The organism is Anaerorhabdus sp., assembly GCF_036657415.1.
Taxonomy (GTDB): Bacteria; Bacillota_I; Bacilli_A; order Erysipelotrichales; family Erysipelotrichaceae; genus Anaerorhabdus.
Map to the genome: position 1 here is coordinate 1 of NZ_JAVXGL010000008.1, position 42725 is coordinate 42725.

37 protein-coding genes are annotated in these 42725 nt (G+C 32.7%); 3 read left to right on the top strand and 34 right to left on the bottom strand.

Annotated elements, in window-relative coordinates; genetic code table 11:
- The 6 genes from RSB60_RS02085 to RSB60_RS02110 all read right to left on the bottom strand — a co-directional run.
- Positions 1-353: PTS sugar transporter subunit IIA (locus RSB60_RS02085; protein ID WP_332614251.1), on the bottom strand; the 353-nt coding region annotated here is incomplete at its 3' end.
- Positions 350-1723, bottom strand: a complete 1374-nt coding sequence (locus RSB60_RS02090; RefSeq protein ID WP_332614254.1) for a sulfatase family protein — start codon at positions 1721-1723, stop codon at positions 350-352. The genes RSB60_RS02090 and RSB60_RS02085, both read right to left, overlap by 4 nt.
- Before the next feature lie 3 nt (positions 1724-1726).
- Positions 1727-3262, bottom strand: coding sequence for a hypothetical protein (locus RSB60_RS02095; protein WP_332614256.1), 1536 nt, complete (start codon positions 3260-3262; stop codon positions 1727-1729).
- Positions 3252-4571: a sulfatase-like hydrolase/transferase gene (locus tag RSB60_RS02100; protein WP_332614258.1), complete on the bottom strand. Its 1320-nt coding sequence runs from the start codon at positions 4569-4571 to the stop codon at positions 3252-3254. Before RSB60_RS02100 ends, RSB60_RS02095 begins: the two co-directional genes overlap by 11 nt.
- A gap of 85 nt (positions 4572-4656) precedes the next feature.
- Complete coding sequence (locus RSB60_RS02105; RefSeq protein ID WP_323382441.1) at positions 4657-5463, bottom strand: PTS system mannose/fructose/sorbose family transporter subunit IID; 807 nt, start codon at positions 5461-5463, stop codon at positions 4657-4659.
- The gene (locus RSB60_RS02110; protein WP_323382442.1) at positions 5453-6277 is read right to left on the bottom strand and encodes a PTS mannose/fructose/sorbose/N-acetylgalactosamine transporter subunit IIC; all 825 of its coding nucleotides are present in this window, start codon (positions 6275-6277) and stop codon (positions 5453-5455) included. Before RSB60_RS02110 ends, RSB60_RS02105 begins: the two co-directional genes overlap by 11 nt.
- A 148-nt stretch (positions 6278-6425) precedes the next feature.
- On the opposite strand from RSB60_RS02110, the gene RSB60_RS02115 reads away from it, so the two are divergent.
- On the top strand, positions 6426-7145 hold the full coding sequence (locus RSB60_RS02115) for a GntR family transcriptional regulator (protein WP_332492069.1): 720 nt from the start codon (positions 6426-6428) through the stop codon (positions 7143-7145).
- Between the two features lie 17 nt (positions 7146-7162).
- On the opposite strand, the gene RSB60_RS02120 is transcribed toward RSB60_RS02115, so the two are convergent.
- Positions 7163-8506, bottom strand: a complete 1344-nt coding sequence (locus RSB60_RS02120; RefSeq protein WP_332614261.1) for an HdeD family acid-resistance protein — start codon at positions 8504-8506, stop codon at positions 7163-7165.
- A gap of 147 nt (positions 8507-8653) precedes the next feature.
- Between RSB60_RS02120 and RSB60_RS02125 the strand changes: the two genes are divergently transcribed.
- Positions 8654-9166 carry a ferritin-like domain-containing protein gene (locus tag RSB60_RS02125; RefSeq protein WP_323382445.1) on the top strand — a complete coding sequence of 171 codons (513 nt, stop codon included), beginning with the start codon at positions 8654-8656 and terminating at the stop codon, positions 9164-9166.
- Between the two features lie 166 nt (positions 9167-9332).
- Here RSB60_RS02125 and pflA read toward each other — a convergent pair whose 3' ends face one another.
- The 8 genes from pflA to RSB60_RS02165 all read right to left on the bottom strand — a co-directional run bounded on the left by pflA (position 9333) and on the right by RSB60_RS02165 (position 20787).
- Positions 9333-10034 (bottom strand): pyruvate formate-lyase-activating protein, encoded by a 702-nt coding sequence (gene pflA, locus RSB60_RS02130; RefSeq protein ID WP_332614263.1) that lies wholly within the window; start codon positions 10032-10034, stop codon positions 9333-9335.
- Positions 10031-12259 carry a formate C-acetyltransferase gene (pflB, locus tag RSB60_RS02135; protein WP_332614265.1) on the bottom strand — a complete coding sequence of 743 codons (2229 nt, stop codon included), beginning with the start codon at positions 12257-12259 and terminating at the stop codon, positions 10031-10033. Before pflB ends, pflA begins: the two co-directional genes overlap by 4 nt.
- 214 nt (positions 12260-12473) lie before the next feature.
- Positions 12474-16067 carry an InlB B-repeat-containing protein gene (locus RSB60_RS02140; RefSeq protein ID WP_332614267.1) on the bottom strand — a complete coding sequence of 1198 codons (3594 nt, stop codon included), beginning with the start codon at positions 16065-16067 and terminating at the stop codon, positions 12474-12476.
- 275 nt (positions 16068-16342) lie between these two features.
- The gene (locus tag RSB60_RS02145; RefSeq protein WP_332614269.1) at positions 16343-17458 is read right to left on the bottom strand and encodes a hypothetical protein; all 1116 of its coding nucleotides are present in this window, start codon (positions 17456-17458) and stop codon (positions 16343-16345) included.
- A gap of 18 nt (positions 17459-17476) precedes the next feature.
- Entirely contained in the window at positions 17477-17764 is a 288-nt protein-coding gene (locus RSB60_RS02150) for a hypothetical protein (RefSeq protein WP_332614271.1), read from the bottom strand.
- 20 nt (positions 17765-17784) lie between these two features.
- On the bottom strand, positions 17785-18501 hold the full coding sequence (locus RSB60_RS02155; protein WP_332614273.1) for a Bax inhibitor-1/YccA family protein: 717 nt from the start codon (positions 18499-18501) through the stop codon (positions 17785-17787).
- Positions 18502-18519: 18 nt separating this feature from the next.
- Entirely contained in the window at positions 18520-19890 is a 1371-nt protein-coding gene (locus tag RSB60_RS02160; RefSeq protein WP_332614275.1) for a hypothetical protein, read from the bottom strand.
- A gap of 228 nt (positions 19891-20118) precedes the next feature.
- Positions 20119-20787, bottom strand: coding sequence for a hypothetical protein (locus RSB60_RS02165; RefSeq protein ID WP_323382109.1), 669 nt, complete (start codon positions 20785-20787; stop codon positions 20119-20121).
- Between the two features lie 236 nt (positions 20788-21023).
- Here RSB60_RS02165 and RSB60_RS02170 point away from each other — a divergent pair, with 236 nt between their 5' ends.
- A complete protein-coding gene (locus tag RSB60_RS02170) occupies positions 21024-21185 on the top strand; it encodes a hypothetical protein (protein WP_323382110.1) in 162 nt (53 codons plus the stop codon).
- A gap of 61 nt (positions 21186-21246) precedes the next feature.
- Here RSB60_RS02170 and RSB60_RS02175 read toward each other — a convergent pair whose 3' ends face one another.
- From RSB60_RS02175 to RSB60_RS02265, 19 genes are all read right to left on the bottom strand, one after another.
- Positions 21247-21729 carry a GNAT family N-acetyltransferase gene (locus RSB60_RS02175; protein ID WP_332614277.1) on the bottom strand — a complete coding sequence of 161 codons (483 nt, stop codon included), beginning with the start codon at positions 21727-21729 and terminating at the stop codon, positions 21247-21249.
- Between the two features lie 4 nt (positions 21730-21733).
- Positions 21734-22144, bottom strand: coding sequence for a hypothetical protein (locus tag RSB60_RS02180; RefSeq protein ID WP_332614279.1), 411 nt, complete (start codon positions 22142-22144; stop codon positions 21734-21736).
- A 169-nt stretch (positions 22145-22313) separates the two neighbouring features.
- Positions 22314-22511, bottom strand: a complete 198-nt coding sequence (locus RSB60_RS02185; protein WP_332614281.1) for a hypothetical protein — start codon at positions 22509-22511, stop codon at positions 22314-22316.
- A 231-nt stretch (positions 22512-22742) separates the two neighbouring features.
- The gene (locus tag RSB60_RS02190; protein WP_332614283.1) at positions 22743-23276 is read right to left on the bottom strand and encodes a hypothetical protein; all 534 of its coding nucleotides are present in this window, start codon (positions 23274-23276) and stop codon (positions 22743-22745) included.
- 14 nt (positions 23277-23290) lie between these two features.
- A complete protein-coding gene (locus RSB60_RS02195; protein ID WP_332614285.1) occupies positions 23291-23491 on the bottom strand; it encodes a colicin E5-related ribonuclease in 201 nt (66 codons plus the stop codon).
- Between the two features lie 30 nt (positions 23492-23521).
- On the bottom strand, positions 23522-23896 hold the full coding sequence (locus RSB60_RS02200; RefSeq protein ID WP_332614287.1) for a hypothetical protein: 375 nt from the start codon (positions 23894-23896) through the stop codon (positions 23522-23524).
- Positions 23897-24329: 433 nt separating this feature from the next.
- Positions 24330-24653 carry a hypothetical protein gene (locus tag RSB60_RS02205; protein ID WP_332614289.1) on the bottom strand — a complete coding sequence of 108 codons (324 nt, stop codon included), beginning with the start codon at positions 24651-24653 and terminating at the stop codon, positions 24330-24332.
- A 303-nt stretch (positions 24654-24956) separates the two neighbouring features.
- Positions 24957-25394, bottom strand: a complete 438-nt coding sequence (locus RSB60_RS02210; protein WP_332614290.1) for a hypothetical protein — start codon at positions 25392-25394, stop codon at positions 24957-24959.
- Between the two features lie 19 nt (positions 25395-25413).
- The gene (locus tag RSB60_RS02215) at positions 25414-34401 is read right to left on the bottom strand and encodes a glycohydrolase toxin TNT-related protein (RefSeq protein WP_332614292.1); all 8988 of its coding nucleotides are present in this window, start codon (positions 34399-34401) and stop codon (positions 25414-25416) included.
- Positions 34394-34825, bottom strand: a complete 432-nt coding sequence (locus RSB60_RS02220; RefSeq protein ID WP_332614293.1) for a hypothetical protein — start codon at positions 34823-34825, stop codon at positions 34394-34396. Before RSB60_RS02220 ends, RSB60_RS02215 begins: the two co-directional genes overlap by 8 nt.
- Before the next feature lie 299 nt (positions 34826-35124).
- On the bottom strand, positions 35125-35751 hold the full coding sequence (locus RSB60_RS02225; protein ID WP_332475700.1) for a YitT family protein: 627 nt from the start codon (positions 35749-35751) through the stop codon (positions 35125-35127).
- Between the two features lie 89 nt (positions 35752-35840).
- Positions 35841-36476, bottom strand: coding sequence for a YesL family protein (locus tag RSB60_RS02230; protein WP_332614295.1), 636 nt, complete (start codon positions 36474-36476; stop codon positions 35841-35843).
- A gap of 12 nt (positions 36477-36488) precedes the next feature.
- A complete protein-coding gene (locus tag RSB60_RS02235) occupies positions 36489-37364 on the bottom strand; it encodes a fumarylacetoacetate hydrolase family protein (RefSeq protein WP_332614297.1) in 876 nt (291 codons plus the stop codon).
- On the bottom strand, positions 37351-38280 hold the full coding sequence (locus tag RSB60_RS02240; protein WP_332614299.1) for an N-acetylglucosamine kinase: 930 nt from the start codon (positions 38278-38280) through the stop codon (positions 37351-37353). The genes RSB60_RS02235 and RSB60_RS02240 overlap by 14 nt, the downstream gene beginning before the upstream one ends.
- A 26-nt stretch (positions 38281-38306) precedes the next feature.
- Positions 38307-39140 (bottom strand): carbohydrate ABC transporter permease, encoded by an 834-nt coding sequence (locus RSB60_RS02245; RefSeq protein WP_332614301.1) that lies wholly within the window; start codon positions 39138-39140, stop codon positions 38307-38309.
- A complete protein-coding gene (locus RSB60_RS02250; protein WP_323382117.1) occupies positions 39140-40057 on the bottom strand; it encodes a carbohydrate ABC transporter permease in 918 nt (305 codons plus the stop codon). The genes RSB60_RS02245 and RSB60_RS02250 overlap by 1 nt, the downstream gene beginning before the upstream one ends.
- Positions 40058-40079: 22 nt before the next feature.
- Positions 40080-40802, bottom strand: coding sequence for a GntR family transcriptional regulator (locus RSB60_RS02255; RefSeq protein ID WP_323382118.1), 723 nt, complete (start codon positions 40800-40802; stop codon positions 40080-40082).
- A gap of 22 nt (positions 40803-40824) precedes the next feature.
- Positions 40825-42006 carry an SIS domain-containing protein gene (locus RSB60_RS02260; protein WP_332614304.1) on the bottom strand — a complete coding sequence of 394 codons (1182 nt, stop codon included), beginning with the start codon at positions 42004-42006 and terminating at the stop codon, positions 40825-40827.
- 9 nt (positions 42007-42015) lie between these two features.
- Positions 42016-42725: NAD(P)-dependent oxidoreductase (locus tag RSB60_RS02265; RefSeq protein ID WP_332614306.1), on the bottom strand; the 710-nt coding region annotated here is incomplete at its 5' end.

Below are 42725 nucleotides of genomic sequence, written 5' to 3' on the forward strand. Positions count from 1 at the left end.
TCACTAATACATAGTCGACAATCATCTATTGTGATTTCACGGTCTTGAGCTGTCATCGCAAGTTGCAGCAGCATTGGAAGATTCATTCCAGCTAAGATATATGTTTTTGGTCTATTTAAGTATGTCATCATTTTTTGATTAACACTTCCACCAGAAATATCTGAACAAATTAATAATTCATCTTCTTCTGCCACAGTATCCATGAACGCTGCAATCATTTCATCAATATTATCATTCCCATTTGTGTAGGCACTGATTGCATGAAAAGGATGATTCTCTCCTAGAAACAGTTTCAATGTATCCGCAATTCCAATCGCGAAATTGCCATGACTAATTATTAAATATTTTTTCATAATCCTCTCCCCCTAGAATCATAATCATCTGGATTTTTACTTGATGCCTGTAGACACGTTTTGGTATTTACTTTGTAATGTGGATAGAAAGCTAATTCTCCATGAAGAAGTGGATCATTTGTCTTTTCCATATTTTCTTTCAATACTTTTCTGAGATGCTTTACAACCTCTTGTACATCATCCCTATCAATAATATTATTGACTTCATTAGGATCGTAATAACAATCATATAACGCTTCCATTGGCTTAGTGATATCTCTTAATCCATGTTCCATCAAAAAATCTTTTGGTGCTGACTCATCAATATTTGATAAGTTTAATTTTTGCCATGTTTCATCAAAGTAACGAATATATTTATAACGCTTATTTCGAACACAGCGAATTGGTTCATAAGATGTATGATAGTTTACTTCTGCAAATACTTCATCATGAATTTTTGAATTGCTATCAATTAAACTAATCGCAAATGATTTCCCTTCTAAATAATCTGGTTTTTCAATCTCAAGCAAATCACAAATTGTAGGAAATAAATCGATTTGAGATACAAGCTCATCCACTACAGTTCCATTTCCAATCTTAGGATGTCTAAGAATGAAACTTATTCCCATGCCATCATCTTTCAAATTACATTTATGAAAAGGTAATGGTGCTCCATGATCAGTCGTGAATACTAAAATCGTATTATCATAGATTCCTTTTTCTTTCAATGCATCCACAATTCTTTTCACATTTCTATCTGCATATTGAGCAGTGGTCATATACTGCGCTTGATCATGACGATTCCCCACATTCGATACAGAAGGAAATTCTGGCTTTACATAACGTTCATCAATATTACTGGCTACTTCAATTGGATATGGACGATGGGTAGAATGCATGCCATAACTCAACATGAACGGTTTTGTTGTATCAACTGATTCTAACCATTTTGAGGCTGCTATTGCATTTGCTTCATCCCATAAGTGTAAGTCTTCTTTTTCATATATGTTTGATGATGTGGTAAGTACTGATTGATATCCTAATTTTTTAATTGCATCTTCATCTAAATCTAGGTACCATCCTACCTCATGTTGAATTCCGCTAATCGCAGTTTGATAACCATGACTTGCAAGGTATGATGCTAAATGTTTTTCTGGATTTATTAATGAAAATCCACGTTGTGCCAATCCTAACATACCATTTTGATGAGGGTATACCCCCGTTAACATTGATGCTCTACTTGGCGAACATGTCGGACTACAACAGAATGCTTGAGTAAAAAGTGTCCCTTCTTTTGCAAGTTCTTTTAGGTTTGGTGTTGGAACATCAAACCCATATGGGCTTATCATTCTACCAGTATCATGTGTATTGATATAAACAAAATTGTACATAGTTTACTCCTTGTCTATGAAGATGGGTGATGACCATGCTACTGAACCATTTTTTTGCCATATACGAACACGCACTTGAGAACATGTCGTTGTATCAATTTCTTTTTCAACACTTCTTGTATATGCATTTTTTGGAACTGCTTGGTTTATTTTTATCTTGTAACAGTTGTGCCACCAAGAATCTGAACGATAGTATTCTTCAAAGTTAAATCTATCCTTCAATAAGCTTGATACTTCATCAAGAAGTGGAATTAATTGACTTGTATAAAGAATATCTCTAATTTTTAATTCATACTCAATGCCATCAATTATCAGTTTTACGCTTGAATCAATATCATCTTCAATTTCAAAAATGAATCCTTCTGTTGTAACTGCACTTGGTCCCATCCATTTTCCTGATGCAGTAGTTTTATAAGTTGTTATATCGAAGTCACAAGAACTATCTGTTACGTTCTTTAAATCTTGTCCAAATGTACTCCAGCATTTCTCTATAGATATTAATTTACCTTGTGTATGCAATGACCCTGACCACTTTCTTGATTCAATGTCCGGAAATATTCTTCTATCTGGTCCCCATCCTAATTCAAGTTGGAATTTAAACCGAATTTTTCCTTTTAACTCATTTCTTTCCCACGTTGAAGTATGTGGAATCATTTCAGTTACGGTATTATCCTCAATAATTTCAATGCGATCAATTGCATTACTTCCTTTGACATTTAATTTTAATTTTGCATTTTTGTTTTCTTTAACCGATGAACCCATTGATACACCATCAAGTGTATAGTCCAATTCAATACGGTCTTTACTTACACCGTAAACACGCTTATTTATAAATGCATCCCAAATATCATCTTTTGAATTACTCTTCGAAAGAACTGCACAATAACCAAATCCGTAGACCGCTGGGCAACTGTGATTATCGCCAGCTGCAATGACTCCAAAACGATGTCCCTTTTCCCATCCACGTTCAACACATGTAACACCTGTTCTTGGCCCCATGTGAATATGACGATTCATTTCTAGGGGTCCATTGTCATTTTCACTTGAACCGTGTGATGAATAAATTTCTACAAATGGTGAAAATTTATCATTCTGTGTATTCCAGTTTTTACCTCGATGTCCTTCTTGATATGCTAGGTGGTGTGGAATTCCAATTGCATCTACATTTTTATATACTTCCACTAAATCTTCGTAACGAAGTGGATATTCCATCTGTTGTTTATTGTCTTTGAAAAATACATTATGATCTCCATCTTTACCTGCACCTTGCCATTCATAACCCATGAACATTGGAAATCCTTCACCATTTATTTTATCTGTGAATGCTCGAATATAATCCCAGTCTTTTTGAATATCATCTAATGGATAACGATCTTCAACTCCAAGCCCTGAATCATCTTTTTTCATATAATATGGGTAATACGCAAACGGCCAAAAATCCATTGTTTTTCTAATTTGTTCAGCCCACTGTGGTAATTCTTTAATGACTTCATGATGCAAGTTACTATGCATATCTGTCCATAAAATTTTATATTTCATATCCTTCTCTCCTTTTTGGCTTTTTTGTGCATTCTGAATGAATGTGATAGCGAATCCAATCTTGTGGATTATTGTCATTTGTCCATTTACGATTCTTTATTACTTCATTTTGTTTAATCGTATATTTTTCAAAAACATCCTTTTCATCAACGAAATATTTTCTCATTATTTTTATTCTATCGAAATCTTCTTTTACTTCACTATCTAGATAAACAAGCTTTAGACAATTGTTGTACTTTATTAGTTTGTAACCTTGAAAGATAACCGCTTGTATAAGTTGTGGATTTTCATTACCAATCATACTAGTAATTCGTATTGGTTTTTGTTCTTCAAATACCGTTGTATCATGTTCAATATCTGCGTATGCTAGAATTGTTTGGTGGAGATTTAGCAGTGATACTTCATGAGTAAATACATGTGCTGACTTCGATTTATCAACAATTGTTAATGGAATCATAATTGATTCATCATACATTGTTTTTTTCCCAAATAACTTTCGTTTACCTAATTGATCACCATGATCGGATGTATAAATAAAAATTTTATTTATACAGTGTTTATAAATTTCACCAATCATATTATCCAATTTTTCAATTAATCCATAATAGCTACTACGAACATGTTTAAGCGTACTTTCACTCGCATCCATTTGCATATCTTGATAACATTCATCACTAGTATCAAAATAGTTATTTGTGTCTACAATCTTATCGAAGTAATGATCAAAATACTTTTTTTCAACACAATAAGGAAAATGTGGACCATAGAATCCAATCACTAAGAAGAGTGGTCTATCTTCTTTTTCTTCTAGAATTTCTAAACTCTTCTTCAATACCGCTTCATCAAATGATTGAACAGGTGAAGGTCCATATCCAAACTCCTTTAAGCAGCCATTCATCTGCATCGTTCCTTGAAATGCACCCAGGTCATTTCTTTTTTGATTCCACCATTGCGTCGTGATATCACCTACATATCTTTCTTCAAAGCCGTGATATTGATCATGCCCTTTAAAATGCATACGTCCAACAAGAGCCGTTCGATATCCTGCACCTTTCAGTTTTGATGCAAGTGTTTCTTCTTCTGAATCTAATATTTGATCATTGTTATAGATTCCTGATTCATGTGGTTCTTTTCCACTTAGAAATGACATCCTAGATGGAACACACAGTGGATTATTGCAATACGCATTTGTAAATACTTGGGCCTCTTCATTTATTGCATCAAGACAAGGAGTTTGAATGATTGAATTATAACTTGATGTAATACATCCACTATGTTGATCTGATAGCACTAATACGATATCTTTCATACATTCCCCTTTCAACTTTTTCCTTAGTGAAACAAAATGATTCATTAAGGAAAAAGATAGAAGTTGCCTTCTATCTTTCTTGAGACTACATTACGCCTAAATATACAAGAATGATAACAATGACAAGTAGTACTAATAATGCTTTAATTGCTGACCAACCTTTACGTTGATATAGCCACCACAGTCCAATAGTCAAACATAATGGCAATAATCCTGGCATGATTTGATCAAGAATTGATTGAATATTAATAACTAAATCTCCTGATACATACTCAAATGCAATTGGCACTTTAACAGTTGTCGCAGTAATACCACCAACAGTAATCAATCCGACTACACCTAGTGTTGTTGTAACGATTTCTGTGATTTTTGGAGTAATCAAATTAAGAGCATTTAATCCTAATTCATATCCCTTCATGAATAAACCATATTTCATGAATACAGGAACAGCAGCATGAAATATTAAGAAGAAGAAAACACCTAACAATGAACCATTTGAACTCAACCCAATCGCAATTGAGGCTACAATTGATGCATATGTTGCGCCAATTAATGAATCTCCAATCCCTGCAAATGGTCCCATTAATGCTGTCTTTGTACCTAAGATCATTTCTTCAGTTACATCCTCACCATTTGACATACCTTCTTCAAGTCCTAAGATAACCCCTGGGATAATTGAACCTAGAGTTGGTTCCGTATTATAAAAGTTCATATGTCTTTCTAATGCTTTAATGTAATCTTCTTTATTGGGATAAAGTTGTTTGAGCGGTTTGCTTAAGATATGACAAAACGCAAGCCCCATCATTCTTTCATAGTTTTGTGCACAGTGATGGAAAAATACGTTTGTCCATGCCGCTTTTTGAACATCTTTTTTAGTTATTTTATTCGTCATAGTCGTCTCCTCCATTGTTTGCGGTTGTTGTAGTTTTGTTACCTAATCCACCTTTAAGTTCATTTCCATAACGTGCAACTACAAATAAAATCGCAACACCTACACCAAACATAGTTAATGAAACAATATTGAATGATGTTCCAATGATTAGGACAAACCCCATAATGAAGAAGCCAATCATCCATTCTTTACCACGAACAACAATATATTGTAGTAACATTGCAAATCCAATTGCTGGTAAGATTTTACCCATGATTGATAATGCCTTAATTATTTGTGCTGGCAACATGCTAATCATGCCTTCAACAAAACTAACTCCTAAATAATTAGCCATTGTATAAATTGTTACATAGATCAAGAATGTTGGAACTTGAGCTAGATACTGTGCACGAGCAATTCCATTACAATCACCTTTTGCAGCTGCTTTATCTCCTAAATGTGGAAAATATGAGTTAAATGTCATACACAATTGAAATAAAGCAACACCCATAAGACCCAATGGAACCGCAAGTGCAATAGCACCTTCAACGCCCGTTCCTGATGCAATTGCTAAAGATCCACCGATAAATGTCGCAAATCCACGATCAGATGGAAGAGCTCCACCTGGCTGAATAACACCAAGATACATAGCTTGTAGTGCTACCCCTACTGCTAATCCTTCTGGAACTTTACCAAACATAACACCCATTATTGTGCATGCTACGATTGGTTGGCCAATTCCGTTAAATCCTCCTGATTGACCGAAAAACCATGGCGTACGATTAACACCAAAATATCCAAGAATGCCAATCATAAACGCTTGCCATAATGCCATAAATTTATCCTCCTTATTTCTTTCTTCTACATCATAGATGACGCAAAAATAAGTTGTCAATACAAATTAGAAGTTGTATTATATGTTTATAAAAAGTTGTACTATCATTTATTGCAACTATGTGGAATTCCAATACAAGGAGGTCATTATGCCAGAAAATAATAGAAAAATCCCAAAATACCAAATCATCGAAAATGATATTATCGATAAAATCAACACAGGTATTTATTCTACAAATGATTCGCTTCCCACCGAACTCGAACTTTCAGAAAAATATCAATGTTCTCGTGTCACAGTTCGCCAAGCTTTAAGTAATCTTGCCTATCGAGGATATATCATAAAAAATCAAGGTAGTGGTTCTTATGTCAATAAATCGAACACTATTCAAAGAACGCCTATCATTAAAAGTTTTACTGAAGAAATGGATGACTTGGGAAAAACCGCAAGTAGTAAAGTACTTACCTTCAATATCACAACTGCTGGAAGTACCATGGCTAATATCCTCGGCATTCATGAAAATGATCAAATCTATTATATTGAACGCATTCGTTTTGCGGATGGAATGCCGATGTTGTTTGAAAAAACATTCATGGCTATTGACCTACATCCTGAAATCTCATTAAAGGTACTTCAAGGTTCTAAGTATCGCTATGCTGAAGAACATGGCTTTACGATTGATTGGGCCTATCAAAACATTGCCCCTATATATCCGCCTGATTATATTGCTCAGGAGTTAAAAATTTCGACAAATCAATCGATTCTTCGTGTCGCTAATACTACTTATACTCCTGAAGGTATCGTCTTCGATTATACAGAATTGTATTTAAATACTGAGGTTTATCAATTAAACATAATAAAAAGAAGATAAAAGTAAAAAAGACATTCCTAATCAATAGGAACGTCTTCTTTATTTTCATGCTCAATTGTTGCGTCATGATGATAAGTTTGTTTCGAAATAACAATCGAATTCTTTAAACGATATTGGCGATCAAAGAACTCATAATAAGCTCCTGGTGACATGATTCCATTAGGATTTGCTGCTGCAAGTCCAGTTGAACGAACTACATAATCAACTAATTTAACACAGTTGGTTGTAAGCACAAAATATGCTTTAAAACTAGTATCTTTAAATTTATACATCTCTGCATGTGTTTCTTTATATAGTTTACTCGCATAATCATCGGGTTCTTTTTCACTTTGATATGTACCTTCTTCATAGCGTTTCAATTTAGATTCCCATGGTATTACATGTGTAAACAACTCTTTTATACGATCACGAATCGCTTGTTTTTGTGGCTCAGTTAAACTCAATCCAAACGCAAAGATTGAATCACCTGTCGTCTTCGCACAAAACTTAATGTAGCGATCTCGATCTGTAGTAGTAAACAATACCCCATCACCAATTGAGCCAAATAATTTAAGTGACGAATCATCATAATTACCATAACAATATACTTTACCCTCAAAATAGAAATCTGAATGTCCTATTGTTCCGAAACCTTTTTCCGTAACATGAACAAATATTTCTATATCAGGAACTTTATCCACTTTGAAACTTTCTTCTTCAATAACACCATCATCATCCGTCGCAAGTAAATTATTAATATAGCTAATTGCTTTCTTTGGCATCAACATTGTCAAAAATACTGGTAAATTTACACGCATTCTTTTTTTAAAACGATTTGTTTGTTTGATAGGAGATACCTCTACAAAGAAGTCTCCCAGTACCGTAAATCCATAAAATAGACAAAAAATACCCGTGAAAACTAATGCACTTCCGATGTGTGTTTTTGGATTTAAAAACAATGGTAATCCAATTACAATAATAATTATTGCATTGAGTAATACCATACTTCTTCCTGGTGTTTTATTAGCACGTTGAAGAATATAATCAATGAATTTAATCAGTCCTATAAGTACGATGTAAATACCAATAAAAAATGCATAAATTGCTGACATTTGATTAATAAATACTAAAAATAAAACTCCAAATATCGCTGGCATAAAAGCTCGTATTAATCGTGTTACAGTGAACTTTGAAAAACAAGCAAGTAAGCTGGTAATGGTTAATAAAACCGCATACCCAACAATGATAAATTGTACAAGTGGAGGTACTTTTGTTCTCCACACTAAAAACGCTATTCCCGAAATAATGTAAAGTATACCGGTTAACGCTAGGGATCCTACCCCTATATATTTTCGAACTAATTTGGCTTGATTCTTTTCCATAAAAAAATCCCTTCTTTATGTTTTAAGTATAGCTGATTTTCTTAGAAACTGATAATTTACGCTCTACAATAAAATCACATTGCTTTTATATTAAATTCTCTAGGCTATAATGAAATTATAAAACAATGATTTAAGGAGGTATAAATCATGGGAAGAGAATCAGTAAATATCGCCAACCTAGATGTTAACCAACTCATTGAGTATTTAAACAAAGCACTCGCAGAAGAATGGTTAGCTTATTATCAATACTGGATTGGCGCAAGAATCATGGAAGGACCAATGCGCAGTGAAATTGAACCTGAATTACTTATTCATGCAAATGAAGAATTGAACCATGCTACATTATTAGTAAACCGAATTATTCAATTAGGCGGAACTCCCGTTTTAACACCCGCTGATTGGATGAAATTATCAGATTGCGAATATGCGACACCTAGTGACCCTTATGTAGAAGTTATTCTTAACCAAAACTTAAATGGTGAACGTTGTGCTATTGATCGCTACCAACAAATCGCAAAGTTTACAGAAGGCAAAGACTTCTCTACTTATCAAATGGCAGTTACAATTCTTAATGATGAATTAGAACATGAAGAAGATATCGAAAGTTGGATAAAAGATATCGACCGACTAAAAGAAGATATTAAAAAATTCAGATTATAACAGATAAAGATTGCGTTAAATTTAGCGCAATCTTTTCATATTGTTTTAAACAATAGTATACCTCCCTAAATCAATAAAAGTTAAACGTACGCAAATAAAATTGCACTTAACTGAATTTATAAAATATACAATTTTGTAAAGAAAAAGTAAGTCTATTTACATAGACTTACTCATTAAACCAAGCTTCAATTTTTTCAATGTCTTCATTGGTTGCTTCTTTAATATCTTTATAGGGAAATTCTATTTGAAGTTCATCGTATTTTGAAATACAAAGTGATTTATAAGGTAGAAAATCTACACGTTCAATACACTCATAAGGCTTCAAAATTTCTTTTAATTCCTGTGTTTGTTTCAAAGTATCATTGATACCAGGAATTACAACATGTCTTATCCATGTAGGTTTAGAAATTGAATTTAAATAATCCAAAAATTTTACAGTTTGAATCAATGAACCTTTAGCAAATGCATTGTATTCCTCTTCCGTTGTCATTTTGAAATCAAGCAATACAAGATCTGTTTGATCTAATACTTTTTTCACATCATCATTCAACAAACAGCCACTTGTATCAAGTGTAGTATGTAAAGATAATTCATGACATGCTTTAAATATCTCTTCGACAAATTTGGCTTGCATGAGTGGTTCTCCACCACTACATGTTACACCACCTTTTTTATAATATGTACTTCCTTTTTTTATTTTTTGAATAACTTCTTCGACACTCATTTCAATCCCATCACTTGTGCTCCATGTTTCTGGGTTATGACAACATTTACAACGTAATGGACATCCTTGTAAAAAAATAACAGCACGGATACCTGGTCCATCATTTGTAGAAAAACTGTGAAATGAATTTACTTTCCCAATCATAATGTTGTATGGAAAGTTCTTTGAATTACTTCGCGTTGTTGTTCGCGAGATAAGCGATGGAAGTTAACTGCGTATCCAGAAACACGAATTGTTAAATTTGGATATTTTTCTGGATTTTCATAAGCATCAATTAATTGTTCTTTATTAAGAACGTTAACATTTAAATGATGTGCATTTTGTACAAAGTAACCATCAAGTAAGTTTGCTAAATTATAAACTCGTTCTTCTTCATCTTTTCCTAATGAATTAGGTACAATCGAGAATGTATTTGAAATACCATCACGACATGCATCATAAGGAATTTTCGCAACACTATTTAAAGCTGCAATAGCTCCATTAGTTTCTCGGTTATGCATTGGATTTGCACCAGGTGCAAATGCTTCTCCATCTTTTCTACCATCTGGAGTTGAACCTGTTTTCTTACCATATACAACATTAGATGTAATTGTAAGTACAGATAATGTATGAATTGAATTACGATATGTTTTATGTTTTCTAAGTTCTGTAATAAATTTTTCTACAAGTTCTTTTGCAATGAAATCTACACGATCATCATCATTACCATATTTAGGGAAGTCACCTTCAATTGTAAAGTCTTCAATGATTCCATTTTCACCTTTAATTGGAGTTACCTTCGCATATTTAATTGCACTTAATGAATCTGCAATTACTGATATTCCTGCAACACCAAATGCCATGAAACGTTCAACTTCTGTATCATGTAATGCCATTTGTGTTTTTTCATAAGCATATTTATCATGCATATAATGAATGATATTCATTGTATTTACATACAGACCTGCAAGCCAAGCCATATATGTATCTAACCGTTTCATAACTTCATCATAGTTTAATATTTCATTTTCTTTTTCTGCATCCATTTGTGGACCCATATGAACTTGTTTATGTTCTTCAACTCCACCATTTAACGCTAATAATAATAATTTAGGCAAGTTACAACGCGCACCGAAAAATTGCATTTGTTTACCAATTTTCATAGCAGAAACACAACATGCTATACCATAGTCATCACCATAAATAGGACGCATAACATCATCATTTTCATATTGAATTGAATCTGTTAAGATAGAAATTTTACTACAGAATTTCTTGAATCCTTCTGGCAATTCTTGTGACCACAGAATTGTAAGATTAGGTTCAGGAGCAGACCCTAAATTAATAAGTGTGTGTAACATTCTAAATGAAGATTTAGATACTAAACTTTGGTGATTATTTGTCATACCACCTAATACTTCAGTAATCCACATTGGATCTCCACCGAATAACTCATTATAATCAGGCGTTCTTAAATGACGAGCAAGTCTTAACTTAATAACAAATTGGTCAATAAGTTCTTGTGCTTCATCTTCAGTAAGTGTACCTTCTTGAATATCACGTTCTAAATAAATATCAAAGAATGTACTTACACGCCCAAGGGACATGGCTGCACCATTTTGTTCTTTAATTGCACCTAGATATGCAAAATATGTCCATTGAATAGCTTCTTTTGCATTTGTAGCTGGTTTTGAAATATCAAAGCCATGCATAGCTGCCATTTCTTTCAATTTACCTAAGAATGTAATTTGTTGATAAAGCTCTTCTAATTGTCTAATTTCATTTTGATCCAATGACATTGCGCCAATAGCTGCCTTATCCTTTTTCTTCTCTTCAATTAAACGGTCGATACCATATAAAGCTACACGACGGTAATCACCAATAATACGACCCCGGCCATAAGCATCTGGTAAACCTGTAATAAGTCCAACTTTTCTAGCTGCTCTCATTTCATCTGTATACGCTCTAAACACGCCATCATTGTGAGTTGTTTTGAATGTAAATTGTTCTTCAATTTTATCTGATAGTTTATAGCCATATGCTTCTACAGCACTACGTGCCATACGGATACCACCAAACGGATTCACACCACGCTTAAGTGGTTCATCTGTTTGTAACCCAACAATTAATTCCAATTCTTTTTTTATATATCCTGGTTCGTAACTTGTAAGTGAAGTTACGATTTCAGTATCAATATCTAATACACCATTATTTTCATGTTCTTTCTTCAATAGTATATTAACTTCATTCATCAAGTTTTGTGTACGTTCAGTAGCAGGTGCTAGGAATTGATCATCACCTTTATATTCTGTGTAGTTACTTAAAATAAAGTCCCTAACATCAATACTTTCTTGCCACTTTGACCCTTTAAAATTACGATATGCTTCCATAGTAGTTCCCTCCTCATGGTTTAGTATAAAAGAAAGGCAATTCAAAAGATATTGAATTGCCCAGATGGTCGACATTTTTCTTGTTTATCCTGTTGCACTGTGTTATCACATTTCCATCAGCAACAGACAAGTACTAAGTTTTACATGTTTAGTTTATCGACTGTGTATTAAATTGTCAAGCCGTACACAATAAGTATTTTTTTCACAATTGTATTTACGCTTGTTTATCACTAATTGCTTCTTTTTTCTTTCCAAAATAGAGAATTGCTCCTTGTACAAGTGCTACTGCTGCCATTGCAATTGTCCATGAATCAACCATAATCATCTTACTGAATAAATCTTGTGTTAAGAAGAAAATTAATGCTGAACCTAAAGCAGCTGCAACTGATAATAGTTTACCGTTTCTTACTGTTTTTTCTTCTTCATTTTCTTCTTTTTTCTTCAACACATAGAATAGACTCGCACCGATTGTTACAAGCATAAGTATCAAGTTAATTAATGACCATGTACTTCTACTTACTACTTCTGGTGTTTCATCATCTACAATTACCTCTGGTGTTGGAGAAGGATTTACTTCTGGCGTAATTTCTTCTGGAATTACTTCAGGAACCACCGGTGCCACTGGCGCTTGTACAACTGGCACTACTAATTGTATTGCTAGTTCTTCAACTGGTGGTGTGTAATCAGTCGGCGTACTTGGTTGTGGTGTTGGTGAAACTGATGGTGTTGGTGTTGGAGTAACTACAACTGGATTTTCCTCAAACACTGCAATTACTGTATGTTTTTCACCAGCTTGAATTGATTTTCCATATAAATAAGCATTCAAATCATATACATCTTTTGGCTCAGTATTTTCACCAAATAACCAACCTACAAAACGTGCACCTTCATCTGCAATAGCTTCTGGTGTTGGTTTTCCAAGTAAATCTTTAGCATTAACCTCTTCATTTACAGGAACTTTTGTTGTATAAGTTAAACGATTTGGTTCTACTCCTGTAAATGATCCAGGTCCTTGTGTAATAAATTCTAAACTTGTATCTTTTACTTCTTTAAATACTGCTGTTACCACAAGTGTTCCACCTGCATTAACTTGTATATTCTCAAGATTAGCATTTAAAGTATTTGTGTTAACTAATCCTGTTCTTTGCCCAATTCTCCAACCGATAAATTCTTCATTATTAGTTCCAGCAGTTGTAGGAACCAATTGTCCATTTTCAGTAAAGAGATTTGCAAAGATGGAAGAATTTTCATCTACTTTTTTAGTAAGTAAAACTTCACTTTGTCCGTTCACTGTTCCATTTCCTTCAACAGTGAATTTCAAGAATGTTTCTACCGTATTTGGTGCTTTTTTATCAAAAGATGCTGTGATAATATAGCCCATATTTGGTGTTAATACTAATTTACCTAATTCATTTATCATTTCTTCTGTTGTCGCATAATCTTGATTAAAATTACTATTTGATGATTGGATATTCCAATTAATAAGTTCATAGTTTGTGTTACCAATTGCTTTTGGATATTTGTTTGTAGTCATTAATGTGGAAACATTAATGCCTTGTCCTTGTTCAATCGCTGTTTTATAGATGACTTCATAATTTGAATCACCTTCAAATCGACCATTGACACCAGCAATAAATTTAACATATCCATAGTCTTCTTCGCCATAGAATACTGCTGTTGCAGTGTATGAATCTCCTGGGATTATAACTCCTCTATCCATAAATAGAATTAATTCCTCTGTAGTAATTAATTCATTAATATCTACGATTTTCCAACCTGCAAATTCATATCCTTGTTTTCCAGTTGGATTTGGTATTGAATTACCTTCCATTAGATTAGTAAGTGTTACTCCACCTTTACTTTCATCTAAATCTTTTGCAACAATAACTTCTGTTTGGTTGTTCAATAATCCTTTTCCATTTGTATCAAATTTCATTGTCGTTGTTTTTAAAGTTATACTTTCTTCAAATACTGCTGTTGCAGTGTATGAATCCCCTGGGAATATAACCCCTCTATCCATAAATAGAATTAAATCTTCTGTACTAATTAATTCATTAATATCTACGATTTTCCAACCTGCAAATTCATATCCTTGTTTTCCAGTTGGATTTGGTACTGACTTAGTGCCCATTAGATTAGCAAGTGTAACTCCACCTTTACTTTCATCTAAATCTTTTGTAACAATAACTTCTGTTAGATTGTCTACTAATCCATTCCCATTTGTATCAAATTTCATTGTAGTAGTTTTTAAAGTTATACTTTCTTCAAATACTGCTGTAAATGTCATTGAACTAGTTAACATGTCTTGACCAAATGCGTTTGTAATTTCTGCATTGCTATATAACGTACCATTATACTTCCAACCAATAAATTTATATCCATTTGCTGCATTAACAGTTGGCACTTTTGTAACTAGAGTATTAAATAATTCATTTTCTTTTCCATTGAATATCTTTGTATCATTGGTAGTTCCTTTGTTGGCATCAATTTCAAAATTCACTGATATATCTTTAGGGTCACCAAAAACTGCCGTGATAACAACATAGTCCCCTAATTTAATTTTCCCAACTGCCGTACAAAGAGCGGTATCATTTGGAAATTCAGTTCCATAAAATCTCACATTCAATAAAGTACCGTTAATTGTAACTTTCCAATGTTTAAAGTTTCTTAAAGATGCTTTTGTTGGTTGTGGAATACTTGAATATATACTATTTAAACTTGTATCTTTTGTAAATGTAAACTCTGTTTGATATTTTGGGTTATACTCTCCATTACCTTCTTTATTAAAGATAACCTTTGTAGTTTTATTTTTTTCGAAAACTGCTTTTACAACTAGTGATGAACCAGGTTCAACACTAATATTTGCATTTGCTAGTCCACGATTTGTTTGATATTGTGCACCATTAACTTCCCAATAAATAAATTTACTGTCAGAATTAGGTGTTGGTGTTGGAATAGTTATTTGACTCAACAGTAACTTATCTTCAGATGTAAATTCTGTTGTTCCAGATAAACTACCTAAAGATGAATCTGCAGAAACAAAAGTGATTTTCGCTTCTTGCTTCACTATGATTACTTCTTCTACTACTGCTGTGATAATTAAATTTTCATTAATAGCGTTATTCGTTAAATACGCAGCTACTTGATCTTTGTTATATTCTGTTGAATCGTTACCAATCAACCAATGCTTAATAGCGTATTTCCCACCCTTATCATTAATAGAAGGGATTTCTTTTTTTCCAAAATCAAACTTATCACCACAGTTTAATTCTTGAAAATTTTTCTCGCCTGTAAAATTTGTTACTCTATCTTGTACTACAAATCGAACAGAGCAACCTTTCTTTTTTTCTTGTCCATTTGTCATGTTGTTTAAAGACATAACAGTTGCACTATTCATTTCTTCTTCATCAGTTCCTGGTGTAGCTGTAGGTTCTGAACCTTCAACTATTTCATCCATTTTCCCATTCACATCAGTCTCAGTTGTTGCAGTTGGCTCAGTTGTTGCTGGTGCTGTCGGCTCTGCTGTTACTGGTGCTACTGGTTCAGCCGTTGCTGTTGCCACTGGTTCAGCCGTTGCTGTTGCCACTGGTTCAGCTGGTGGTGTTATTTCATTCTCCACAGTTACTTCTTCAGTTGGACTTGGCGTTACAGGTGTTTCTTGAACTTCAACACCTTCATTTATTGTATTAGGTTCACTTAATGTATCTTCTGCTGTAACTGGTAGAATCATGCTGATAAGCATTCCCCACGACAAAATAATCGAAACCAGTTTTCTCAAAAATTTCGTTGAATATATATTATTCTTCATACTTCTCTCCCTTAATAATAATCCTTTCTTATGCCTCTATCATGCTCCTTGACCAGTTATATTTTGGTTATATTTTGAATATTTTAGGTCATCTTAATTAGTTAATATTTTCACAAGGCTTTTATACCGGATTACTATCACTTTTATACCTTTTTTACTTTAATGAAGAATTAAAAAAAAGAACACTTTTTAAGTGTTCTTCTCAATATTTATATCATTAGTTATCAATTTAATACAAAGATTCTTGCAATACTGTTATGAGTTTTTCGGTTAAATTAGTACTCAACAACAAATGTATCAATTGCTTTATGAATAACATCTAATTGTTGTTGATCTGTTTCGGTAAGGTCAGTAATTGTTGCGAAATAAACTACATAGTTTTTATAACTAACGATATAACCATCTAAGTATTCACTATTTCCAGACAATTTGCAACGTATAATTGCTTTATCTTGTGAAATAAAGTCAGAATCTAACACTTTTGCTACATCTTCACCAGATTCCGCAAACAAACCTTCAATATCTGCTTTTAGCTCTTCGCTAGTGTATTGTGTTGATTCACTTGTAATAACCATGACTTGTAAATTGTCATTGTATGAATTTGCATTACCTTTTGGCCCGAACGCAAAATCATCTTCTGTATAATCTGACATTTCGTAATCTATGCTATATGCAAATGGGATTTCAAATGAAAAACCAAAAGCATCATAACGTTTAGTTTCTGGAGGATTTGCATTGAATTCTTCTTGAACTTTTATTGCTTCATCAAGATTGAACCCAATTTCTATTCCATAATATTCTTCAATTTCTTTAATCATTGGATCAGTTAATTTATTGCATTCTGAAGCTGTGATAGAAATACGAATAACTACTCTTTGATTTGGACTTAACTCTTTTGCTGCAAAAAAGTTATAAATAGCTTCACCCATATAATCGTAATTCTCTTCAATCACTAATGCGCTATATGATGCATTGTTTCTTTCTTCATCAACTGCAATTTCTGATTCACTTACAACTTTAAGTATGTAAGAATCACTTAGGATTCCTTCTTTCATATACTTAACTACATCGTCTGCAAATTCACCCTCTTCAAATAGATAGTCATTTATACTAACATCAAGTGTCACACCATTTTCTGAAGAGTATGCACTATTATTATAAACATCTGCATATTTAGATTTAGGTACATAGAATAGAAAACTTCCAGTTTCTTCTTCACCCTTTTTATTTGTAGACTCCGCAACAACTGTCATCTCCATTAAATTCTCATATGCATTTTCATCAGACTTTTGGTTCGCAAGTGTTGGCTTATTACTGGTTCCCCCACCGCTACATCCCACTAGTCCAACAATCATTAAGATACTAATTGCTGCTTTAACTATTTTTTTCATTTTCTTCTCCTAAACAGATTATTTAACTAAAGTATATCCAGCATCTAATACACCATATGGACATGCTACTTCTGCATCTAGAAGCAATTTAAATGTATCTATTTCACCATCCACTGGTTCTTCAATTGTAATTGTAGAAACAATTTTTTCGTTAACTACAGCGTCCTTTGCTGCAGTAATAGTTTCAACATAGGTATATTTGTATCCTGGTTCTTCTTCTGTTTTTTCAAACACTTTTACTGTTTCTTTTGCAGTACATCCTGCAAGCAATAATGCCGCAAGTCCAATCATTAATAATTTTTTCATTTCTTTCCACCTTTTCTCTACTATTTCTTCTTTCCTAATATACGTAGTACATATAAGAAGATATTAATGAAATCCAAATAAAGTTCTAATGCTCCATAAATTGATAATTTTTCTAAAGCTTCGCTTGAACTCCTTGCATATTCATAATTTCTTTTTATTTTTTGCACATCGTAAGCAGTAATGATTAAGAATATAAATAATCCCGCATAACAAATAATCATATCTAATGTTCCAATGTTTAAGAAGATACCCACCACTGAAATAATAACTAATGTGATCAGCGCTCCAAAAATTAGAGATGAATATTTTGTTAAATCAAGTTTCATTGTTCCCCCAATTACAGCTAAACTACCAAATAAAACTGCTGTAAATCCAAATGCTAGGAACATATTATCTAAACCATAAATTGCTGGTAAGAATGAAAATGTAAATCCTGTAACGATTGAATACACAATAAACAATACTTTCGATGTCATTACTGACATTTTCTCCAAACGGCTTGTCAAATAAATGACTACCCCAAGTTGTAAAAATAATGGTAGTAACATAACTAGTGAAAGACTCATTCCAGATGCATATGTTGCTTGAAACATGATTTCTGAAATTGCCCCTGTTGCTATGAAAACATATGCAACCAATGCTGTAACCGCTAATCCTAAAAACATCCAGATAAAGCATTTAACCATGTGTTTTTGGAGTGTTTCTGTTTCAAATGTAATTGTTGAATTTTCTGTCATATTTTTTCTCCTTATAATTTAATAATTGACTGTTGTAATCTCTGTTCTTTCTTCTCCATTTGTTGCATAAACAACAAATGATTTAGATTCAACATCAATTTCGACAACGTAACGAACTGTACTAAAATCCTCTGGTGCTCCCATTGTTTCAAACTCTTCTAAATCCATTTCATGAAAGAAGAGTGTTGCGCTCGGATATTCCTCTAATTCTGTAAGTCTTGCTTGTTCAAGACTTACATCAATTACATTATCTTCATTAATTTCTGCTTCATCGAACACGATATCATATGCATAGCTATTCGTTAGATAGCTCTCCATCATTGTGTATTTTACTAAAGATGGAACTAGATATTCTTTGTAATTTTCTTCTATGATTCTATATTCTGTTGGCTCTCCTGTAGTATTAAGCGTAAAGTAATCATATCCATGAGGACGAATCCAATAAGTTTCAATTGTTTCTTTTTCTTCTCCAAAATATATTTCTAAAGTACCTCTAAATGCATAAGGTGTATCATTTGTAACATAGAGGAGCGTAACTCCATCAACCACATTGTAGATTGCATTCACTTCATCATTTTCATTATAATATTTATCACCAAAGTAAATATCAATCGATGATACATCACTATAAGTATCATCATTATTATCATAATTGTTGTTTGTAATAGGTAGCGGTGTTGTTGTTGACTTAGTGTGGATCATATCTCTTAAGTATGGATAACTAAATCCAAATCCCGCAACAATAGCCAAACAGATTAAGCCAAAGACAATTATATTCATACCATTGCTCTTATCAGCAAAATCTACTCCTGATTGATTTAGTTCTCTTTCACTTTGCATGATGGGCGTACTCATTATTACATCATTCGTTACAAAAGCTGTCTTTAAAGCTTCCATAAGTTCTACACGTAGTTTTTCTTTTCCCAATAAGAAAGTAAATGTTTTATCATCCGTTTTTATAACCACACATGGCCAATATCGACCATTTTGAAATTTTTCAGTTTCATTACATTCTTTTACCCAACTCTTGTATAAAACAAATTGTGAAACCATATATGTACTAATGATAATTTTTGATGAAAGATAGACATTTTTATTTAATTTCTCAAATTCTTGTTCATCATCAATTTCAATACCTTCAGATAGTACACGTTTCTTAAAGTAACTCATTGCTTTGCTATATCGATAAAAATTAATTATCCAAAATATTAATCCCATCAAGAATGCATAACCACCAATTACTATAAGAAGAATGAGCCACGTATACATTCCATCATCATTGACTAACCCAAATAGAAAAAAGAAAGCAATCATTGCGATAAGACTCGCGATCATTACTATCATCGAGATTTTTGTATTCCTAAATAATATTTTTTTTATCTGTTTCATATTTACCCCTCATCTTAATCAATACGAATTACTATTAATTACTTACTTCTACTATATAAAAAAGCGGTTATAAAATGGTTTTATCACCATAAATTGTCCTGTTTTCAGCCTCAAAATCATTTGTAACCGTTTCCATTTTTACACATTGTATTTTTTGATACATCAATAAGACTAATTACTGGAGTTTTTTACGCCATTTTAGACAAAAAAAAGACAGATTTCTCTGTCTTAGAATCCACCTTCAAGATGTAACTCTGTATCTGCTTGACCAATCAAGTTCTTTTCACTTTCTTGATTATCTACATTATTTTCATCGTAATAGACGCCTTCTTCAATTTTCTCATCTAATACTTTTTCTACTTTTGTGATACTTCCTTTGAATCTTGTATCATTATTGAAATTTCCTTGTTTAACTAATCCTGTAGGTCCTGCTCCAAAATATTCAGATGCAATTGTTGAATCAATTACAAATTCAATTACACTTGCATCAGCTGCATGTGAACATCCGTTCGGTGCATCTGCCGATGCTTTTGCATCAACCTTTACAATTGGAAGAACAATTCCCGTATCTAGTGTGAAATAATATCTAGATCCAATTTCTCCAAAGCTATATCCTAAAGCCGCTCCAATGAAGCCATCTTCATCATATAGCATTCCTGTAGTTTGATCGACTGTCATATGACTTTCAATGTATTTATATTGTTTAGAATTTTTTGCAGTAATTGCAGTATAAGGCATATATGTTTTTGTTGAAGATGTTGAACAAGCTTCAATCTCTTCTGTCTTAAACTCTTTGTTGTATTGATCTAGATTTTCGATAGAAAACTCTTCAGCTTTAAATCCTGTCAAACCCACGAAACTGATCAACAAACAGAGTATAAATATGAATTTCTTCATGTACTTATCTCCTTTTGCGCTTTTACATTATATCACACCACTACCTCAAGTCAAAATTGTAAATTGTTTCATTATAAAAGTTCATAAAAACTTCACATAAACCCTTAAAATTGCCTTGCAACCGAGCTTTGCAACCTCTAGTTGACACTACGTAAACTACACTTGGTAGCGTAGCAGCCCACCTTCTTTTAGAATATGATTATAGTTAAAATTCATTACATTAGGAGGTAAAAACTATGTTATTTGGTATATTCGGTCTATTATTACTATTAATCTGCTTTATTGTTGTATTACCACTATTCATCGCTTCATTCGCTTTCTTCATTCCATTATTAGTAATAGGTATTGTAATATGGATCATCGTTACAGCATTAAAGTTCGTATTCTTCTTGTTTTAAACAATTCTTAAAAGAACCACAAGCACGGATAGTGATTGCGGTTCTTTATGTATTACTCAAATTATTTTAATTCTCTAATCATTCTAACTCTATTTAGTGCTAATGTTTCATGAAATTTAAAATCTTGTTTCACATAGAAATCTTTTGCTTTTGTATTTGTTTCATACACATTCAAAACAATTTCAGCGATATGGTTTTCTCTGGCAAACATATACGCCTGGTTAATGAGGCTTGACGCAACTCCCATTTTTCTAAACATTGGGGCTACAAACAAGTCACTCAGTTTTATATACCTAATTGTTTTATTTTCTTCCAAACGTTCCTTATTTTGAAGACGAATAAAACCTAGAATATCTCCATCTACTTCCGCAATATAAATAACTGATTTTTTCTTATTAAGTGCGTTGGTAATCCAATTATTTATTTCATCATCCATATTACAATCTGCTGGATCATATTGATTCATATCTTCAATGAAATCATTATAAATTACTTTTAATCTTTCATAATCTTCAAACCTAGCTTGACTTACTATAAACTCCATTATCCTATTTCCTCTTATTATCTTCTATAAATTCATCATTAATTATATCAAGATTTAATTGAAGAAGTTTACTTAACTCATAATATATGGTTTGATCTGCATTAAATTCGAACTTTAAGTAATTCGTGTTATGGCTTCCACCTATTAATCCATTAACAATTACCACAGATTCATTTATCTCTTCAAACCTTATAGACGAATCTGAATCATAATCTTTAAACTGAATTAATTCTTTGTTTGCTGTATTATTGATTTTCCATATTAGTTCTATTATTTTATTTTTAGAAACGCAAAAATTATAAGACCCTTGAAAACTGTTAGATTTAACGAATACTAAGAACGTCAAATAGTCTTCTACGTTGTATAAAAAATCAATTTTAATTATATTATCGCTTGAACTCCATAATTCATTCATATATTATCCTCCTATTTAAACTTAAAATCATCAAATAAATTATTAACTGGATCATGAACAAAATGTATTTCAATACCCTTAATATTAATTGCGTATTTATTCTAGCCACTCCATCTAGAATCACCTACGGGACCTAAATTTTTAGAATTGTTTAGTGGATTCTTTTCTACTAAGATTTCTGTATACTCTGCACATCATTCAGAAAGATAGTTGTTTGTGGTTGATACGATGTTGTACTTCCAACAATGTTGATTTCCATCTCTTCCACTTGTTTCTTAGAAATGAGTTTACATCCTTTATTCTTAGTAATAGCACTGACTTGTCGACGCATCGCTTCAAAGAGGTCATCACTTTCTTTTCTACTCAATATTTCTCTTAACTGACTCACTATATACTTAGAATACAGTGTTTCTGAACAAGAATCATGAATGACAGTTGTATCAGACTGGTTTCACTGATTCGATTACCCTGCCCATCATACGTATATGTCTTTATCTTTCCACTACTTCGAGACTTTTGCATTCGACTTCCATTTTCATCATAGGTGAATTTACGTGATATTAGTTTTTGCCTACAAAAGGTGTAATGCTACTTATCATTATCCACTGTGAACTTCAAAGCAGAAATACCCAAATGCCATATCATCTTGAGTTAAGTTTAAGTTATCTTTTGCTTTCTCAAATAACATAGGTATCAATTCATTTAAATACTCTTTGTAATTATTTAAATATTTATGAAACGCTTGATAATCTCCGTGCTTGCAGACAGGATATAGAATCTGAGCTTGCTTTTTTCTATCTTCACTCATGTTCTTATACTGTTCTATTTCATGTGGAATATCATAAATATTATCCATACATCGAGTCCAATGTTCTTCGAGCTCTGCCTCGGTGAAATCATCTCTACATTCCATATAGAACATATACTCGTCAAACTCTATTTGGCAATTTAACTTACTATTTACATAATATGGATTAAATTTAATATACAAAGTCGTTTCATTTACACTTAATAGTTCTTCTATTAAAAATTTTAAGCCATTTATAGTTGGATAATATCTATTATTACTATTATTATATGCAGTATTATCATGTATAATTCCATTAATAATTCCTTCTTTTTTTTCTATCATTTATTCTCTCCTATCTATTTTAATAAATCAAACACCCGGTCTTTTCTATTCAAATCTGAAACTTGCACAACTTTTTGCGTTACATTATCAATAGCTACATAATGCATATCATCTATATAATAAACCTTTATAGAATTACCTGTGAATTTGTTGACTGAATTTTCTACTTTATATGGATTATTTATTGCATCTGCTATTTTTTGATTATTCCTCAATCGTTCTGATACTCCTAGGTTTACCAAGCATTATACTATTATTCCTGATTCCACAGAAACATATGCAGATCCTTTCGACAACATGCAGAGTAAATCATCCAAGTTTTTTAAGAAGTTTTGGCTTGGTGGTTTCACGTCGAAATATTGTTTTTTACTTGCACCTTGATACAGATCATACGTCGGATACTTGCTTGAATTTGATGTATTCTGAGTTCCAACATTTAGACATATTTTTATACCATTTAAGTTATCTCCTACAACATTAAATGGTCCAAATGTTCCAGATTTATCAAAACCTGTGCCTGTATTCTTTCCATCACAATTTGTATTTCCTGTTGATGGTGGTGGTATTGGAGAAACATTCTTTGGAGGAAGTGGACTTCCTCCACTTTGAAGTATCATCATGTTACCACCCTTATCAATATACTTGTAAGGATTGTTGTTGAAGGCAATGCTTCTGCTTTGCATGATGATGGAATCTTTCTCTCCTAAATAGGTATCGAGTTGTAAGAATCTTCCTGTTGAAGAATCATAGGTTATGGGCTGATTCCATATTGTTAGCCTGTATGTGTAGGGTTTGTTACGTGAGCTCTTAATAAGGATTGTCATTATGATTCATTCCACAAGCCTCTCTCGTTGCTTACGCTTCGTTCGCAGGAAAGACTTGGGATTGAAGATCAACAATTCTTCTCTTAGAATCCATAATATTTTGTAAAACCTCACTTCTGCTATTAGATACTCTTCTGTTTTGATTTTTCATAGACCATAATTATAGTTCCTAACACAGCCACTTCTCTCTAAATTTGATAAATCTCTTTTTGTTAATACTACATCAAGTTCATCCGTTATCTATAAACTGGCAGAATTCATTAGGGACACTTCCTTTCCCTGAAAATAATTGTTTTATATTACATTCTTTATTTATCATGAGGACTTCTTGATATGTATTATCTGCTTCCCAATCTATCTCTGTATAATTTATACTTCCATCATTTACATTTTCAATTGTAAAATAGTTATTTTGAACACCATAATCTATAATTTTATTCAATTCTTCTAAAGTATATTTATACTCGATGTAATAAAGATTAAACAATCTTGAAACAATTGCATCACTTTCTATTGTAGAACGCAATAATTCTATTAAATCTTTTTCCCTCATACTTTTGCTCTCCTTTACTTTAGCGGTATACAGATAATTTTTCCATTATTAGTTGTTTTCAAATATGGACTGCCATGTACAGCATCAACACTTCGTTTAACATAAGTCCAAGTACTTACTTAGGCAGCTTTCCCAACTATTTTTATTTTATTTGCATCTGCAAACTTTGTTATACCATTTGCAACTCCAATTAAGATGACTGTTGCTAAACCACCTTGCGGGATTAGTGAGAGTCCTAAGCTAACTAAAGATGATATATTATATGCGAAAATATAGCAAAAAAGTTTTTTTCATCAAACAATTTTAATCAGTATATGGATTTTCATGCAATATAACATTGATGATTTGTCTGCCTGACTCCTCATATTTCTTATCTATTGAAGACAGTATTTCCAACCTCTTTTTGAACGACCAACGTCGCCAATCTCCAACAAAGTCATTGACAATATAATAAGGTGGTGTAGATAACCTGAATGAAATATCCCAAAAAATTTCAAAGCATATATCATATAAGTTATATATAATATTATTGTCTTTATGATAATCACCTCTATCTCCTACACCAATTTTGCGATACCCTTTACTGTCAGCATAAACAAAACTAAATGGTCCAAATTTATTTAAAACTATATCCTCTGAAAAAACATAAAAATGATTTAAATCTTTAATCAATTCATCTTTGTATATACTAGTATTTAATTCTTTGCGTATATAAATTTCCAACTCTTTAGTTGTTAACATAATGTAGTTCTCCTTATTTTTAATACCCCAAATATCCATTATCTAAGTACCATTGTATTGGTTTGGGTAATACATATTGTAATCCTCCACCCGATGATCCACCCCATGGTGCAACTGTTCCTTGCATAACTCCTGGAATAGATTTAAGAACTTTTAATTCTTGATAGACTGCAGTATTAGTGGTTGGCGGCAAGGATAATTTATCTGGTGATACTCCTGTTTGGGTAACAAAATTACTATTTTCGCTGATTTCGCCATATCTTCCAATACTAGATCCAGATTGCAAAGTTACTGCCTTTTCACTTCCTATGACCGCACCATTATTCGGCGGATAATTTATAGAACCATCTTTGTTATACCAAGATTGCGTTCCACCAGTATTTTGATTTCCATTAATCTTGTCATTAATATCACTAGCAGTTCCAAGATTCATATAACCCGTAAAGATGCCCACAATAGACATATAGCCATTTTGTAGTGCATTGTTCTGTCTTCGTGTTGCTTCTGCAGGTGTTAGTTTTCTGCCATCTAATCCAACCCCTGTAAATCCTGTAGTTCCTTGCAGGAAACTAAATGTTGCTCCCATTGCTCCTGTCCCTACTGCAAGTACACTTGTTACCAATGATGTCGTTGTTAATACTTGTCCCCATCCAGGTACCCACCATAATACATAGGCTGCATAATTAGTCATAGATGAAACAGTTGCTAAAACAACAGATGCACTTGATGACCAAAATGCTAATGATCCAAGCTGGTTATCTAAATTGCGCATCATATCCTCAGGATAAGATCCAAAGTAATTCTTCATTGCTTCATTGTATGCATTTGATCCACCGTTGTTAAATGTTCTCTTTGGTGGGCATAATTTCATAAAAGTCTTAACAGGATCAGTCGACTTATTATACTTATCTAATTCATTTTTATATGTAAAATCTCCTGGTCTTGTTATGTTATTACCAATTATTGGTGGTTTCCCCTTACCTGAACTTATTTGAGGTGGTTCACACACATTCTTTGGAGGAAGTGGACTTCCTCCACCTTGAAGTATCGCCATATTACCACCCTTATCAATGTACTTGTAAGGATTGTTGTTGAAGGCAATACTTCTGTTTTGAGTAATGATAGAATCTTTCTCTCCTAAATAGGTATCGAGTTGTAAGAATCTTCCTGTTGAAGAGTCATAGGTTCTATTTCTTAGATAGATTAGTCCTGCCGCATCTCTTCTCTCACCATTATAACCATATCCACTATTGTTATCTAGTCCATAGTCGGTATAACTCATTGACTCCTTTACAGTGCCTGTACTATTTGTAGTTGATGAAACAGTCCTGTTTCTTGATGTTTGATAGTAAATGCTTCCATCACTGATTCTCTCTTCACCATAAGAATAAGAACTTGTTTGTTGTGGATTCTTTTCTACTAAGACTTCTGTATATTCTGTTGTCACATCATTCACAAAGATAGTTGTTTGTGGTTGATACGATGTTGTACTTCCATAAGTGTTGATTTCCATCTCTTCAACTTGTTTCTTAGAAGTGAGTTTACATCCTTTATTCTTATTAATAGCACTGACTTGTTGACGCATCGCTTCAAACATGTCATCACTTTCTTTTCTACTCAGTATTCCTCTTAACTGACTCACTGTGTAGTTCGAATACAGTGTTTCTGACCAAGAATCATGAATGACCGTTGTATCATGACTCGTTTCACTTATTCGATTGCCCTGTCCATCATAGGTATAGGTGTAGACCATTTTACCTCGTTGTACTTCTACTAATCGATTAAAGCTATCATAGGTATAATTGGTTACAATACCTTTTGGATCAATGCTTGATCGTACATTCCCATTACCATCATAGTAGTATCTTGTTTCTCCATCAGTTGTAATCATCGATGTGAGTTGATTCTTGTCGTTATAACTATAAACTGTATCCCCACTTCTTGATTTTTGGATTCGATTGCCAAACACACTGTAGTTATACTCAATCTCTACTCGTTGTCCATCAATCATTTTTGAACTTGTCTTTAGTTCATTGTTTTCATCATAGCTATAGGTATTCGTATAGTTTTCTGTTGGTGTTGTAACTTCTTCTGATAAGAGATTATCTTCTGAGTCATAGACATACACAAACTTTTCAATAAGCCTTCCATTTTTAGTGGTTTCTTTCTCTATAATTCTTCCTTGAATATCATTTGTGATACTTACAATTACACCATTCCCTTGTGTTAGTTTAGAAACATTTCCATACTGATCATAGGTATATTCTGCTTCTAATTTTCCATTCCGTTCTACTCGTACAAGTTGGTTTTTGTCATTAACTGTTTTTGTGATGATGGTTCCATCTGCATAAATGATTTCTGTTTGATTGTCAAAATGATCATAGGTATATCTTGTCGTATTTCCACTTACATCTTTGACTTCGATAATTCGATTAAACTCATCATAGCTTCTTGTTTCTGTTCCAATCTTGTTGGTTGTCTTAATGAGGTTACCTTTGTCATCATAATCCTTGGTAATACGATCAGATCCAGCAGTGATCATCGTAACTTGATTTAACGCATTATACTCAGTCGTAATTGTGGTACCGTCTGGCTTTGTAATTTTGGTTTGATTTCCTTTTAGATCGAACTCATAAGTTTCTTTAAATCCATTTTCATCTTTATACTCAATTAATTGATTGGATTCATTGTAATGAGAAGTCGCAATCTTTTCATCACTGACCTTCTTTTCGATGGTATTGTTGTTGGCATCTACCTTGTAGTTCACAACTCTTCCAGATGGATCTTCTACTTTGAGTAAGTTACCTTCTCCATCGTAATCATACTTCGTCGTATTTCCTAACGTATCTTCTTTTTGGATAAGATTACCAAAATAGTCATATAAATAAGTAACTGTATTACCATCTTGATCAATTTCTTGACTCACATATCCTCTTGCATCAACAACATACGTAACTAAGACGTCATTTGAAATGGAGTGTTTAACTACTCCTTGTCGTGCGTCAACCTCATATTCATGTTCAATACCATTGATACGTTCTGTAAGAACTTGATTGTTTTCATCATAGGTATTTCTTTCAAACACAATCCCATCTTTTGTCTTCAATAGGATGTTTCCATTTGGGTCATAGTCGATTTCTGTAACGACTACCCCGTTGACAGTTTCTTTTACAACTCGATTTAAATCATCATAGTCAAAGTTTGTTGTCAGTCCATTTGCACTCGTAGTTGAAGAAATTCTTCCTAATGCGTCGTATTCATAGGTTGTCGTTTGATTGAGTGCATTTGTTGAAGTTGTTACTTGATTGAATTCATTAAATTCATTCTTCTCGATGACTATTCCATTTTCAATTCTTTCAAGTACATTGCCAAACTCATCATAAACTGTTTCGATCAAAAGACCATTCGGTTTTGTTTCTTTGATTTGTCTTCCTAAACAATCAACCTCAAATGTAGTAACATTTCCATTACCATCTGTCTTTGACACAACATTTCCTAACAGATCGTAAGCTGTAAGTTTGCTTGAACCATTAGAATCTATTTCTTTCACCACTTTATTATTTTGTCCATATTCAAAAGAATGGATTTTACCATACGGATACTTGATTTGGATGTTTTGTTGTTTACTGTTATAGACATACTCGACTAAAAATCCAAGTTGATCCACTGTTTTTGTCGTTTGATTAAATGCGTTAAACTCGCTTGTAGTTTCATATCCTAAAGCATCAATTGTTTTAACTTGGTTTCCATCTGCATCATAAATTGTTTGTGTCTTGTTACCAAGTGGATCAGTACCTGAAACTTGATTCCCATTCTTATCATAACTAAATGTTGTGGTATTACCATTTTTATCTGTCTTACTAATGATTTGTCCTTTGGCATCATAGCCAATTGTCTCTTCAAATCCTAACGCATCTTTTGTACCTATAACGCGATTGTTTTTATCATAGGTAGTTTCTGTACTTGTAGTTCCTACGGTTTCTTTGATTTTATTTCCATTTCCATCATACTCATATGATGTTGTAATTCCTTTTGATGTTGTGCTTACAACTTGATTACGATCATTGTAAACCGTTGTTGTCTCAAGTCCATCAAAGCCAACTTTCTTAATAACTTGTCCTTCCTCGTCATAGACACTTGTTTCAGTTTGTCCAAGACTATTTGTTGTCTTGAGTAGTTGGTTGTATTGATCATATTCATAACTTGTTGTTTGTCCTGCATTATTACTCACTGAATGAAGATTGCCATTTGATGTGTATGTTCTTTCTTCAATAAGTCCTGTATTATTATTTATTATTTTGGCAACTTGATTCGTTTGATTATATTCTGTTGTGTTATCACTATCCAATGTAACTTCATGTATAACATTCCCAAATCGATCAAAATCCTTATTTGATACTACTGTACCATCAATCGTAATTGTTGTATTATCTCCGTACTGATTGTATGCATAGATTGTTGAAAAGTTACGTGGCGATATCACTTCAGATGTTTGCCCTAAAGAATTATACTTCGTTGTGGTTACATATCCTTCCGCATCTTTTTCTTCGATGACACGTGAATACATATCAAAGGTCGTAATCACTTCTTGTCCTAACTCATCGATTTCTTTAATAACATTTCCTTTTACATCGTATTCTGTAACTTTAGAATTTCCTTCTGCATCAATGGTTTCAATGACACGATTTTCTTTGTCATAGATTGTTTGTGTATTATTGCCTAAAGGATCAATAACTTTTACTTGATTACCATATTGATCATATTCAACCTGTGTAGAATTACCTAACTCATCAATGGATTCAATGAGTTGTCCTACTTTGTTGTATTTACTTTCTTTCGATTTTCCATTAATGATTATTTTTGTAATTTGTCCATAATCGTCATAAAAATTCTCTGTGATGATTCCTTTAGAACTTGTGACTTTGATAAGATTTCCTTTTGTATCATAGTCATTGGTAACGACTTCACCTGTCGGATACGTTGTCTTCACAATTCGATTGGCATCATCGTAGTCAAATTTTGTTTCTTGTCCAACTTGATCGATTGTTTTTTGAACTAAACCATCTTTGTAGACTGTCTTTGTCGAATTACCAAATTTATCAATAGATTCTATCAGATTCCCTGCATCATCATAAATATTCTTCGTCTGTTGTCCACGGATATCCGTAGTTGTTACAAGACGATTTTTTTCATCATACTCATATATTTCTATGTTACCTAGCGTATCTCTAAAAGATATTTTTTGACCTTGCGCATTATAGGTTGTTGTTTCAGTTAAGCCATTTCTTGTTGCAGTTAAAAGATTTCCCATCGAATCATACGTATTCTCGGTAACTGCTCCCAGTGGATCGATATATTGTGTGATATTGTTATTTCCATCAAACACAAAACTCTCAACAGCACCATAACTATTGATCTTCTTCGTGATATTCCCTTTACTATCTACTTCATAAGTGGTAGATCGTCCTAGACTATCCTCTTCTTTTATCACATTCCCTAAATCATCATAGGTCGTTGTTATCGTTAAACCTAATTTATTCGTATACGTTTTTACTAGATTTCCTTCATACGTAAATTCTTCTTTATTTCCTCTTGCATCTGTTCTAGACACCATTCTGTTCTTATCATCATATTCAAAGGTTTCAACTTTACCATAGATATCTGTGGCACTTAATTTATTTCCAAACTGATCATAGGTACTAAACTCTTCTGTTTTATTTGGATAAATCTTATGTGTAATATTCCCATTTTCATCCGTTTCGTATTCCGTTATTGAACCATCAAAATCAACTTCTTTACTTAAGAAGCCGTAGCTATTGTATTCATAGGTTGCTTTTTCACCTTTTTCATTTGTGATTGATAATAATTCATTCTTATCTTGGCTATATTCATTGATTTGTTTTGTACCATCATCATAGGTCAACTCAGTCACGCGATTATAATCATCTACACCATAAATGACAGATCTTCCATCTGCATCCGTAACTTTTGTCTCTTTATTCCCATATTCAAAAGTCATGATTCTGTTTTCACCATCAAGTTGTGAAAGAACACGATTTTTATTATCATATGTATTTCGCCCTAATGAAAATCCATCTTCATCTATAATTTCTACAATTCGTCCTTGATCATCATATGTGTATTCTTCCGTATATCCTTCTGCATCAATAAACTTTGTCATTTGATTTTTTTGGTTATACTCATATTTTATTTTGGTATTGTTTGGTAATGTAATTTCACTGATTAAATTCTTTTTATTATATGTAAAATTAACTTCTTTCTCATCATCAATATTTAACTTTTCCATTTGGAAATAATCGTTATAAATTACTTCTGTAAAATGTCCATTGAGTTCTTCAATTTTGCTTAAGGCACCTGTTTCATCAAAGATACTTTTTTGTTTGGTATTTTCTTCTGTTAAGACAACTTGATTATGTATGATTTCAATTTCGTATGGATTATCTAAGTCTTTCTCAAAACTTGTTCCATTTTTTCTAAACTCATAGACTTTCCCATCACCAGTAAAATAAAGTAAATTATCATTCTTATCATAGAAGACAAATTGATCATAATTGCTTGAGAATCCATTTCCAAAAGCGGTACTCACAATTTCGCCTAACGAATTGTAGTATCGCTTAAACTCAATCGATTTATAATCGTTGATGCTAAAATCAGTATTCTCATGATAATAGTTACCACTTCCTGTATTGATTGGATCTCCTGCATAACAACCATATAAACATACCGGTCCTCTGTATTTATATTCTGCTGTGTATTCTGAAAACATCAAGGGTGGTAATACATCATTTTCATTGATTCGTGGAGAATCTGTTGGTACTCGGAGAAGGATTAGTTCATCTTCTTTAATTGTTTTTTCTGTCATGTTATTATCAAACAAAATTTGATCTACCGTAATTCCATAATAGGAAGACAAAGAAGCTAGTGTTTCTCCCAACTTCACTCGATGTTTCATAAATTTATCAGAGTAAACATCATTTGTATTCGCAGTTGAACCGACTTCCACTTTCATTTTAAATGTATAAAAGGTATCCTCTTTATCAAAAACATCTGCCTCTACATAATCCGTCGTATAATTGACATTTTCCACTGGAATATCTTGAACACCTGTTCTAGGGTTTGTATCATAAATTGGTTTTACATAAAATAACCTTTCTTTTGGATCCATCGGTGATGTGACGGTCGTCCCTGTAGTTAGCTTATTTCCATCCGCATCAATCTCAATGAGGTTTAATGTTATTTCACTTCTTGGTTTCGCAAGTCCATCTAGACTTACTGCATCTAGTTCCCCTGGACCTTTTGAAAAAATTCTTAGACGTGCATCCATGGTATTGATATCCATCGCTGGATCAACATCGTAAGCTAGGCGGTATGTAATTAAAATAGTTGGCCTATTTACTCCACCTTCCGTATGAAATAAATGCGAATCGAGCGATTCACTTTCTGGAGTTGCCATGAGCACTAATGTTTTATCTGTTCCTGCATACAGTTGTTGTGTATGTGTCGTTATATCAAAAGTTTTATAGCCAATACCCCATAAGCTATCTTTCGATACACCACTGACAAATTCAGCACCATTTAAACTATTATTATAATTTAAACTTGTTGAACCTGGATCAACATAGGGTCTTGAATAAACATTGATTCCCACATCACTACTTCTTGCTTCATAACGATACATTCCCAATTGTGCTGATACAACTTTCATATCTGCACCGATATTTGGCATAACAAAATGTACCACGGTACGACCAACTCCTGATAATTGAACACCATCACTTTCTGCCGCAACATGTCCTACTACTGTCCACACCCATTGCATTGGTATTCCATTCCCTGAACCATAACTGCGCACAAGCGATGTTGTGACATCAGCTGTCGCACTGCTTGTTGGTGTAATAATTGGATCGATTGCCACAGGATAAGCTCTTCCCTCTGCATTTACCCATTCTTGATCAAAAGTTGTGGACACTTCAATTTCAGTTTCAGAAATACGATTATAGCTAAGTGATACACTCTCACTTACATGTCCATCATTATCAATTAAATATGGTGTAGAAAGTGTAAATTCAGTTTCTTCGCCATTCTTCAAGAACAGTGTATTTCCTTCTTGTTGCACATCTAAATCACCAATTTCAAGGTTCTCAGTAATTGTATTTGTTTCTACTGGTTTTGTAAGTAAAATATCGGATTTAACTTTCGTTGATGATAATGAATAAAGAATATCTACACCATCATAAACATCAAAGTATTGAAGTGTATTCCCATTGATACGATAGTTACTTGTCGTGCCATTGGGTAGTTTGGTATTTAATACAAAGCCATTTTCATTTGTAAGGGATGCTATTTTTTGTTCATCACTAAAAAAATCAATCGCATAAAATCCTTGATTATTTGTTGCAAATTGTGTTGGTTCAATCAATGAATACGTTGTTGGTGGTGTTTGAAGATTCAAATCAATCTCTTCAAACTTGCCATCAATCTCTTTGTGTATTGGTTCAGAATAAACTTCTACCGTAAAATTCTTTTCATCAATTTGATATGTTTTTGTTGATTCAGTTCGTTTCTCTTCAACTTCAACAAGTCCACTGGTTTCAAAATCTCCTCTTGGTTGAACGAATTGAAAATCATGGTTTTCACTAATTTTTTCTTCTTCAATTTGAGGTGTACTTGTCGGCATAACCTCAACTTCTGGTTCAACTGGTGACACACTTTCTTCTGGCATACTTGTAGGTGTATTTGTTGGTTCTAAAGTAGGCTCTATGGTTGGTTCACTTGTTGGTTGCTCAAGTAGTGTATTATCTTCAAGTTTGTCAATTCGTGATTCTTTATTCCCAAGAGTTGGAACAATTTCTGCTGTTCCCATCGTACTTTTAAGTTGAACTTTATTTAATTCTGCTTTAACAGTGATGGCAGCCATTTGAATCTGCGATAAGAATAACGAAACGATAAAACTTATCTTTATCCATTTCAGCATTTTTTTATTCATAGTTCTTTCCTCCAGCAAGTATTTCAAATTCGTTTAAACTTTTTTCAAGAGCATCAATATTTTCAATTGAGTTTTTCTTGGATAATTCATTTAAATCATTCGCAATTTGTTGGAGAACTGCTGCAAGTTCTTTCTTGGATAAAGCTTCTTTTTGGATTGCTAAAAGTTCTATCTCTTTTGCAATATCTTTAGCATCTTCATTCCATTGTTTACTACAAAAATCTGCACGTTCGAGTAAATCATAAAGACTAATTAGTTGTATAAGTTCTGCTTTCTCTTTTTCACTTTCTTTTTCTTCTTGTTTTGAATCAATGCTTGGTTTTGTGTTTTCATCTGTACACGACTTTAACAGCAGCAAAAAAAGTATTATCACGACCATGATAATACCAATGAAGATCCCCCTCTTCAATTTCTTATTATTCATATTTACCCACCTTAGTTTCTAGAATCGATTAAAAAAGCATCTCCTCTCCCTAAGATTTTTTTAAATATTCATTACTTATTTTGGTGCCCACTAACTTCTTTTTTGTTTGCACCCAAATTTATTCAAGGATATCATCTGTTTCTAGTCAAATCAAGATGTGCTGTATTGCTCCATATAACTTTTTTAACAATTAAAAGTATTTTGTATTTATAGATACAGTAAATTAAAAAATCCTATACATACTAAAAAAGGTGATTTCTATCTAAGAAGTTCACCTTTTCCCATTTCATATTATTACTTTATGAATTTAATTTTTCTTTAATAGTACACCACATCGTTTTATAATCTACCGTTTTAATAAATTCTATTAGATTAGATGATATTAATACAGTAATCAATGAGAATACAATCTTTTGTACTGGAATATAACTTAAGCTTAGTAGTAAAACTGTTACATCCATAATTAGATAAGAAGTCGATATTTTTAATCCACTTAGTTTTCTCACAATAAGGGCTAGTGTATCATCACCCCCACAAGCTCCACCTACACGTATTACTATTCCTACACCAATTCCTACAAATGCTCCTCCGCATAGTGAAGATAGAAGTGGTGATTGAGTTATGAAAGGAAGCAGTGGTCCCCACGAAGCTACAACTGAATAAAATATCGAAAACGCCAAAGATGCCACAAGGGAATACCGAAGGAATTTTCCTCCAAAGAAGTATGCACCCAAAGCAAACAATGAGTAATCCATGATAATTGATGAAAACGAAGGATTAATTCCAAACCAATGATTCAGTAATAAAATCATTCCAAGTACTCCACCTTCAGTTATATCTGCTTGGGCATGTATATTATACAAACCAAAAGCGAGAATAAAACTACCGATTAAAACTATTACGTAATTCTTTATATTTAAACGCATATTTTTGTGCTGAATTTCATAATAAATCTACCTTGCGAGCAAGCACGCCTCCCGTCTATCTCTGTTCAAGGTGTTAGACGATTTATTACTTAGTTTTCTTTTTCTTGCATTTCTTTATTTACATACTTTCTAAATACTTTTGCTAATAAGGTCATTACAAGTAAACTTGTTGCAGAAAATCCAATCAACAAGTAAATGAAATATCCAAATTGTGCTAATATCCCATCAGTAAATAAAACAAGAAAAGGCAATACATTTACAACAAGAATAACTAGTGTTTTCACAATATTTAAACATGCAAGTATAAGTGCATTTTTAATGTACATAAATGTTGTATTGTAGAAACATGCAATAAGTGGAAATATATAAGATGTAATCATAAATAATAAAATTATTACACCAAGTATTAGTCCTAATAAAATACTATTCTGAAATACACCTAGTATTTGTATATCTGCAATTAAAATAAATATCGCCACTAAAATGAATATCCAAATTAGTGTTGCTTGTTTAAAATTTTTAATGAATGCATTCTTATAATCACTAAAAATTTTAATGTTTTCTTGTTGTACCATTTTATTTGTAACAGAGTACATTGATGTTAGTGCAGCTCCAATTGTAATTACTGGTATACAGCTAACGACAAAGAGAACATTTAATAATACTAAATCTCCTAATTTGTTTAACACTGTATATAGTTCGTTATTTTCACTGTACAATTTCATTTATACTCTCTCCTAAATAATTTTATTTTTTATAAATCCTAACTGTTCAACTTCTGACAATACAACATCTCCAGGTTTTAAAAATTTAGGTGGATCAAATCCCATACCTACTCCACTTGGTGTTCCTGTTGCTATGATTGTGCCTTTTTTTAATGTCATAAAGTTACTTAACTCTATAATGATATCATCAATTGATTTCATCATATACTTAGTTGAAGAATTTTGACGTATCTCGCCATTAACACTTGTCGTGATTTTCAAATCATCTATGTTGATACATTCATCTCTTGATAGAACATATGGTCCCATTGCAAAACATCCATCTAAGCTTTTTCCTAAATACCATTGCTGATGAGCAACTTGTAAATCTCTTGCACTATAATCATTTATGACTGCATAACCAAATATTTTTTCTTTAACATTTTCTTTAGTACAATTTCTACAATCTTCTTTTAGGATAATTGCGACTTCTGTTTCATAATCAAATTTATTTGTTACATCATTATGGCATGATAGCTCACTCAAATAAGATGATGTTTGATTAACTCTTTTTGAAAAATATACAGTTGCTTCTGGTTTTAAAACAAAGCTATTTTCTTCATATTGATTCGCCTCAATACAGTGTTCATGATAGTTTAGTCCAACGCAAATTACATCTTGGAAGGGGATATTAATTGGAGCTACAAGTATACCACTTTCACAATTGATAAGCTCACCCTTATATGAAGAAATAGCATCACATAGTTGTTTAAATTCATTCGCACTTAATGTGAGAATGTCATTGATATCTTTAAAATTAAATCCTAATGTTCTTAAAGATAGAATTTGTTTGTCTTTTAAAATACCAACTGATTGTTGGTTATCTTTAATAAAGCTAATCCATTTCATAGAATTTTTCTTTCGCTAATAGAAACGCTCCCATTACAGGTGTTGTTGATGGTTTTACAAGTTGACCACCAAGCTTTGATACTTTTTCCTCTAAATTAGGTAACACAAATTCTTTCGCATGAAATAATCCACCAGAATAAGACCAATTAAATTTTTTACCAGTCAATTCTAATTGTTCGACAACACCTTTTATAATTAAGAATAATTCATTACTTGCTTCATCATAAAGAGCGATTGCATTCTTATCTCCTTGTTTTGCTGCATCATATAAAAGTCGTTGTACTTGTGCAACTTTATCTCTAAATGGAATAATGTCATTTTCACTAATGTCGATAAATTCAAATTCGTTCTTAATACCATAATGATTCATCACAACATCATAGAGAGGTCCTTTTTCAAGACGCCCATCTGCTTCTTTTCCAAAATATTCCATTGTTCGTCTACCTAGCCAATAACATGATCCTTCATCAGAAAAGAATGTAGACCATCCACCACTTCTCGCAGTTTTCTTATCATGATTTCTTCCAAATGCGATTGACCCTGTGCCTGCTACGATATTCACGCCATCTGCTAAGTTCAAAGAACCTGCCCAGCCAACTTCTACATCATTCACAACCTTGTAATTAATGTCATGAAAGATTGTTTTCATTTTTTGATCTATTTCATTATCTTCTTTTTCTGATTCGCCATAACATGGTAAACCAATGACCACACCTGAACAATCTTTAATTTCAAGTTTGCATTCTTTTAAACAAAGTTCAACTGTGTTTCGAATATTACCTAATACTGTATCAATACTACTTTCACGATAACTTGATCCTTCTCCTTGTGTTTGGAAAAGGATCTCATTATTTTCATTCGCTACAACATAAGCAGTTTTTGTTCCACCGCCATCGACACCTATAAAAGTTTTCATTTACTAGAACCTCACAATTTGCATAATTAACCTTTAATACCACCAATTGTTAAGCCTTCAATAAAGTTCTTTTGGACTAATGCAAACACAATCATCAATGGAACAACCATCATTGTTGACGCTGCCATGATTAAGTCTGTTTGCGTTCCACGAGAACTATACAATGCCGCAATACCAACTGGTAATGTAAATAATTTATTACTATTCACGGAAATTAATGGCCATAGGAATGAATTATATACAGCCATAAATACGTAGATAAATAGTGCTGATACCATTGGTTTCGCCATTGGCAAAACAATCGTAAAGAATCGTCTAAAATGTCCACAGCCATCGACCTCAGCTGCTTCTAAATAATCATTTGGATAATCAATAAAGAATTGTCTCATCAAGAAAATTCCAAAGATATTTATAAAGTATGGCACTGTTAATACAAAGTAACTATTTGTTAATTTCAAGCTTGCCATTAGCTTATAAAGAGGAATCATTAATGTATCATAAGGAATCATTACAAAGGCTAAAATAACTAAGAAGATAATATTTCTACCCTTGAACTTATACTTTGCAAACACAAATCCAATGATGCAACTTGAGAATACTGCCACAACCGTACTCAACAATGTAACACCTAAACTATTCGCATAGTATTGAATAAATGGAATACCTTCTAAAACACGAGTAAAGTTTGTTGTTACAAAATTATGTGGATACATTGTTGGTGGCATTTGCATTAATTCTGCTTGCCCTTTAAATGAAGACACAACCATCCAATACAATGGTAATATCATGATTAGTGAACCAACTAATAGAAGCAATAATGTTAAGTAATAACCTAGATCCTTTTTCTTTTTCTTATTCATTATGCTTCCTCCTTAATTTGCTTAACTTTTTTCTCTCTTGTTAAAATCCATTGAACTAAACTGAAGCTCATAATGATTAACATCAAGATAATTGACATCGCAGAAGCATACCCAATTTTACTTTCCTTGATACCTTTATTTAAGATATGGAATAACATAACGACAGTACTTGTTCCAGGTCGTCCATCTGTTAAGATTTTTACTGGAGTAAAGAACATGAATGCTGTTGTTGTACACATGATACAAACAAACAGAATATTATTTTTAATTAACGGTAATGTAATCTTGAAGAATTTTCTAAATTTGCTAGCACCATCCATATCTGCTGCTTCATAATATGATTTATCAATACCACGCATTGCCGCAAGTAATACAACAGCATAGTATCCAAAGATTGCCCATATTTGAATAATACATAAGGCAATTAATGCTTGATCTGGTGATCCTAAGAATGGTTGTGGTTGTATTCCAAATATTTCTAATATTGCATTGAATAAACCATAGTTTTTATGATATAACCACGACCACACTAAACTGATTGCCACAGTTGAGATAATTGATGGTAAGAAATACACAAAGGTAAAGTATTGTCTTAAGCGATCACTTAGTGCATTTAATCCAGCTGCTAATGCAATTGATAAAACAACGGTTGTTGGCATGATGACTAACGCTGCAACAACTGTATTTTTCATTGCAATCAAGAATGTTGGATCCTTAAATGCATTCATATACTGTTGTAATCCCACAAATTTAAAATCTGAATAAGCCATGTGTGCATCAGTAAAGCTATATGCAATTACTGAAATAAATGGTATGACGAAAAACATCAAAAACCATATAAATGTTGGTATGAGTACTAAGGCTAAAAATATTGTACTCCCCTTTTTACGTTTCGATTTTTTTATGATTGAAGACATATTATCTCCCTCTCTTTATTATTTAAAATAAATCGACTGTGTACGTAAACATATCCCCTCTAATTATACTGCTACAATATTCGACCATATCAGTTCCTTGATATGTTCTTCTTGTAAGTTTAATCCCTGCTTCACTAAAATCAGAGTTAAGATAGTATGCTTCTTCTTTACGCAAATTCACAGCACTAAATTTTTCTGTTGCGTGTTCTAACTTAACACCAAACGCTTGTAATGAATTATATAATCCATTTCTATCCACCAATTCTTTTGTAAGTTCTGGTGTAAATTTAACTGGTATATATGATACCTCAATTGCATAAGGTTTATCATCTAATAGTCGCAAACGTTTAATCGCAAATACTTCTTCATTCGCTGAAATATTCATGATTCTTTGAATACGACTGTCAGCTTCCATTATTTTGAATTCAAGCATTTCTGCTTTTTCTTCAAGACCTTGTTTGGTTAACTCTTTACTGAATGAATAAAATTTTTCTAAACTTTGATTAATTTGATTTCTCTTTATGAATGTACCTTTTCCTTGTTTTTTTACAAGTAAGTTTTCTTCTTGCAAATCATCAATTGCTTTTCGTGCAGTGATTCGACTAACATTAAACATTTCACAGAGTTCTTTCTCTGTTGGTATTTTTTGTCCTTCTGCCCATTCACCAGTTTCAATTTTTTCACGAATCTTACTTTTCAGTTGATTATACAATGCTAAACCTGTTTCTTTACGAGTCATATCCATCCATTTACACCCCTTTGATAAACTACGTTATATTATAGATTATAATACCTTTCACAACTCTATTCACGTCCCCTTTAGGACATGGGTTATCTGTAGTATACCCTAATTGTATCGACTTGAACATCGATAGCATCTGCGCAAACAATAATCCATAAATGTAGGCGTCCATTTGAGAATTCTCAGGGCAAATTGTTTTCTTTGGATATTCAACATAGTAATCAGAGTTGTTTATAAGTTCTTTAATTCCTTCTTCACCAACAGTGACTGTCATGTTTTTACCTTTTTCAGAATTAATTTCGTTATTTAAATCTACGTCGTACTTTTTAGTATACGGTCTATTTGTAATAAAGTGAACTGTTACTGTTTCATCATTAATCACTGTCTTAGGACCATGTCTAAATGCAGCGGATCCATCATAACTAGCATGTGTGTAACCATCGGATAATTCCATTGATTTAACTGCACTTTCTCTAGCTAATCCTTGTAATGCACCTGAACCTAACCATACTAATCTGCGATATGAATTTTCAGCGAAAACTTCAGCTTTCAGTGCAAATTCATTCAATTTAGTTTCAACTTCATTCGCTAGGTTTGTCACAATATCTGTATACTTATTTAATTCTTTGTAGTGGAATACCATCCATGTTGCTAATGCCATTGAACTTACACTACTTGTCATCGCAAATCCTTGATCACATGTTTCTTTAGGTAATGCAACTACCATTGTTTTTTCAAGTTCTCTACCAAGTTTTGCAAGTGAGCTTGTACCATCACAAACAAATATTAAATTATATAAATTCTTAATTCGTTTACGAGCAAACTGTACTGCTGCTACACTTTCAGGACTTTCTCCAGAACGTGCATAGGATACAAGAAGTGTTGGTTTATCAAATAGAATCGCATCTGGCGATGAAATAATATCCGTTGTATGGAGTGTCTTCGCTTCAATACCACATTCTTCGCCTAGAATGTATTGCATTACCTCTCCTACAAATGCGCTTGATCCAGCACCTGTAAATACAACTTTTAAATTTTTCACTGCCAATACTTCATCCATGAATGAGTTTACATTTTCTTTATTTTCTAAGAGTTGTTCGGCAACTCTTTTCCACATTTCTGGTTGTTGATTTATTTCTGTTGCAGTGTGTAATGCTTTGTGTTCATTGAAGTATGATTCACTTTTATTTAAAATTCTTTTTTCCATTTATTTTCTCTAAAACAGTTCTGTTTCTGTCTTTCCATCTTTTTGTAAAATCACTGCATGTTCTGCTGACTTAACTGCAACGTTACGAATTTCACGATCTGCAAGTCCGCCCATATGTGGTGTTAAGATTACATTATCTAAATCGAATAATTCTGATTCATATAATGGTTCTTTTTCAAAAGCATCTAGTGCTGCTCCCGCAATCACATTATTTTTTAGTGCTTCAATTAGATCATCTGTATTGATTACTCCTCCACGAGATGCATTAACGATAATTGCACTATCTTTCATCATGGCAATTGTATCTTTACAAATTAAGTGATGTGTTGAAGGAAGTAAAGGACAGTTTGGCACAATGATATCTGCTTCTTTAAATAGTTGTTCATTCTCTACATAAGTTACGTTATATTTTTCCGCAACCTCTTGATTCTTAGCTGGATCTGAAGCAATTACATTCATTTCAAATCCACTTGCACGTCGTGCAACAGCTTGCCCGATTGCACCAAATCCAATGATTCCTAGTGTTTTCTTTGATACTGCTCTACCTCGTGCAACACCTTCAACCCATTTACCGGCACGAATATTTTTATCACCTATGACAATGTTACGCATCAAGGAAATAATTAATCCCCATACCAAATCTGCTACTGCATCGAAATTTTGTCTTGGAACATTGCATACAATAACACCTGCTTCTTCGAATGCTTTTAAATCAAGAT

Bases quoted from the DNA above. Each gene is read 5' to 3' on its own strand.
- RSB60_RS02115 (WP_332492069.1), top strand. From the start codon at position 6,426: ATGCCAGAAAATAATAGAAAAATCCCAAAATACCAAATCATCGAAAAT.
- RSB60_RS02155 (WP_332614273.1), bottom strand. From the start codon at position 18,501: ATGACAGAAAATTCAACAATTACATTTGAAACAGAAACACTCCAAAAA.
- RSB60_RS02260 (WP_332614304.1), bottom strand. From the start codon at position 42,006: ATGGAAAAAAGAATTTTAAATAAAAGTGAATCATACTTCAATGAACAC.
- RSB60_RS02175 (WP_332614277.1), bottom strand. From the start codon at position 21,729: ATGGAGTTTATAGTAAGTCAAGCTAGGTTTGAAGATTATGAAAGATTA.
- RSB60_RS02255 (WP_323382118.1), bottom strand. From the start codon at position 40,802: ATGGATATGACTCGTAAAGAAACAGGTTTAGCATTGTATAATCAACTG.
- RSB60_RS02160 (WP_332614275.1), bottom strand. From the start codon at position 19,890: ATGAAACAGATAAAAAAAATATTATTTAGGAATACAAAAATCTCGATG.
- RSB60_RS02200 (WP_332614287.1), bottom strand. From the start codon at position 23,896: ATGATGATACTTCAAAGTGGAGGAAGTCCACTTCCTCCAAAGAATGTT.
- RSB60_RS02250 (WP_323382117.1), bottom strand. From the start codon at position 40,057: ATGTCTTCAATCATAAAAAAATCGAAACGTAAAAAGGGGAGTACAATA.
- RSB60_RS02090 (WP_332614254.1), bottom strand. From the start codon at position 1,723: ATGTACAATTTTGTTTATATCAATACACATGATACTGGTAGAATGATA.
- RSB60_RS02145 (WP_332614269.1), bottom strand. From the start codon at position 17,458: ATGAAAAAAATAGTTAAAGCAGCAATTAGTATCTTAATGATTGTTGGA.
- RSB60_RS02110 (WP_323382442.1), bottom strand. From the start codon at position 6,277: ATGGCATTATGGCAAGCGTTTATGATTGGCATTCTTGGATATTTTGGT.
- RSB60_RS02180 (WP_332614279.1), bottom strand. From the start codon at position 22,144: ATGAATGAATTATGGAGTTCAAGCGATAATATAATTAAAATTGATTTT.
- RSB60_RS02205 (WP_332614289.1), bottom strand. From the start codon at position 24,653: ATGAGGGAAAAAGATTTAATAGAATTATTGCGTTCTACAATAGAAAGT.
- RSB60_RS02245 (WP_332614301.1), bottom strand. From the start codon at position 39,140: ATGAATAAGAAAAAGAAAAAGGATCTAGGTTATTACTTAACATTATTG.
- RSB60_RS02120 (WP_332614261.1), bottom strand. From the start codon at position 8,506: ATGGAAAAGAATCAAGCCAAATTAGTTCGAAAATATATAGGGGTAGGA.
- RSB60_RS02140 (WP_332614267.1), bottom strand. From the start codon at position 16,067: ATGAAGAATAATATATATTCAACGAAATTTTTGAGAAAACTGGTTTCG.
- RSB60_RS02230 (WP_332614295.1), bottom strand. From the start codon at position 36,476: ATGAAATTGTACAGTGAAAATAACGAACTATATACAGTGTTAAACAAA.
- RSB60_RS02170 (WP_323382110.1), top strand. From the start codon at position 21,024: ATGTTATTTGGTATATTCGGTCTATTATTACTATTAATCTGCTTTATT.
- RSB60_RS02225 (WP_332475700.1), bottom strand. From the start codon at position 35,751: ATGCGTTTAAATATAAAGAATTACGTAATAGTTTTAATCGGTAGTTTT.
- RSB60_RS02100 (WP_332614258.1), bottom strand. From the start codon at position 4,571: ATGAAAGATATCGTATTAGTGCTATCAGATCAACATAGTGGATGTATT.
- RSB60_RS02240 (WP_332614299.1), bottom strand. From the start codon at position 38,280: ATGAAAACTTTTATAGGTGTCGATGGCGGTGGAACAAAAACTGCTTAT.
- RSB60_RS02125 (WP_323382445.1), top strand. From the start codon at position 8,654: ATGGGAAGAGAATCAGTAAATATCGCCAACCTAGATGTTAACCAACTC.
- RSB60_RS02210 (WP_332614290.1), bottom strand. From the start codon at position 25,394: ATGTTAACAACTAAAGAGTTGGAAATTTATATACGCAAAGAATTAAAT.
- RSB60_RS02095 (WP_332614256.1), bottom strand. From the start codon at position 3,262: ATGAAATATAAAATTTTATGGACAGATATGCATAGTAACTTGCATCAT.
- pflA (WP_332614263.1), bottom strand. From the start codon at position 10,034: ATGATTGGGAAAGTAAATTCATTTCACAGTTTTTCTACAAATGATGGA.
- RSB60_RS02105 (WP_323382441.1), bottom strand. From the start codon at position 5,463: ATGACGAATAAAATAACTAAAAAAGATGTTCAAAAAGCGGCATGGACA.
- RSB60_RS02165 (WP_323382109.1), bottom strand. From the start codon at position 20,787: ATGAAGAAATTCATATTTATACTCTGTTTGTTGATCAGTTTCGTGGGT.
- RSB60_RS02235 (WP_332614297.1), bottom strand. From the start codon at position 37,364: ATGAAATGGATTAGCTTTATTAAAGATAACCAACAATCAGTTGGTATT.
- RSB60_RS02150 (WP_332614271.1), bottom strand. From the start codon at position 17,764: ATGAAAAAATTATTAATGATTGGACTTGCGGCATTATTGCTTGCAGGA.
- RSB60_RS02190 (WP_332614283.1), bottom strand. From the start codon at position 23,276: ATGATAGAAAAAAAAGAAGGAATTATTAATGGAATTATACATGATAAT.
- RSB60_RS02215 (WP_332614292.1), bottom strand. From the start codon at position 34,401: ATGAATAAAAAAATGCTGAAATGGATAAAGATAAGTTTTATCGTTTCG.
- RSB60_RS02220 (WP_332614293.1), bottom strand. From the start codon at position 34,825: ATGAATAATAAGAAATTGAAGAGGGGGATCTTCATTGGTATTATCATG.
- pflB (WP_332614265.1), bottom strand. From the start codon at position 12,259: ATGGAAGCATATCGTAATTTTAAAGGGTCAAAGTGGCAAGAAAGTATT.